This is a genomic window from Mechercharimyces sp. CAU 1602, assembly GCF_024753565.1.
Classification (GTDB): domain Bacteria; phylum Bacillota; class Bacilli; order Thermoactinomycetales; family JANTPT01; genus Mechercharimyces.
The window spans coordinates 461,371-519,041 of the sequence record NZ_JANTPT010000001.1 but is presented as its reverse complement, the minus strand read 5'-3'; the positions used below and the strand labels follow the sequence as shown (position 1 = coordinate 519,041).

56 protein-coding genes (2 of these 56 only partly in view) are annotated in these 57,671 nt (G+C 45.1%); 12 read left to right on the top strand and 44 right to left on the bottom strand.

All coding sequences use genetic code 11. The features are described from left to right. Positions 1-404 carry the 5' portion of a tRNA (adenine(22)-N(1))-methyltransferase gene (locus NXZ84_RS02735; protein ID WP_258838756.1) on the bottom strand. The gene continues 340 nt to the left of window position 1, outside the view, so only the first 404 of its 744 coding nucleotides appear in the window; its start codon is at positions 402-404; its stop codon lies beyond the left edge, outside the window. Positions 405-509: 105 nt separating this feature from the next. Here NXZ84_RS02735 and NXZ84_RS02730 point away from each other — a divergent pair, with 105 nt between their 5' ends. Next, positions 510-731 (top strand): spore germination protein, encoded by a 222-nt coding sequence (locus NXZ84_RS02730; protein ID WP_258838755.1) that lies wholly within the window; start codon positions 510-512, stop codon positions 729-731. Positions 732-828: 97 nt separating this feature from the next. Here NXZ84_RS02730 and NXZ84_RS02725 read toward each other — a convergent pair whose 3' ends face one another. From NXZ84_RS02725 to ccpN, 8 genes are all read right to left on the bottom strand, one after another. After that, entirely contained in the window at positions 829-2,256 is a 1,428-nt protein-coding gene (locus NXZ84_RS02725; protein WP_258838754.1) for a M1 family metallopeptidase, read from the bottom strand. Positions 2,257-2,448: 192 nt separating this feature from the next. Then, a complete protein-coding gene (hppD, locus tag NXZ84_RS02720; RefSeq protein WP_258838753.1) occupies positions 2,449-3,567 on the bottom strand; it encodes a 4-hydroxyphenylpyruvate dioxygenase in 1,119 nt (372 codons plus the stop codon). 135 nt (positions 3,568-3,702) lie between these two features. Then, on the bottom strand, positions 3,703-4,845 hold the full coding sequence (locus NXZ84_RS02715) for an acyl-CoA dehydrogenase family protein (RefSeq protein ID WP_258838752.1): 1,143 nt from the start codon (positions 4,843-4,845) through the stop codon (positions 3,703-3,705). 198 nt (positions 4,846-5,043) lie between these two features. Continuing rightward, positions 5,044-6,165, bottom strand: a complete 1,122-nt coding sequence (gene rpoD / locus NXZ84_RS02710; protein ID WP_258838751.1) for an RNA polymerase sigma factor RpoD — start codon at positions 6,163-6,165, stop codon at positions 5,044-5,046. 31 nt (positions 6,166-6,196) lie between these two features. Continuing rightward, positions 6,197-8,056 carry a DNA primase gene (dnaG, locus tag NXZ84_RS02705; RefSeq protein ID WP_258840316.1) on the bottom strand — a complete coding sequence of 620 codons (1,860 nt, stop codon included), beginning with the start codon at positions 8,054-8,056 and terminating at the stop codon, positions 6,197-6,199. A 394-nt stretch (positions 8,057-8,450) separates the two neighbouring features. Beyond that, positions 8,451-11,096 (bottom strand): pyruvate, phosphate dikinase, encoded by a 2,646-nt coding sequence (gene ppdK, locus NXZ84_RS02700; RefSeq protein WP_258840315.1) that lies wholly within the window; start codon positions 11,094-11,096, stop codon positions 8,451-8,453. Continuing rightward, positions 11,096-11,929, bottom strand: a complete 834-nt coding sequence (locus NXZ84_RS02695; RefSeq protein ID WP_258838750.1) for a pyruvate, water dikinase regulatory protein — start codon at positions 11,927-11,929, stop codon at positions 11,096-11,098. Before NXZ84_RS02695 ends, ppdK begins: the two co-directional genes overlap by 1 nt. A gap of 12 nt (positions 11,930-11,941) precedes the next feature. After that, positions 11,942-12,577 carry a transcriptional regulator CcpN gene (gene ccpN, locus NXZ84_RS02690; RefSeq protein ID WP_258840314.1) on the bottom strand — a complete coding sequence of 212 codons (636 nt, stop codon included), beginning with the start codon at positions 12,575-12,577 and terminating at the stop codon, positions 11,942-11,944. 216 nt (positions 12,578-12,793) lie between these two features. On the opposite strand from ccpN, the gene NXZ84_RS02685 reads away from it, so the two are divergent. After that, positions 12,794-13,714, top strand: a complete 921-nt coding sequence (locus NXZ84_RS02685; protein ID WP_258838749.1) for a hypothetical protein — start codon at positions 12,794-12,796, stop codon at positions 13,712-13,714. Between the two features lie 65 nt (positions 13,715-13,779). On the opposite strand, the gene NXZ84_RS02680 is transcribed toward NXZ84_RS02685, so the two are convergent. Then, complete coding sequence (locus tag NXZ84_RS02680; RefSeq protein ID WP_258838748.1) at positions 13,780-14,265, bottom strand: NUDIX domain-containing protein; 486 nt, start codon at positions 14,263-14,265, stop codon at positions 13,780-13,782. A gap of 397 nt (positions 14,266-14,662) precedes the next feature. Between NXZ84_RS02680 and NXZ84_RS02675 the strand changes: the two genes are divergently transcribed. The 3 genes from NXZ84_RS02675 (at position 14,663) to NXZ84_RS02665 (ending at position 15,861) form a co-directional block, all read left to right on the top strand. Beyond that, complete coding sequence (locus NXZ84_RS02675; protein WP_258838747.1) at positions 14,663-14,866, top strand: tautomerase family protein; 204 nt, start codon at positions 14,663-14,665, stop codon at positions 14,864-14,866. Between the two features lie 280 nt (positions 14,867-15,146). After that, entirely contained in the window at positions 15,147-15,629 is a 483-nt protein-coding gene (locus tag NXZ84_RS02670) for a DUF2975 domain-containing protein (protein ID WP_258838746.1), read from the top strand. Between the two features lie 10 nt (positions 15,630-15,639). Next, the gene (locus NXZ84_RS02665) at positions 15,640-15,861 is read left to right on the top strand and encodes a helix-turn-helix domain-containing protein (protein ID WP_258838745.1); all 222 of its coding nucleotides are present in this window, start codon (positions 15,640-15,642) and stop codon (positions 15,859-15,861) included. A gap of 104 nt (positions 15,862-15,965) precedes the next feature. On the opposite strand, the gene glyS is transcribed toward NXZ84_RS02665, so the two are convergent. The 20 genes from glyS to NXZ84_RS02565 all read right to left on the bottom strand — a co-directional run bounded on the left by glyS (position 15,966) and on the right by NXZ84_RS02565 (position 33,814). Next, positions 15,966-18,053: a glycine--tRNA ligase subunit beta gene (gene glyS / locus NXZ84_RS02660; protein WP_258838744.1), complete on the bottom strand. Its 2,088-nt coding sequence runs from the start codon at positions 18,051-18,053 to the stop codon at positions 15,966-15,968. Further along, positions 18,046-18,933 carry a glycine--tRNA ligase subunit alpha gene (gene glyQ / locus NXZ84_RS02655; protein WP_258838743.1) on the bottom strand — a complete coding sequence of 296 codons (888 nt, stop codon included), beginning with the start codon at positions 18,931-18,933 and terminating at the stop codon, positions 18,046-18,048. The genes glyS and glyQ overlap by 8 nt, the downstream gene beginning before the upstream one ends. Before the next feature lie 330 nt (positions 18,934-19,263). Continuing rightward, positions 19,264-20,013 (bottom strand): DNA repair protein RecO, encoded by a 750-nt coding sequence (recO, locus tag NXZ84_RS02650; protein ID WP_258838742.1) that lies wholly within the window; start codon positions 20,011-20,013, stop codon positions 19,264-19,266. Positions 20,014-20,028: 15 nt separating this feature from the next. Further along, positions 20,029-20,172 carry a YqzL family protein gene (locus NXZ84_RS02645; RefSeq protein ID WP_258838741.1) on the bottom strand — a complete coding sequence of 48 codons (144 nt, stop codon included), beginning with the start codon at positions 20,170-20,172 and terminating at the stop codon, positions 20,029-20,031. A gap of 106 nt (positions 20,173-20,278) precedes the next feature. Further along, positions 20,279-21,184: a GTPase Era gene (gene era / locus NXZ84_RS02640; RefSeq protein ID WP_258838740.1), complete on the bottom strand. Its 906-nt coding sequence runs from the start codon at positions 21,182-21,184 to the stop codon at positions 20,279-20,281. Continuing rightward, entirely contained in the window at positions 21,162-21,569 is a 408-nt protein-coding gene (locus tag NXZ84_RS02635) for a cytidine deaminase (protein ID WP_258838739.1), read from the bottom strand. Before NXZ84_RS02635 ends, era begins: the two co-directional genes overlap by 23 nt. A gap of 32 nt (positions 21,570-21,601) precedes the next feature. Then, complete coding sequence (locus NXZ84_RS02630) at positions 21,602-22,294, bottom strand: diacylglycerol kinase family protein (protein ID WP_258838738.1); 693 nt, start codon at positions 22,292-22,294, stop codon at positions 21,602-21,604. A 12-nt stretch (positions 22,295-22,306) separates the two neighbouring features. Next, complete coding sequence (ybeY, locus tag NXZ84_RS02625) at positions 22,307-22,777, bottom strand: rRNA maturation RNase YbeY (protein WP_258838737.1); 471 nt, start codon at positions 22,775-22,777, stop codon at positions 22,307-22,309. Between the two features lie 15 nt (positions 22,778-22,792). Then, positions 22,793-24,925, bottom strand: a complete 2,133-nt coding sequence (locus tag NXZ84_RS02620; RefSeq protein ID WP_258838736.1) for an HD family phosphohydrolase — start codon at positions 24,923-24,925, stop codon at positions 22,793-22,795. Positions 24,926-24,964: 39 nt separating this feature from the next. After that, the gene (locus tag NXZ84_RS02615) at positions 24,965-25,924 is read right to left on the bottom strand and encodes a PhoH family protein (protein WP_396654023.1); all 960 of its coding nucleotides are present in this window, start codon (positions 25,922-25,924) and stop codon (positions 24,965-24,967) included. 5 nt (positions 25,925-25,929) lie between these two features. Continuing rightward, positions 25,930-27,126, bottom strand: coding sequence for a sporulation protein YqfD (gene yqfD, locus NXZ84_RS02610; protein WP_258838734.1), 1,197 nt, complete (start codon positions 27,124-27,126; stop codon positions 25,930-25,932). Between the two features lie 15 nt (positions 27,127-27,141). Next, the gene (gene yqfC / locus NXZ84_RS02605) at positions 27,142-27,411 is read right to left on the bottom strand and encodes a sporulation protein YqfC (protein WP_258838733.1); all 270 of its coding nucleotides are present in this window, start codon (positions 27,409-27,411) and stop codon (positions 27,142-27,144) included. A 138-nt stretch (positions 27,412-27,549) separates the two neighbouring features. Then, a complete protein-coding gene (locus tag NXZ84_RS02600; protein ID WP_258838732.1) occupies positions 27,550-27,744 on the bottom strand; it encodes an alpha/beta-type small acid-soluble spore protein in 195 nt (64 codons plus the stop codon). A 100-nt stretch (positions 27,745-27,844) separates the two neighbouring features. After that, the gene (locus tag NXZ84_RS02595) at positions 27,845-28,276 is read right to left on the bottom strand and encodes a hypothetical protein (RefSeq protein ID WP_258838731.1); all 432 of its coding nucleotides are present in this window, start codon (positions 28,274-28,276) and stop codon (positions 27,845-27,847) included. Beyond that, the gene (gene floA / locus NXZ84_RS02590; protein WP_258838730.1) at positions 28,273-29,250 is read right to left on the bottom strand and encodes a flotillin-like protein FloA; all 978 of its coding nucleotides are present in this window, start codon (positions 29,248-29,250) and stop codon (positions 28,273-28,275) included. Before floA ends, NXZ84_RS02595 begins: the two co-directional genes overlap by 4 nt. A 55-nt stretch (positions 29,251-29,305) precedes the next feature. Then, entirely contained in the window at positions 29,306-30,652 is a 1,347-nt protein-coding gene (locus NXZ84_RS02585) for an NfeD family protein (protein ID WP_258838729.1), read from the bottom strand. A 96-nt stretch (positions 30,653-30,748) separates the two neighbouring features. Next, positions 30,749-31,192 (bottom strand): GatB/YqeY domain-containing protein, encoded by a 444-nt coding sequence (locus NXZ84_RS02580; protein WP_258838728.1) that lies wholly within the window; start codon positions 31,190-31,192, stop codon positions 30,749-30,751. Positions 31,193-31,266: 74 nt separating this feature from the next. Next, positions 31,267-31,452 (bottom strand): 30S ribosomal protein S21, encoded by a 186-nt coding sequence (gene rpsU / locus NXZ84_RS02575; protein ID WP_258838727.1) that lies wholly within the window; start codon positions 31,450-31,452, stop codon positions 31,267-31,269. 256 nt (positions 31,453-31,708) lie between these two features. After that, positions 31,709-32,053 carry a histidine triad nucleotide-binding protein gene (locus NXZ84_RS02570; RefSeq protein ID WP_258838726.1) on the bottom strand — a complete coding sequence of 115 codons (345 nt, stop codon included), beginning with the start codon at positions 32,051-32,053 and terminating at the stop codon, positions 31,709-31,711. Positions 32,054-32,206: 153 nt separating this feature from the next. Further along, complete coding sequence (locus tag NXZ84_RS02565) at positions 32,207-33,814, bottom strand: catalase (protein WP_258840313.1); 1,608 nt, start codon at positions 33,812-33,814, stop codon at positions 32,207-32,209. 333 nt (positions 33,815-34,147) lie between these two features. Between NXZ84_RS02565 and NXZ84_RS02560 the strand changes: the two genes are divergently transcribed. Further along, positions 34,148-35,602, top strand: coding sequence for a catalase (locus NXZ84_RS02560; protein ID WP_258838725.1), 1,455 nt, complete (start codon positions 34,148-34,150; stop codon positions 35,600-35,602). Positions 35,603-35,699: 97 nt separating this feature from the next. Here the strand turns inward: NXZ84_RS02560 and NXZ84_RS02555 are convergent, their stop codons facing one another. The 3 genes from NXZ84_RS02555 to NXZ84_RS02545 form a co-directional block, all read right to left on the bottom strand. Further along, positions 35,700-37,148 (bottom strand): arylsulfotransferase family protein, encoded by a 1,449-nt coding sequence (locus NXZ84_RS02555; protein WP_258838724.1) that lies wholly within the window; start codon positions 37,146-37,148, stop codon positions 35,700-35,702. A gap of 163 nt (positions 37,149-37,311) precedes the next feature. Then, a complete protein-coding gene (locus NXZ84_RS02550; RefSeq protein ID WP_258838723.1) occupies positions 37,312-37,896 on the bottom strand; it encodes an LOG family protein in 585 nt (194 codons plus the stop codon). Between the two features lie 43 nt (positions 37,897-37,939). Then, positions 37,940-38,809, bottom strand: a complete 870-nt coding sequence (locus NXZ84_RS02545) for a metallophosphoesterase (RefSeq protein WP_258838722.1) — start codon at positions 38,807-38,809, stop codon at positions 37,940-37,942. 279 nt (positions 38,810-39,088) lie between these two features. Between NXZ84_RS02545 and NXZ84_RS02540 the strand changes: the two genes are divergently transcribed. Continuing rightward, positions 39,089-39,772 carry a chromosomal replication initiator protein DnaA gene (locus tag NXZ84_RS02540; RefSeq protein ID WP_258838721.1) on the top strand — a complete coding sequence of 228 codons (684 nt, stop codon included), beginning with the start codon at positions 39,089-39,091 and terminating at the stop codon, positions 39,770-39,772. A 102-nt stretch (positions 39,773-39,874) separates the two neighbouring features. Further along, the gene (locus tag NXZ84_RS02535) at positions 39,875-40,843 is read left to right on the top strand and encodes a Na/Pi cotransporter family protein (protein WP_258838720.1); all 969 of its coding nucleotides are present in this window, start codon (positions 39,875-39,877) and stop codon (positions 40,841-40,843) included. A 12-nt stretch (positions 40,844-40,855) separates the two neighbouring features. Here the strand turns inward: NXZ84_RS02535 and deoC are convergent, their stop codons facing one another. The 11 genes from deoC to lepA form a co-directional block, all read right to left on the bottom strand. Further along, entirely contained in the window at positions 40,856-41,527 is a 672-nt protein-coding gene (gene deoC, locus NXZ84_RS02530; RefSeq protein WP_258838719.1) for a deoxyribose-phosphate aldolase, read from the bottom strand. Further along, entirely contained in the window at positions 41,527-41,955 is a 429-nt protein-coding gene (locus NXZ84_RS02525) for an NUDIX hydrolase (protein WP_258838718.1), read from the bottom strand. Before NXZ84_RS02525 ends, deoC begins: the two co-directional genes overlap by 1 nt. A gap of 114 nt (positions 41,956-42,069) precedes the next feature. Further along, entirely contained in the window at positions 42,070-43,410 is a 1,341-nt protein-coding gene (gene mtaB / locus NXZ84_RS02520) for a tRNA (N(6)-L-threonylcarbamoyladenosine(37)-C(2))-methylthiotransferase MtaB (RefSeq protein WP_396653996.1), read from the bottom strand. Further along, entirely contained in the window at positions 43,407-44,144 is a 738-nt protein-coding gene (locus NXZ84_RS02515; protein ID WP_258838717.1) for a 16S rRNA (uracil(1498)-N(3))-methyltransferase, read from the bottom strand. Before NXZ84_RS02515 ends, mtaB begins: the two co-directional genes overlap by 4 nt. Positions 44,145-44,150: 6 nt before the next feature. Then, entirely contained in the window at positions 44,151-45,095 is a 945-nt protein-coding gene (gene prmA, locus NXZ84_RS02510; RefSeq protein ID WP_258840311.1) for a 50S ribosomal protein L11 methyltransferase, read from the bottom strand. 58 nt (positions 45,096-45,153) lie between these two features. Continuing rightward, positions 45,154-46,278 (bottom strand): molecular chaperone DnaJ, encoded by a 1,125-nt coding sequence (gene dnaJ / locus NXZ84_RS02505; RefSeq protein ID WP_309495797.1) that lies wholly within the window; start codon positions 46,276-46,278, stop codon positions 45,154-45,156. Positions 46,279-46,364: 86 nt separating this feature from the next. After that, positions 46,365-48,215 (bottom strand): molecular chaperone DnaK, encoded by a 1,851-nt coding sequence (gene dnaK / locus NXZ84_RS02500; RefSeq protein ID WP_258838715.1) that lies wholly within the window; start codon positions 48,213-48,215, stop codon positions 46,365-46,367. Positions 48,216-48,251: 36 nt separating this feature from the next. Continuing rightward, a complete protein-coding gene (gene grpE, locus NXZ84_RS02495) occupies positions 48,252-48,812 on the bottom strand; it encodes a nucleotide exchange factor GrpE (protein ID WP_258838714.1) in 561 nt (186 codons plus the stop codon). Between the two features lie 137 nt (positions 48,813-48,949). Beyond that, the gene (gene hrcA, locus NXZ84_RS02490; protein ID WP_258838713.1) at positions 48,950-49,984 is read right to left on the bottom strand and encodes a heat-inducible transcriptional repressor HrcA; all 1,035 of its coding nucleotides are present in this window, start codon (positions 49,982-49,984) and stop codon (positions 48,950-48,952) included. Between the two features lie 84 nt (positions 49,985-50,068). Then, positions 50,069-51,244 carry a radical SAM family heme chaperone HemW gene (gene hemW / locus NXZ84_RS02485; protein WP_258838712.1) on the bottom strand — a complete coding sequence of 392 codons (1,176 nt, stop codon included), beginning with the start codon at positions 51,242-51,244 and terminating at the stop codon, positions 50,069-50,071. 114 nt (positions 51,245-51,358) lie between these two features. After that, complete coding sequence (lepA, locus tag NXZ84_RS02480; protein ID WP_258838711.1) at positions 51,359-53,179, bottom strand: translation elongation factor 4; 1,821 nt, start codon at positions 53,177-53,179, stop codon at positions 51,359-51,361. A 267-nt stretch (positions 53,180-53,446) separates the two neighbouring features. On the opposite strand from lepA, the gene NXZ84_RS02475 reads away from it, so the two are divergent. The 4 genes from NXZ84_RS02475 to NXZ84_RS02460 all read left to right on the top strand — a co-directional run. Further along, the gene (locus NXZ84_RS02475; RefSeq protein WP_258838710.1) at positions 53,447-53,893 is read left to right on the top strand and encodes a DUF4489 domain-containing protein; all 447 of its coding nucleotides are present in this window, start codon (positions 53,447-53,449) and stop codon (positions 53,891-53,893) included. Positions 53,894-53,913: 20 nt separating this feature from the next. Continuing rightward, entirely contained in the window at positions 53,914-54,237 is a 324-nt protein-coding gene (locus NXZ84_RS02470; RefSeq protein WP_258838709.1) for a hypothetical protein, read from the top strand. A gap of 377 nt (positions 54,238-54,614) precedes the next feature. Then, entirely contained in the window at positions 54,615-56,723 is a 2,109-nt protein-coding gene (locus tag NXZ84_RS02465; protein ID WP_309495487.1) for an SBBP repeat-containing protein, read from the top strand. 76 nt (positions 56,724-56,799) lie between these two features. Continuing rightward, a protein-coding gene (locus NXZ84_RS02460) for an SBBP repeat-containing protein (RefSeq protein WP_309495483.1) crosses the window boundary here: on the top strand, positions 56,800-57,671 show its beginning. The gene runs 1,237 nt beyond the window's last position; the window shows 872 of its 2,109 coding nt (coding positions 1-872); the start codon lies at positions 56,800-56,802; the stop codon falls past the right edge of the window.

The window sequence follows — 57,671 nt, the reverse complement described above, 5'->3', positions numbered from 1 at the left end:
CAGCTCCGTACCGCCTCGCTAGCATTATTGGGTTGTAATATTAGTCTTTGTACACGTTCCAACTTTTCTTCACCTTGCTGCAAAATCTTAGCAATCAGGGCTCCACCCATCCCTGCAATCGTAATTACCTCCACTTCCCCAGGAGAGATCACTTCCAGCCCGTCCCCCAAACGGACGTCAATAAGGTCATTTTTGCAAAGCGCCTGCACACGCCCCAACGCATTCTCATATGGCCCACGACTTACCTCTCCCACGATTCCTCTTTTCACCTTCCCTGCTGCTGCAGCTGCCAACAACAGATAGGCATGGTCACCACCAATATCTGCCACTGTTGACTGGGCTGGAATATGGTTTGCAATAGTATGTAGTCGTTGTGATAACTGAATTTCGTTCCCAGAATGCATGCAACACCCTCCTCTATCTCGCTTTTTATTATAAACGAGGCACCCATCCCCATCAAACCGCATAGGCTAGCTTGTTGGAACTTATAGAGTAGAGGAGTGCTGACCATGGCAGGCTTTATTGTGATGAACCAAATCTTTAACACCAAAATTCAAGCTGTTTCTGATCCAGCTACCATCAACTTAGGTGATGTGATTAATCTCTGCCCAGAAGAAAATTCAAAATCATCAGGCGGTTCATCCCCTGTGGGTGATTTCCCCATCAATATTGACGGAGAGGTAAATATCGGGATAGATCCTGACCTCTTTGATCAGGTTGATTTTTTGTAATTTTAGAAAATATAAAACCAAATAAACCTCCCCCCTCCTGTAATCTCATTCTCATAAAAGAGAAAGGACGGTGGAAAATTCCACCGTCCTTTCTCTTTTATACACCTTGCTCTTCAAAGTAAAGCCACTCTGCAAAAAATGCATTTAGATCCTTACCCGCTACCTCACTTGCCACACGGATAAAATCTTCCGTTGAAGCTGTTTTAAATTGATACTGGTCGTAATAGGTATGCAGAATCTTCTTCACCTTCTTCATCCCAATCTCGTCTGCTAATGACCACATCATGGCTGCTGGACGAATGTACACCATCAATCCATAGATAGGATCGGGGTACTTATCTACCGGTTCCACAGAGGTAATTCCTATCTTGTCATGAATATCTTCCGTCCGCTCCGCTGCCCGCTGCAACAGTTGACGCTCGTCTTCATTCATCTTCTCTTTCATAAATAGGAATTCAGAAAAAGTGGTAATTCCTTCATCCAGCCACGGTTCATGCACTTGGTCGTTCCCCACGACACCATACCACCACTGGTGGGCCAACTCATGCGCGACCACAGAGTGAGCAGCTTTTTTACCATCCTTTGTTGGTAATTCTGGGATAGAAGTAACCAATCCAGGGTACTCCATTCCCGCAATTCCAAGCCCTGTCTCTCCTAGGATCACATCTACCTCTTCATACGGGTAAGTGCCAAATGTTTGACTAAAGTAGTCCATGCTACAAACAGCGGTATCGTGGAGCGTTTGCGATACATGCTCCATCCCCTTCAAATACCAGAGATTCACCTCTGTCTGCCCAGACTTCCCCGTGATCACTTCATAATCTTTGCTGATCATGGCGGCAAAGTCACGCACGCGTTCTTGCTTCACTTTTACTTTATTACGTGGATTTTCCGCACTACGATCGTTCGCAGTCGTGATAACCGAGTACCCTTTTGGCAAAGTAAAGGTTACGGCAAAATCGGAGATTTCACTAAAAAACGGATCCCCCGTTGTCGTATATTCGTCAGTGTGCCATCCTTGCTTATCCTTTACAGCTAACATCGGATACCACTGAGCCAAAAAGGCCGTTCCATCTACCGTATTTAGGCGTGTGCCGCCTTGAGGAATTTTTAACTCATATTCCATCTCTACCTTAACTTGAGGTAAGGCTTTTGTGCTTTCATTGATCACCTTTAGGAGTGTTCCTTTCTCCTCAGTCTTCACTTTCTTCCCATTCACTTTCACCGTAGATACCTTTAAATATCCCGCTTTTTTTGGCTTCGCATCGCTTCCCCACTTCCAATCTCTAAAAGCATTGGGGTAAAGATGAAAGTATAGTTCTTTCTCCTTTTGAAATCGTTGCGGCAAAGTAAGTGAGTAATGACCCCTTACTCTATCTTCGTTCTCGTCATAATCAGCGGTGATTACATATGTAGGTCGGTCTACACCACTGTCTTGGTATGTAACTGCCTCTACTGTGGAAGAGGCAACACAGACTGACAACAAAAATGTTATCACTAACACCCATGAAAAAGCTCGCTTCACTTCTTCTCACCCCTGCTTTGTGTTAGAAAGTCGTTCTACCTCGCTTTTTCTTTAGCCAAAGTAGAATAAGCCATTTCCCTTTGCTCATCCTCTTTAGTCTCCCATGGGCTAGGGAATTTTATTCTTTTGCCAAGACAAAAAAGCAATCCCCAAGCATAAAAGCTGAGGATTGCTGATTTTATCATACCAACTTTATAGATTTCCCCGACGCGCCTGTTCTCGCTCGATCGATTCGAATAATGCCTTAAAGTTTCCTTCACCAAACCCTCGTGAACCTTTACGCTGAATGATTTCAAAGAAAAGTGTAGGACGATCCACAATCGGATTAGTAAATATTTGTAATAGATACCCTTCATCATCACGGTCTACTAATATCTTCAGGCGACGCAATTCCTCCACCGACTCATCGATTTCTCCGACCCGTTCTTTCAAATCATCATAGTAAGTGTCTGGAGTATCCAAAAATTGAACTCCGTTTTTCTTCATCGCTTCAATCGTCTTCACGATATCTTTTGTGTAATAAGCGACATGTTGTACGCCTGCCCCGTTATAAAACTCAAGGTATTCTTGAATTTGTGACTTACGCTTCCCTTCAGCCGGTTCATTGATCGGGAATTTGATCCGACCTGTCCCATTTTGCATCACTTTCGACATGAGAGCAGAATATTCCGTGCTAATATCCTCATCATCGAAGTGACGAAGCTCACTAAAGCCAAATACTTTCTCATAGTAGGAGACCCATTCACCCATGCTCTCCACATTTCCTACCACATGATCAAAACCTTCAATCCCTGTCGGAGTGGAAGGAATCTCGAAATCTGCTTTGATAAAACCAGGTGCAAAAACCCCTTTATACCCAGTTCGTTCGATAAAGGTATGGACAGTATCACCGTACGTAGCGATCGTAGCTTTTTTTAACGTACCATATTCGTCTGTCACCTCATACGGCTCACGTACGACAATGCCCCCACGAGAAACCGTCTCCTGAAAAGCTTTCTCCACATCGGCCACCTGTAAGGCGATATCTTTCACACCATCTCCGTGCTTCATAACGAATTTGCTAATTTCATGGTCAGAAGTATAAGCCCCACTTAGCACTAATCGCAACGTGCCTTGCTCTAATACATACGATGTCTGCTCTCTATTACCTGTCTCCAGCCCGCTATAGGCAAGTGGCTTAAATCCGAAGTTCTTACAATAATAAACCGCTGCTTGTTTGGCATTACCCACATAAAATTCTAAGTAATCCACATCTAGTATTGGGAAGAAATCCCCTTCTGTCGCTGTCACTTGAGCTTGTTTTTGTTCCATCTATGATTCCTCCACTCTGAAGGTTTATATGTTTCAGATTAACCGGAATACAGTTATTCAGCAAGCACTTGCAGTATCGCCCCACCGCTTTGGTGCTGTGAAGAATTTTCTATTCTCCTACCATAGGTAGACTCCCTAACACCCAATCTCACGTGCAATAATATTTCGTTGTATCTCAGAGGTTCCTTCACCAATCTCTGTCAATTTTGCGTCGCGATAAAAGCGCTCCACATGAAAATCATGAATATAACCCCAGCCCCCGTGAATCTGTACTGCCTGATCACAGACACGGTTAGCTACTTCTGATGCAAACAACTTACACATCGATGCCTCTTTGGTAAAGGCTCTATTCTGATCCTTTAACCATGCCGCTTTGTATACCATATTGCGAGCCACTTCTATTTCTAATGCCATATCAGCCAATTTATGCTGAATCGCTTGAAATTTAGAAATGGACTGACCAAATTGCGTCCGTTCTTGCGCATACCGCAACGCCGCTTCATACGCTCCCTGCGCAATCCCTACAGCCATCGCTCCAATTCCAATTCGTCCACCGTCCAATGTAATTAAGAACTGCTTAAATCCATATCCTCTACGCCCTAAGATGTTTTCAGGAGGAATACGCACCCCTTCTAATACCAGTTCCGTTGTGTTAGAACTATGAAGTCCCATCTTATGATAGGAGTCCTTTACTGTAAATCCCGTTGTATCTGTAGGACAAATAAAAGCCGTAATCTCTTTCTTGCCCCCCTCTTCTGCGCTGATGGCAGTAAGCGCCAGAAATTTTGCATAACTGGCATTGGTAATAAATGTTTTACTGCCATTAATCTCCCATTCTCCATTTTCAAGTTTATGCGCTCGTGTTTTGGTTCCCCCTGCATCTGAACCAGCATCGGGCTCTGTCAACCCAAAAGCGCCTAAACTTTCACCCAGACAGAGCGGGGTAAGATATGTTCGTTTCTGCTCCTCTGTTCCAAAGAGATAAAGAGGAGCACCTCCTAAAGAGATATGAGCCGAATAACCAATCCCAGTAGAAGCACACACACGGCTTAACTCTTCTACTGCAATCGCAAAGCTAATCGTATCCGCACCGCCACCTCCATACTCTTCAGGAAAAGGAAGTCCCATAAGCTGTAATTGAGCCATCTTCTTATACACCTCATGTGGAAACTGTTTATCGCGATCGCGCTGCTCAGCCCCTGGTGCTACCTCATTCTCAGCAAAATCACGCATCAATTTTTTAATCATTTTTTGCTCTTCTGTCAAATCAAAATTCACATTCTCCACTCCCCTTTACATTCTCTTTGATAACGCTTACATTATATATTATAGAAGCAAGTAGGGTTTGACAGCAAGAATTTTCAGTTAAAGATTGTGATGAAAACAAATTCGGTTTGCATTATGTTTGGAAAAGGGATAAAATTGAATCACAATAAACAAACAAAAAAGCACTCTAGTGAGTGCCTCATAACAGGGTTATTCCAAAAAATCTTTTAACTGCTTACTACGGCTTGGGTGACGCAGTTTACGGAGGGCTTTCGCTTCAATTTGACGGATCCTTTCCCTTGTCACACCAAACACTTTACCCACTTCTTCAAGCGTACGTGTCCGCCCATCATCTAAGCCAAAGCGAAGACGAAGCACATTTTCTTCCCGATCGGATAAGGTGTCCAATACTCCTTTGAGCTGTTCTTTTAACAGTTCATATGCGGCGGCATCCGCTGGAGCTTGTGCATCATCATCAGGGATGAAATCACCTAGGTGTGAGTCATCTTCTTCCCCGATCGGAGTTTCCAAAGAGACTGGTTCCTGTGCAATCTTCATAATTTCTCTTACTTTTTCCGGACTGAGATCCATTTCAGCTGCCACTTCTTCTGGTAGCGGTTCACGACCTAAGTCTTGTAGCAATTGCCGGGATACCCGTATCAACTTATTGATCGTCTCTACCATATGAACCGGGATACGTATGGTACGTGCTTGGTCCGCGATCGCGCGTGTAATTGCCTGTCGAATCCACCAAGTCGCATAGGTACTAAACTTATATCCCTTGCGATGGTCAAATTTTTCTACCGCCTTGATCAAGCCCATATTCCCTTCTTGAATCAGGTCGAGAAAGAGCATACCACGCCCCACGTAGCGTTTAGCAATGCTTACTACTAAGCGTAAGTTCGCTTCTGCCAACCGCCGCTTCGCTTCCTCGTCTCCTTCCTCAATTCGCTTTGCAAGTTCCACTTCCTCTTTAGCTGACAATAGCGGAACGCGACCGATCTCTTTTAAGTACATGCGTACTGGATCATTAATTTTCACTCCAGGTGGAACACTTAGATCATCATGTAGCAATTCTTCACTCTCATCATCATTTCCTACCCGATAAGGAAGATTATCATCTCCTTCTTCGTTGGAAATCTCTACACCTTGCTCATTTAAGGAATCAAAGAATTCATCAATCTGCTGTGGTTCCTGGTCGAACGGAGACATTTTCTCCATGATATCTTTATACGAAAGAACGCCTCGCTTCTTCCCTAGCTCCACTAACTGTTCCTTCACCTGTTCTATTGTCAGATCTTGCTCCAAGTCCATGTTTTGTTCATTGGCCAATCTCTGTTCCCTCCTTCCCTGGTACTTTCGCCTAAGCCCGTCTCTTACTCTTTTCCCGCAGTTGGACTAATTGAATCCCCAACTGAGTTGCTTTTGCGATGTCACCAGCCTGCTCTGCCTGTTTCTGTTCTTCTTCTAGCTTTTTCATCTCTGTATAGAGAGGAACCATCTGTACATGACGGATATAATCAGAGATCGCTTCATCAGATCGATCCTCCGGAAGCTCCATCATGGCAAGTTCACTAATTGTTTTCATCAGGTAGTCCTCATTAACATAATGAATAAATTGGACCGGACTAGCTTGATAACCATCATCATAAAATGCATATAAGTATGCCGCGATTGCCGCATTCACGTCTTCACAAAAATCTGCACCCAACTCTTCCTCCACACGCAGAGCTACTTCCTTATCTCGTAACATCCAAGCTAGCAGTAGCTTTTCTGCTTGCTCATGAGCCGAGGGTAAGCGATGAGAACCGACCATGTGTTTGTTTACTGGATGATATTCATTATTCCACATTACCTTCCCTTTATCCCCCTGCGCCATACGCTTCTTGCTATTACGAATACGCCGAAGCTCTGCTTTTAACGCATCAAGTGATAAGTGAAACTCTTCTCCCAGTCTTCGTACATAGTGATCTTGTTCGATAGCCAACGGCAGCTCTGCTACCACACTGAGGGCTTCTGTTAGATACTTCATGCGTTCCCCTTCATCACGCACGTTAAATCCCTTCTTCAATTCCTCTAATTTAAATGCTGTCAATGGAATGGCTGCCGCCAACACTTCTTGCCGAAATGCATCTACACCGCGAAGCTTGATGTAATCATCTGGATCCAAACCTGCTGGCATTTGCGCTACCTTCGCATGCAAATCCTGCTCTCTTAATGTTTCTAAGCCTCTATCCGCAGCTTGTTGTCCTGCCTCATCAGAGTCATAACAAACAATCACTTGCTCACCATTCCGACGAATCACTTTTGCTTGGTCTGCAGTAAGTGAAGTCCCAAGTGAAGCCACGCCATTATCAATCCCAACCTGCCACGCCGCAATAACATCCATGTAACCTTCAAACAGAATCGCTTGCTTGGACTGACGAATCGATTTGCGCGCCCGATGAAGATTAAACAGATGACGGCCTTTATGAAATAGTGGAGTTTCAGGACTGTTTAGGTACTTGGGCTTCCCTTCATCTAAAGCACGACCCCCAAATGCGATCACATTTCCCTGTCCATCATGAATGGGGAATATGATGCGCCCGCGAAAGCGATCATAGTAATGAGAAGAGTGCTCTTTACGACTGACCAATCCCGCATCCGCCAGCAGTGCTGGAGTAAATTCCCGTTTCGTTAAAAAACGAAGCAAGGCATTATACGAAGGAGGGGCATAGCCCAACTGGAATGTCTCAATCGTCTTCTCAGTCACTCCGCGATCGATCAAGTACTTCCGCGCTTCTAATCCAAGCTCCATTTTTTGTAGAATATGATGGTAAAAACGAGAGGAAAGGTCCATGGCACGACGAAGTTCTCCTCGATAAGCCTCCTGCGGATCGTCAGCTTTCTCTTTACGCTCCGGTAAAGCAATACCTGCTTCAGATGCCATATGCGAAATAGCTTCATAGAAGGTAAACTGCTCAATCTCCATGATAAATTTAATCACATCTCCACCTTGCCCACAACCAAAACAATAGAAAATCTGTTTATCCGGGGCAACAGAAAAGGACGGTGTCTTTTCGGAATGAAAGGGGCATAATCCGAAATAGTTCCGACCACTCTTTTTTAGCTGGACATGTTGACTAACTACATCTAAAATGTCGTGTTGCTCACGCACACGGCTGATCACTGAATCAGGAATCTGACCAGACGTCATGCTTTTCCCCGCTTTCTTTATACCCATGCTCACAAGGTCTACTTATTCGCCAGGATTCGTCATAATCCTGCCCTGATTGGTTATTTTTTTGGGAGAGCACCATTCTTTCTCCGCCTTCTCTTCTATTCTATGCCCGCATAGGTTTTCCCTGCCTACTTCCAAGCAGAAAATATCTAGCGGCAAAAATATTTGTCGAATGAAGTCGAATAAATGGCTGTTTTTCTTCACTCTTGTTGTATTATACGCTGAAAAACAAAAAAAATCCTTCCTCTACCTTGACAGGAACATTTATTTCTGTATTACTTGCGATACTAAACTTTTCCCTGTCACTTCGTGAGGCAGGAGAGGGAGGGGGAGCGCTTCCCCACTCTCACATCCCATCATATTGTCACTGTAGCTTATTTCATGCATCTGCTGTTGTTCACTCTTTTTTCTGCAATGATGCTTGAGCTGCTGCCAGTCTAGCGAGCGGTACTCGAAAAGGGGAGCAACTCACATAATCAAGTCCTGTCTGATGACAAAAAGCAATAGATGCTTTTTCTCCGCCATGTTCACCACAAATACCCGTCTTTAAATCTGGTTTTACTCTACGACCGCCCTCAACTCCCATTTGAACCAGCTTACCCACTCCTTCAGTATCAAGAGTAATAAACGGATTCTCCGGTAAAATGTTTCGGTCAACATATTGATGTAAAAACTTACCTTCTGCATCATCACGACTGTAGCCAAATGTTGTTTGCGTCAGATCATTTGTACCGAAAGAGAAGAAGTCAGCCGCAGTCGCAATCTCTTCTGCAGTTAAGGCTGCCCGTGGCACCTCAATCATCGTGCCGACAAGATATGGAATCGTAAGCCCACTTTCCGCTTGGATACGAGTAGCGATCTCATCGACCAAAGTGCGCATCTCTTTCAATTCATTCACATGACCTACAAGGGGGATCATCACCTCTGGTTGCACCGTTCCCCCGGCGGATACGGCTTCACGCGCTGCTAGGAAAATCGCCTCAATCTGCATCGCATAAATCTCAGGGTAAATTAAGCCGAGTCGACAGCCACGATGCCCCAACATGGGATTAAACTCATGCAAGGCTCGGATTTTACGTAACAGTGCATCCTTTTTTGCTAACTCTATATGATCCACTTCCGCTTGCAGGCTAAGTGTAGTTCGCTCTACGAGCAAATCCTCCATGTTAGGTAAAAATTCGTGGAGTGGTGGATCAAGTAAACGGATCGTCACCGGGAGACCGTCCATTGCTTGGAATATCCCACGAAAATCAGACTGCTGGAACTGTAACAATTTATCTAATGCCGCTTGACGTTCATCCGCGTTTTCCGCCAAGATCATCTCTTGCACAATTGGCACTCGTTCCACTTCCATAAACATATGCTCGGTGCGGCAAAGACCAACCCCTTCTGCACCAAACTGGCGTGCTTTAGCTACGTCTGCCGGTGTATCCGCGTTGGTACGAACACCCAATGTACGAAATTCGTCTGCCCATTGCAACAGCTCTTGAAATTCCACCGATAGTTCAGGGTCGATCAAGGGTACTTCGCCTTGAATCACATGACCTGTTCCACCATCAATAGAAAGAAGATCACCCTCTGTCAGCGTTATTCCCTCTACTGTTACCACTTTGTTTTTTCCGTCCACTTTCATCGCTTCACAACCACAAATACACGCTTTCCCCATTCCACGAGCTACAACAGCCGCATGACTGGTCATTCCACCCCGGCTGGTTAGTATCCCTGTAGATGCCACCATTCCGTGAATATCTTCCGGAGTGGTTTCCGTGCGCACCAAAATCACCGCTTCCCCATCTTGTGCCCATCGCTCAGCCGTGTCAGCATCAAAAACGATCTTACCTGAAGCTGCTCCAGGGGAAGCAGGCAATCCCTTCGTCAATACATGTAGCTTCGCTGTAGGATCAACCCGGCGATGCAATATCTGATCCAGCTGGTCAGGATCAACCCGGCTAATAGCTGTCTCTTTATCTATGATACCCTCTTTCACCATATCGACAGCGATTTTCACACCCGCATGTGCGGTTCGTTTTCCGTTACGTGTTTGTAAAAAATATAACGTGCCCCGCTCCACTGTAAACTCGATGTCCTGCATATCCGCATATGTTTTTTCTAACTTCTGGCAGGTTGCAGCAAATTGTTCGTAAACATCCGGCATAATATCAGCTAAAGTACGAATCGGTTGTGGTGTCCTTATTCCTGCAACCACATCTTCCCCTTGGGCATTGAGTAAAAACTCACCGTAAAGACGATTTTCACCCGTGGATGGATCTCGTGTAAAAGCTACACCTGTCCCCGAGTCTTCACCCATGTTACCAAACACCATCATTTGCACATTAACCGCTGTCCCTAAATCATGAGGTATTTTATGGATATTGCGATAGATGCGAGCACGATGATTATTCCATGAATCAAATACCGCGACGATAGAACGCAGCAATTGCTCCCGGGGATCTTGTGGAAATGGGTGCCCGTCCTCCGTATGTACGAGCTCTTTGAAGGAGGTGATTATCTCTTTCCAATCCGATGTTGTTAGTGCTGGATCATCGTTAATGCCGCGCTCTTCTTTTTTTCGTTCAATAATCTCTTCAAATTGATAATGATCTATGCCGAGCACGACATTGCTAAACATCTGGATAAAGCGACGATAACAATCATACGCAAAACGTTCATTTCCCGTCAAGCGTGCTAATCCGACCACCGTCTCATCATTTAGCCCCAGATTAAGAACCGTATCCATCATTCCTGGCATCGAAAAAACCGCGCCAGACCGAACAGAAACAAGCAATGGATTAGCGGTATCTCCTAAGCTTTTGCCCGATACAGCCTCTAGGCGCTGTAAGGTTGATTCGATCTCTTTCATCACATTTTCACTTAATTGTTGATTTTGGCGGTAGTAGTCTAAACATGCCTGCGTCGTAATAGTAAATCCAGGAGGCACTGGCAATCCTGCACGAGTCATCTCGGCAAGGTTAGCGCCCTTCCCTCCCAATAATGATTTCATCTCTCGATTACCTTCTTCGAACATCAACGCTGATTTGGTCATCAAAACTCCATTCCTCCCCGCTTGCGAAGAATATCGATTATTAGATTTGCTGTCTCTTCTACCGCTTTATTCGTCACATCTAATATTGGACAACCCACTTTTTTAATAATGCGTTCTGCATAATCTAACTCATCTAAGATTCGTTCCATATTGGCATAATTAGCTTTTGCCCCTAACCCTAGTGATTTCAACCGCTCCCGGCGAATGTTGTTAAGGTGGTCAGGGTGGATCGTAAGCCCAATGCACTTCTTTGGCGAAACCATGTATAACTCATCTGGCGGCTCCACTTCTGGTACCAGCGGTACATTAGCAACCTTGAGGCGTCTATGTGCCAAGTACATAGAGAGCGGAGTTTTTGATGTGCGCGAGACCCCAATCAGAACAACATCTGCACGCAGAATTCCACGGGGATCACGACCATCATCATACTTGACTGCAAATTCAACCGCTTCAATCTTGCGGAAGTAATCTTCGTCCATGCGTCGCACCAAACCGGGTTGCTCCCGTGGGGGGCGAGGATATAGTGAAGATAAACCTGATACCATCGGTCCCATAATATCTACATATGGGACTTCCAAGCGCTCTGCCTCTTCTTTTATAAAGGATTGTAATTCTGGCACAACAAGCGTAAAAACAAGTAATGCGTGCGATTCCTTCGCCGCTTGCACAGCGTCTGCTATCGTTTTTTTATCATCTACATGGGGGAAGCGTCGAATATCTACTTCTCCCCCATTAAACTGACTGGAAGCTGCACGTACGACAAACTCGGCAGTTTCCCCAACAGAATCAGAGACGACAAACACTAATGGATGTTTTTTATCACTCAAGATCATCTATCCCTCCCGCTACACCGTTTCCTCTTTGGCTAATTCTACAAACGCTTTCGTAATTGTCGTTTTAGACATCCTTCCAACCACTTCTACCTGACTACTCCCTTCAATGGGGCGAATAACGGGCAGCGAATCCACCTGATAATCCATTAGCTTCCGCGCCGTTTCAAATAGTGTATCATCTAATTCACATGTGATCACGTTTGGCATCCGTGTCATCACAACGCCCACCGGGATGGAATGAAGATCCTGCTTCCCCATCGCACTTTGCAATAAATCCTTGCGCGATAATACTCCAACAAGGATTCCTACCTCTTTAATAACGAAAAGGGTACCAACGTCCTCTAAAAATAACATACAGATTGCATCGTATACAGACGTTTCTTCTCCTACCACTACAGGTAATGACTTGTAATCTCGCACCAATAACTTGCGTAAGTGCTCACTCAATAATTGGTTAGCCGACTTCCCCGCATAAAAGTATCCCACCCGTGGGCGTGCATCCAAAAATCCCGCCATGGTGAGAATAGATAGGTCTGGCCGTAATGTCGCCCGTGTCAGGCTGAGTTGCTCTGCAATTTTCTCACCTGTAATAGGGCCTTGATTCTTTACAATCTGTATGATCTTCTCTTGCCGCTCCGATAACTCGATTTCCTTTCACCTCCTGCGTCAGCGTTCCGCTTCATTATGATATACTTATTTGCCTTAACTTCATATAGTATATACTATATTGGACTTATCTTTTCTGCAACAGGGAAAATAAGAGTATCCTTCCCATTCCTCTTGTTATCCATTAATTCTTCGTTGCATTTCCTTCACATTTATATGAAAATGAAAGGATAAATGAAAGGAACGGAGGATTTCCTCATGCTTTTTTCTAATCTCTTAGCGGCAACGACGCCGCTTCATATGCATTCTCTCCACCACATGCATAAACACGGACTTGATCATGTCGTCATTCAACTTCCTGAAGAACGTTATGAGTACGCAGAGTTAGAGGAGATTTTTGCCGTAACAAAAACCAAACCTCAAGCTTTTCGCATGCCCCATTCGCTCGGATTAGGTACCCATCACTTTCCCCTCGAGGATTGGAAGTATTGGTTAACTACCACCGCCCCCCTATTAGACCAGAAAAGTGCTGGCATCATCGTGCACGGATCTACTGTCGCACTAGGGGATATTTTTGCTTATTTGGACAAGCGTCCTCGCCAATTTCATGCACTCCATGATTACAAAACACAATATGTAGAACGCTTCATTGAGCAACTCCTCACGTTACAACAAATCGCACACCCGCTCGGAATATCGCTACTCGTTGAAAATGCGCCCATGGGGGGCTCCTACTATTTCGAACCAGGCAATAATGCCATACACCCAGCTCTTCGCACCCCCCGTCATTTACTACGCATTACGGAAGCAACTAAGGCGAAACTATGTTTTCACAGTGCCCATGCACGCGTCACTTCACATGCCTTATCCTACATGCACCGATCCCGTAGTCTGTTTGGTGCGGCAACAGAGAAAGAAATTTTAAATGCTTCTCGTACTTGGATTGACTTCTATGAAAAAGTAAAAGAGAAAACAGCCTTAGTTCTCCTCTCATATGCTACCAGCTGGGGAGATACGCCCGAAACAAACCGCATCCCCTTTCCGGCGAGCACCTACCCAGAATTACTACAATTCGCAGAGGTTGTCCATGAACAAGTACCTATTGCTCTTGACCTCCAAGGAAATGATTTATACGTAAAGCAGATGATGGATACACTACGACAACTAAAAAATAGATAATAAAATTATACCCCTACGCTCATCCCAGTTGAGCGTAGGGGTTTCTTAAAGTGATGTGCCTTCCCTTACTTCGCGATCGCAATCGGTTCACGGGGAAGGGAGCCATTCACAATCGGTTCTAACAGCCGCTTCATTTCGCGTGGATATATCTTCTCTTCACTCTCTTCTAACTCCTCTAAGCTCCACCAGTGGTGGCCCAAATAGGTTTCTTTCTCGACAAGGGTCAGATAATCCAGATTAACCTTTCTTTGTTCCGCTCCTCTAATAAAAGCTAAAAAATAATGCTCCACAAAAAGAGTCGGTTCTCCTTGATATATATGCTCAAATTGCCGTATCCAAATCAAGGGACCCCACTTTACATTCTCCAATCCTGTCTCTTCCCATAGCTCTCGTTTGGCTGCCTCTTCGTACGTTTCCTCTTCTTCTAAACCCCCACCTACTGTAAACCATATAGAACCTTGCCCAGGATTAAGCTGATCCATCATATTAAATAGTAGGACACGGCTCTCCTCATTCATCAGCACAACCCGCGCTGAAGGGCGCTTTTTCATTCCTCTCACCCCCGCTTTGCTCTACTAACCTTGGTAACGATTTTTTCATCCAGATGTTTTCATTCATCTATATGTATAAATAATATATTTATTATACATATTGTAGAGCTAATATAAGAGCCCTATCTTTTTTTCATCCCTGTGTTTCGGTTTACTATAAGGGTAATTTTATATGAAGTCAAGTATCTTTATACATCAAATGAGTGGCTCATAATAACAAAAACTATACAATCTTTACACTGACGCTAATCCAAATCATACTCCTAGATCCACAGCTGACAAAGCCTGCATCTGATCTTATTTACCAGATCAGACTCACCTTCTCTTCCTATGTCACCACTGTCTACTGTACAATTGTAGAAGAAAGATCGAATCTACTCACGAGGAGGAGTGAAATATGCCATACCTTAACTTGAAGGTAACAGCTGGACTTACCCGCAAACAAAAAGCAGAGCTAGTATCTGATTTTACCGATTCGCTTGCCCGTGTGCTAGGAAAAAAACCGGAACACACTCATATCGTTATTGAGGAAGTCGCAGAAGAGAACTGGGGATTTGCTGGCATGTTAACGGATGAGTATCGTCGAGGGGAAAACAGTTAGGCTGGCTTAAGGCGAAGTAGATGATGAGGGTAAAGCAATAAGTACAGAAACACATCGAACCAACCCACAAAAAAATTGACGAAAAGTAATCCGCCCTGTTGAGCTTGAGCTAAACAGGGCGGATTACTTTTTAATAAAACATTGCATTAGCGCTTACAATGTGTACTTATTCACAGCAGGTAGGTTCATGGCTCATTATCCTTTAAAGATAACTTTTTATTGAAATACGATAAATATTAATTTATAATCAAGATAACTACTTTCAAGTGAGGTGTTTTGTATGAGCTTAAGTTCAACCAACTTCTTAAGAGTCACTATCTTCCTAGCTGGTACTGCCGTACTGTTATTATGTATCTTCGCATTACCTTCAATAGCAGTTGAAATTGCCGAATACGAAATAGAGACTGCGCCTTATTTATATCCCATTTTGATCGGTATGTATGTAACCGCCATTCCTTTTTTCCTCGCCTTGTTTTACTCATTACGGCTATTACGCTTAGTTGACAGGCAAGATGCATTTTCAAAATCATCTGTAACTTATCTACGTAGAATTAAGTTTTCTGCAGTCGTAGTAAGTCTAATCTATCTTGCATTGATGCCATGCTTTTATTTCGTAGGTGAGATCGACGACGCTCCGGGTGTCATCGTAATCGGCATGGTAATGGTATTTACGTCATTTGTCATCGCCGTATTCACAGCACTGCTACAAAAGATCTTAAAACATGCAATCGAGATAAAATCTGAACATGACTTAACCGTGTGAGGTGAACCATATGGCAATTATTATCAACATCGATGTAATCCTAGCTAAACGAAAGATGAGCGTGACAGAGCTTTCTGAGAAAGTAGGAATAACAATGGCCAACCTGTCTAAGCTTAAAAATGGCAAAGCAAAAGCAATTCGCTTTTCTACCTTAGAGGCAATCTGTAAAGCATTAGAATGTCAACCTGGTGATATTTTGGAATATAGAGATGAGCTGAACGAACACATCTGAGAGAAGTTTTCGATGAAACGCACACTGACATGTAATTAAAGAAGAGAGGCAAGTCCAGCTTGCCTCTCTTCTTTTCTTCTCGCACCCGCATTACACTAACAAATTTAATTTGTCACCAACTGATCAAAACGCGCAAATTGCGAAACCAGCTGGGTAATTTCTACGAGTAGGGCAAGTCGATTCGTCCGGATTGTTTCATTATCTGCCATGACAAGTACGTTATCGAAGAAACGATGAATGACAGGAACGATGTGGGTTAGTGATGCGTACATTTGTCCCGCATCGCGTGTTCCCGCTTGTATAACATAGTCGGCTTTCGCCTTTAAATAAGCATCATATAACTCCTGCTCACTCGCTTCAAAGAGAAGACTCTTATCTACTTTTACCCCGGACTCAGCCTTCGCTGCAAGATTGGCCGCACGTGTGAAACCTTCGATAACCTCTTTAAATGCAGGCTGCTTCACTTCCTGCATCAATATATGCGCTTTCGCTCGTACCAATCCAGGATCGCAAATGTCACTTTGCAGGACTGCTTCAATCACATCGTAACGTATGTGCTCGTCTTGTAGGACTGTTTTTTGACGAGCGGAGAAGAACGCATGAATCTGTGTTTTCAATTCTGTTACCGGTACCTGTAACAGGTTGTGCTGCACAAGCGTTTTAATCGCTACACCATTTAGCTGGCGTAAACTTAAATGAAAGGAATCCAGGTCGAGCAAGAGTTGAATAACACCTGCCGCTCGGCGTCGAAGCCCGTATGGATCTTGTGAGCCGGTTGGCTGCAGTCCGATCCCAAAACATGCAACGATGGTATCCATGCGGTCTGCTAAGCCGATAAGTGCTGCTATCTTCGATTCAGGTAAATCATCTCCCGCCGCACGTGGTAAATAATGCTCTCGAATCGCTTGGGCTACCTCGGCTTCTTCCCCTGCTTTGCGTGCGTAATCCTCACCCATTAGCCCCTCAAGCTCTGGAAACTCTCCGATCATCAAAGTAGGAAGATCGAATTTACAGATCGCCGCCGCCCGTGCCAGTTGTGCTTGTACTTTTTCATCCATCTGCATTGCCTTGGCTAGCTCAGCTGAGATTTGCTGAATACGCTTCACTTTATCACCAATCGTACCCAACTCTTCATGAAAAACCACCTGAGAAAGTTTTTCCACTCCTGCTTCAATGCTCATTTTCTGATCTTCTTCATAAAAGAACTGTGCGTCTTGAAGACGTGCGCGCAACACCTTTTCATTTCCACGCGCTACGATATCAAGGGATGTATCATCACCATTACGAATGGTCACAAAATAAGGAAGCAAATGGCCATCTTCTGTCTCCACTGGGAAGTACCGCTGATGTTCACGCATGGTGGTAATGAGTACTTCCTTTGGTAAGTTTAAAAAGGATTCATCATATCGACCAAAAAGAGCAGTAGGATACTCGACCAGATGGGTTACTTCCTCTAAAAGCCCCTTGTCCACAGGAATATGCCACCCCTGTTCAGATTCCAACTGACGCAGTTGCTTTTCAATGAGCGAACGCCGTTCCTCGACATCAACGACTACCCATTGCTGTCGTAATCTCTCCACATATTCTCGGGGATGATTTAATGCAGTAGCTGTTCCCAAGAAACGATGTCCCTTCGTCTGATTAGTAGCGGTACAGTCCGCCCACTCTGCTGCAATCACTTCTTCGCCTAGCATACAGACCAGCCATTTAATAGGGCGAATAAAACGCATACGTCGATCTCCCCAACGCATCGTCTTAGGAAAATGTAATCCTTCACAGATTTGACGGACACCTGCATTTAGTAGTACATGTGTCTGCTCGCCTTGCTGATGCACCTCAGCATATACATACGTCTCCCCTTTAAACTCCTTAAAAGTGAACGCAGATGGCTCTATGCCTTGCTTTCTAGCAAACCCTTGAGCTGCTTTACTCCATTCACCTTGTTCACTCAAAGCAATTCGTTTGGCAGGACCACGCACCTCTTCTTCCTTATCAGGTTGCTGAGTAGCTACTTGTTCAACATAAACAGCCAACCGACGAGGGGTTGCATAAGTCTTTATTTCACCATGCTGGATGCGGTTTTCTTGCAACCACTCCTTTGTCTTCTCAGCTAATTGAGATCGAGCACCTTCCACAAAACGTGCAGGAATTTCTTCACAGCCAATCTCTAATAACAAATCCGCCTTATTCATGATCCACACCCTCCTTCGATAGCAATGGGTAGCCTAATTGTTCACGCCCAGCGACATATGTTTTTGCACACCGACGTGCTAGGTTACGCACCCGAGCGAGATAACCTGTTCGTTCGGTCACGCTAATCGCTCCACGTGCATCCAGCAGATTAAACGAATGGGAACACTTCAGCACATAATCATAAGCAGCAAAAACCAACTCCTCATCTAGCGCACGCTTCGCTTCTTGCTCATAGTCATCAAACCAGCGGAAAAGCTTTGCTGAATCCGATACTTCAAAGGTGTACTTGGAGTGCTCATACTCTGCTTGTTTAAAAATATCACCGTAGGTAAACCCTTCTACCCACTCTAAATCAAACACATTTTCTTTTTCTTGTAAGTACGAGGCAAGACGTTCCAAACCATATGTTAATTCAACAGATACTGGACTCGCCTCTAGTCCACCCACCTGCTGAAAATAAGTAAACTGCGTAACTTCCATTCCATCTAACCATACTTCCCAGCCCAATCCCGCGGCACCTAAGGCAGGATTTTCCCAGTTATCTTCGACAAACCGAATATCGTGATGACGAGGATCAATCCCAAGCGCACGCAAGCTATCTAAATATATTTCTTGAATATTGTCAGGCGATGGCTTGAGGATCACTTGGAATTGATGATGCTGATACAAGCGGTTTGGATTTTCTCCATATCGACCATCTGCCGGACGGCGTGATGGTTCTACATACGCCACTTTCCACGGCTCTGGACCTAATGAGCGTAGAAAGGTCATTGGATTCATCGTTCCTGCTCCTTTTTCCACATCATAAGGGTTGGTTAAGATACATCCTTCTTTCGCCCAAAAGGATTGCAATTGTAAAATCATTTGTTGCATGTTCACGTTTTCTCCACCTCCAAAAATACGTAAAAAACCTCCCATTCCTATAGAAAAGGCCCTTTCTATAGGGACGAGAGGTTTTCCCGCGGTTCCACCCTATTTGACCAGCCAGTGCGCATGCGCTCTGCTCTGATCCACTCTGTCTCAAAACGCTTCAGACCGCCGTTCACGGGTTACGTACGCTAGGCTTCCACCTTCCCTAACTCGCTGTAGTACGTATCTCCCATTACTCCTGTCTATCATCACGTCATCGCATATTCATAATAGCTATAACCATATATATATCAAACGTAGAAGCTTCATGTCAACAAACTATTGCTCACTTTGCCCCTCTCATAACAAGCCATCGCGTCGCATTGTATCCAAAAACGTACGAGCCTTAAAACGAACAGGAAGGTATTCACCCATAAAGGCGCGTAATATCTTATCTAACTCTTGCTTCGTCTCTTCCTTCACTTCCACTTTACCTAAACGGGCGGGTGGAAGTTTTTGCAGTGTATGCAAAACACGACCCGCTCTCAAAGAGAGGGGAAGTGCTTGGTGATCGTAATCGCTGCACTCATTGCAAATAGTACCTCCATGTCGTACGCTAAAGCGATACAAGTTTTCTTTTTTTCGACACCGAACACAATGATCCAATACAGGAGAATAACCCGCATATGCAATAAGTGCCAACTCAAACATTCGCGCTAAGATATCAGGGTCTATCCCTTGTTCTAACTGTGAGAGAGTAATAACAAATCGACGGTACAAAGAGGATTGGGGCTCTTTCTCCTCTGTCAGCTTATCCAGCAGTTCAGCAAAATAAGATGCATACGCAGTTAAGCCTAAATCAGAGCGTACCTTTACATGCCCTTCTAACACGTCTGCCTGTGTTAAGGTTACCATCCCACTGCCCGCAAAGTAAATATATTGCCCTTCGACAAAAGGGAGCACTGCCGCGCTCAGGCGACTGCCCATCTTCTTCGCCCCTCGTGCCAGTGCCGATCTCTTCCCTTGCTGTAAAGTGAAGAGTGTGAGAATGATATTGCTCTCCCCATACTCCCGCGCCCGCAGTACTACTCCATCTGCTTTAGCTAACATGCGGCAAAGCCCTTCCTACCCTTGGTTTTCTCCCTCATCTCTCTCCGGCTCGTCCTCATCTGCCTCGTCTTCTTGTCGCAAGGCGTCAGCGTCACGGTATAATAAGTAGGCGTCGACACTGCCAGTTACTGCAAATACACTCCATGAGAAATTGCGCAACCAGCATCATCCTTTCCCATAATCGACTTCCTTCTTATCATGACCTGGATTGAGGGGAGTATGTTAACGAAATTTTGTCAGGTCAACAATCTTCGATCCTTCTTAGTTATTCATCACGATAACCAAACTGTTTCAACATGTTTACCTCATTGCGCCAATCTTTTTTAGCCTTTACCCATAAATCAAGGAAGACGCGTGAGCCCAATAGACGTTCGATTTCTGTTCGTGCCTGCAAGCCTACTTCTTTAAGAAGCGCCCCTTGCTTTCCAATTAATATGCCCTTTTGTGTCTTTCGTTCCGTAAAGATCGTACAGCGAATAAAAATCAGGTCTTTCCCTTTACGCTTCGACATTTCATCGACGACAACTGCAACCGAGTGAGGAATTTCTTCATGAGTAAGACGTAACACCTTTTCTCGTACTAATTCACTCACAATAAACTGTTCGGGATGATCAGTCATCTGATCGGAAGGATAATATTGTGGACCTGTGGGGAGCAGATGTAAGATCAACTCCTTTAACGAGCCCGTATTACTTCCCTGTAATGCTGAAATAGGGATGATCTCTTGAAATTCCATCAGAGCGCGATATTGATCAATCAAAGGTAACAACTTCTCTGGATGGACGCGATCAATCTTATTTAGCACCAAGAAAACAGGGGTGGATACTTTCTTCAAACTCTCTATAATATAGCGATCACCACCCCCTAAACCTTCCTCTGCATCTACTAAAAAGAGGATAAGATCTACCTCATTAAACGTATCTTGCGCTGTACGTACCATAAAATCCCCTAAGCGTGACTTGGGCTTATGAATCCCCGGCGTATCTAAAAAGATAATCTGTCCTTCATCTGAGGTTAAGACACCACGAATTTGATTGCGTGTTGTTTGTGGTTTATCAGACATGATAGAGATTTTCTCATCCAAAAAATGATTCATAAGCGTAGATTTGCCCACATTAGGACGACCAATCAGAGCCACAAATCCAGACTTATACGTTTCGCTTACCTGCATGCAAATCTTCCTTTCCAAATGAACCTGGGAGCAATTGAGCCACCGTTGTCGTCGCTCTCTCCCCTTGTAGGTTTCCCAAAATAACAGTCATATCTTGCGGACATAGTTCAGACATCACTTGTCGACATGCCCCACATGGTGAGACAGGACCGTTCGTATCTGCTACGATCGCGATCGAACGAAACACTGTTTTCCCTTCTGCTACTGCTTTGAAGAGGGCCGTGCGCTCTGCGCAATTACATAAACCATAAGCTGCGTTTTCAATATTACATCCATGAATAATTTCACCCTCTTCTGTGAGAAGAGCTGCCCCTACAGCAAATTGCGAATACGGCACATATGCCTTTTCACGCGCTTTGATCGCCTCAGCCATTAACCGTTCCATTACACATCCTCCTTCAATCCTATACCGCTTCTCTATAACAAACGTAAGCCCATCAATGCAACAGCTACTCCAAGCAAAGAGCCAATCACGACTGGGCGCGTTCGTCTTATGTTGACACGAAAACGCGTATACGCAATTAACGCAGCCAGTGTATAGACCAACAATGCCACATACAGCTTAGGCATGGTCATCGCTATCAAAGTGGCAATACAAAACGATAGGGAAGTTGTCATGCTCGGTTCCCACGCACTCTTTTTTGCTCTCACCATAAATCCTTTCACTAACAGCGTCAAAAAGAAATCAAAGACCAACACAACCGTCACTCGCGTATCAATGGGGGCGTTTGATTCTCTCCATGCTGTAAGTGTGACTGATTCCATCACGGGATAAAACACACTAATACCTATGATTACTGCCAAACCCGCACAAAGAAGGACGGCACCCGCAGCCACATCTTTGGCTACTTTTGCAAGGGGGTGATACTCTTTCGTCACCATATCAACAACCGCTTCAACTACCGTATTGAACAGCTCTGCTACTAAAACTAACACGATAGCCATAAATAAAAGCAATACCTCTGTTTTCTTGATAGGAAGAAAGAGGCTAAAAAATAGGACCCCTAATGCAACGACAATATGAATGCGCATATTGCGCTGGGTGACAAGGGTATATTTTAATCCTTCCAAAGCAAAGCGGAAACTTTTTACCAGTTTTGCAATCCACATAAAGTGCCCACCTTATCTTTGCAAATTCACCTCAGCTAGGATCGCGTCTTGCCTTGCAAACATCACTTGCTCTTCCTCTTCTGTCATATGATCATACCCTAAGAGGTGTAAAAAGCCATGCACTGCTAAGAAACCGATCTCGCGCTCAAAACTATGTTGATATTCATGTGCTTGCTCTCGAGCGCGCGGAATGGAAATTACAATATCCCCTAACAAGAGCGGCTCTTCGCTCTCGGTCATCTGTGCTAATTCTTCCCGCTCCCACTGAGGAAAAGATAATACATCCGTCGGTCGATCAACCCCTCGGTATTCTAAGTTAAGTTGATGAATCGCTTCATCATCTACCAATGTGATCGCCACCTCAACCTGGGGTCGTCCCTCTACCTTGGCCGCAGCCTCAACACATGTTTCAACCCAAGAAAGCGCCTCTTTTTCTTTCTCTGATAATGATGTTTCAACCTGTACTTCTAAGATGAGAGTCATGTTGCTTACGCTCCTTTAACTAGCTGGATATTCAATGCGAGAATGGAACACCCCATTTAGCGTTTCACATATGGATCTCGCAATAAGATCCAATTCTTTCAATGTCAGGTCACACTCATCAAACTGTCCATCTTGCAAGCGATCCTGGATAATACTTCGTACCATCCCTTCTATTTTGGAAGGCGTTGGTCGGGCGAGGGAGCGAACGGCTGCCTCCACACAATCTGCCACCCCTACTATCGCAGCTTCTTTAAACTGAGCTTTCGGACCTGGATAACGATAATCTGCTTCCAACACTTGTGCTCCATCTGTCTGCTTTTTAGCCTTAAAGTAAAAATACTTTACAAGTGTTGTACCGTGATGCTGTGCCGCAATATCGCGAATTGGTTTGGGAATGCGGTACTGTAAAAGCATTTCCACCCCATCCCGCGGGTGCGCAATAATAATACTTTTACTCAGATTAGGAGATAATTTATCATGCGGATTTTCAATATGCATTTGATTTTCAATAAAAAACTGAGGGCGTTTTGTTTTCCCTACATCATGATAATAGGCTCCCACCCGTGCTAACAATCCATCCGCACCGATTGCCTCAGCTGCTGCCTCTGCAAGGTTGCCCACAATCAAGGAATGGTGATAAGTACCAGGTGTTTGCACTAATAGCTTCCGCAATAAGGGGTGATTGGGACTGGCTAACTCCAATAGTTTCAGCGGAGATAAAATATCAAATGCGGTCTCCAAGATAGGTAATAAGCCAATGGTTAAAATAGCAGCAAATAAACCTCCTACAATTCCGAACCCGAGCGATTGCAGAAGTAATAACCCATCCCCCTCACCTGAAATAAAGAGGTAATTAATCAAAATGGGGATAACACTGACCAAAGAAGCGACTAATCCCCCTTTGATCACCGATGTTCGGTTACGTGCCCCCGTAAGGGCAAACGCTGCTGCAGTTGAGCTTAAAAGAGCCACCAACCCGTAGCGATAATCAAACAATACGAAGTTGCCTTCATTAAAAAATATGCTTGCGAGCAAAGATATCAACATGCCACACCAAAGTGCCAGTCGAATATCTAACAATAATGTGATCAGCATCGTTCCCAAGGCAACAGGTGCAATATATCCAATCGTACTATATTCCAAGCTTTGTCCCAGCGCGACCACTTTCATACTTATGAAGGTAAGGAGCAAAATCGTTAGTAACATCATCAGCTTACTATTATCTTGACCTATCTCCTTCTGAAAGCGAACCAAGTAGAGATAGATTAATAAGACTAATACGGCCAATAATAGTGCCAAACCGATGAATAGCTTAGGGTTACTAAACTCACGTAAGAGTCCCAGATCTTTTAATAATCCGTATTGATAATCAGTAATTACATCCCCCGCTGATACCAACACTTCTCCCTTTCTAATCATAATCGGATCTACGCTATTACGAGCCGCATCCCGCAGTGCCTCAGTCCTTTCTTGGTCATACACTTCACTAGCGATTAGAAAGTTGCGTGTAATCTCCCTTACGATCGAGCGAGCATCGCTTTCTAAAGAGGAGGTAACCAGCATCTCATCAATCTGCGCACGCGAAGAATCCAATTCCGATTCTCGCACACCTTGCTTTAGCATCCTCTCCAATATTTCCAAACTTATGACTTGAATGTCGGAAATTCGACTAGGCTCTAATTTAGCCACTCGCTGATAAAATGCTTCTGACATAGCGGGATCAATCTCTTTTAAAGCCTTCTCTTTTTCCTCTTCTTTTTTATCATTTTTATCCTTATCTTGGTCTGCATTTTTATCTGCTAAAATCGTTTTCATCTCTGTAAAAAATGCTTGCATGCGATCCACTTGTGCACGCGTAACCTCTTGATCTATTCGATACTGCTTCTCCACAGATTCCGCTGCGAGATCTCGTTCTAACTGTGTTTCTAACTGATTCACTTTGGTTACAGGCGAAGTAATCGTTTCTTTACTAACCGATCCTTTTTCTAAATCATACTGTTCTGGCAAGATATGATTTACAAGTAATCCAAAAGTGATCATCGCAAAAACGGAATAGAGTAAAAAGCGCAGGCGGCGACTATTGCGCCAGCCTGCTTGCAGTAAAAGTTTTTTCGATTTAAGATTAACCTGCTTCTCTCTCCCATTCATACCTCAACCGACTCCTTAAGAGGCACCTTTTCCTCCCACTTATTTTTTACGATCATAAGCATCGATTACTTTTTGCACCAAAGAGTGGCGAACCACATCTTCTTGAGCTAAGTAAATAAAGGGGATTTCCTCAATGGTGTTCAATACACGTTCTGCCTCTTTTAGTCCGGATTGCTTGCCTTTAGGTAAATCAACTTGCGTCACATCACCTGTTACAACCATCTTGGAACCAAAACCGAGCCGGGTAAGAAACATCTTCATTTGCTCTGGTGTGGTATTTTGTGCTTCATCCAAGATGACAAAAGAATCTTCTAACGTGCGCCCACGCATATAAGCCAAAGGCGCAATTTCGATTGCTCCACGTTCCAACAGTTTACTTACCTGCTCAGTTCCGAGCATGTGATATAAGCCATCATAGAGGGGACGCAAGTAGGGATCTACTTTTTCTTGTAAATCACCTGGAAGAAAACCTAAGCTCTCCCCTGCTTCTACCGCTGGGCGGGTTAAAACTATCCGCTTTACATGGTTTTCCTTCAACGCAGACACTGCTTTTACCACAGCTAGAAATGTTTTCCCCGTACCCGCAGGGCCAATGCCAAATACGATGTCAGATTTTTTAATGGCACTCACATAACGACGTTGCCCCATCGTCTTGACACGTACAGATTTCCCCTTGTATGTCGTACCGATCACTTCACCCAACAGCTCCAACAGCTGATCTGCTTGCCCCTCACTTGCCAAACGATAAGCATACACCATGTCTCGCTCTGTTAAAGTGATTCCCTTACGAATTAAGGTAAGCAAAACGCGAAAGAGGTCTTCAAGTACCTGGATTTCAAGTGCCGGACCCGTCAAGCGGATCTCAGCTCCTCGTGTCACAATCTTAGCTGCTGTCATCTCTTCAATTTGTTTTAAAAACTGATCATGTGGTCCAAATAGTGTCAGTGCTTCCTCGGCATTTTGCAGTTGTATTATTTTCGTCTCTGTTTGTGCTTGCAAATGGCTCATTCCCCTTGCAAGATAGGTTCTGGGGTCGCAATATTTTCTACGACATCAAAGTGTATCTTCATATAAACTTTACCATTGTCTACGCGTTGGTGCAAAACTTTTTGCTCTAAAATACGACCATCTTGTCCAATTTGTTCCCTTACATCGGCACGTGCCTGCTCCACCCCTACAAGTCGAGCTTCTTTCTCAGTCAGTTCTTGTTTCACCCACTCCATCTCCAAACGCTCTTCCTCTACCCAACCTATGGGTATCCTCACATTCTGCACTCTCAACGTCTGTAGCTTTTGTATGGTCTCGTACTTCTCATACGGCACTTTAGAAATAAAAGGTATCTGAATCATGGTGGAACCGATATAAGGATAGTATCCCTTTTCCCGTTTGCCCGTATATACTTTTCTTTTTTGTGCCAACGGTACCGTTACTTCTGATTCATACCATACCTCGCCCCACACTTTTCCTCTTGCTCCCACAACGGTTTGTGGCATGGCATCATCTTCAGGATTCCCGTATATCCCCGATACCAATCGCTCACCCTTTTTTACCATATCACGCACTTCCACTTCAGGTCTCCCACTTTTAACCCTCATCTCGTAAATGTAAGCATCACGTCTGGCTATTAGATGTACGGGGCCTCTTTTCTCTTCATTCTCTTGTTCCCGGACACTTTCCTTCTCCACCACTGTAATAATTGCACGCGTCCCTTCCATGCGAAAGCCTATCCACGTTACACTCGGGAGTTGATCTTTTAGCTGATATTGAATCTCATCGGATGAAGGCATGCGAACTTGTAGTTGCCCTGGAAATATACCTTGTTCCCGTGCTACTTGTAAAATTTCACTGCGTGGCACTTTTTCATTTCCTTCTATTTCTACTTTCCACACGAAGGAGCTAAGAGCATATAGTATGAAAAAGAAAAGTACAATTCCAATCAGATATCCCTTCCGCCGTTGAAGTCGAAAAAGAAGGAACGGTAGCCCCTTTTTGCTTTTTATTCTAATCTTCGTCTGTGTAGACTTAATGAGGGGGCGGAGCTGATAAAAACCTGCCACCGATACACTCAGCTCTAACTGCTCATTCCCTATCCAACGAATGTTTTCTAACGTGATCTGTTGTTGTCGAGCTCGATTGAGTAAAGAAGTGAGATGAGGACCGCGACACTCAATGATTACAATAGCATCCATGGGAATGGCCACTTTCATCTCCTCCTGTTACTCTAAAAATGTAATCGCTCCAATCTTCCCATCGATCACCACTTCTTCGGTGTAGATTTTGCGAATCCATAACTGATCACCACGTATATGTAACTTCCCCTTGCCAAGCTTTAAGACTAGCTCTTGATCACAAAAACTTTCCACACTGAGATAGTTTTCAATTTGCAACTGACGATTTCCCAGCATGACGATCCGCGGAACATCCGTTAATACATCTGCTGGAATGTCGAGCCACTCTGCCGTCATCTTACGTACTTTTTTACTCATTCCGCGCATGTCCGAGCCCTCCATCTCCCTACCACCATATGCGCAGGCACCACTGTTTATGAATCACCCTCCTACTGGAGCACAACAAAAAGGGGTCTGAGCTGCTGCTCCTACCCCTCTTCTTCCTAATCTTTATGTTTACTTTTGTGATTCTGCTTGTCGAATCAAGCGCTTGGTAATCTCTCCACCTATCGAACCATTGGCGCGAGCTGATTCATCAGGACCTGGCTGTACACCAAATTCTGCGGCAATCTCTTCTTTATACTGTTGTAGTGCCATTGCAGATCCAGGGACGAGCAAGCGGTTACTGCTACGACTTCGTGATGCTGCCATCGCCTTTCACCTCCTCTTTACACCTAGTATGGGGTGTGAGGCAGGTGTAGATCCACGATAACTATTACCAAGTACAACTACCAAACTTTCTAAGGATCTCCTAACGAGAGTGAGGTCGCCATGGTCGCTTTGCACGTGGTTCATCTAATACTTCTTTTAATACCACTGCTCGCGCCCACTCGCTTTTTTTCTTTGACCTAACCGCCGTTGAGGTTTGTTTCCTCATCTGAGACTGGTGGGTAGAAGAGACTGGAGTCGACTGTAACAACGAAGAACCTTCATCTCTCTGTTCTAATCGCTTTAGGGCTTCTGCTTTTAAATCATCTATTTCCAAGTCTGACCATGTCTGTTTTAGTTCTTTTCTTTCTGTATCCATCACACGTTTTGCCTTATCCACGCTTTCATCAAGGCTCTCCTTCATAGATGAAGAAACTTTCGTCACAAACCAGATGATTCCACCTAGCAAAAGCGGGCCCAACGGAGTGCCAAACAGCAACTCAATAATGGAATCTATGCCATCGGCCAGAGTCACGACTCGTCACCATCATCGCCTTCAGTATGACCAATCGACTTTCTCATATCAGTATCAGCAGAAATATTTTGCAGGTTATAATAATCCATCACACCCAAGTTTCCTTGACGCAACGCTTCCGCTAATGCCTCTGGAACGCGTGCTTCTGCTTCTACCACTTTAGCACGCATCTCTTCTACCCGAGCGCGCATCTCTTGCTCTTTAGCAACAGCCATCGCCCGTCGTTCTTCTGCTTTAGCCTGAGCAATATTTTTATCCGCTTCCGCCTGATCAATCTGCAGCGTAGCACCAATATTTTTACCTACGTCTACATCCGCAATATCGATGGAGAGGATTTCAAACGCTGTTCCCGCATCTAACCCTTTCTCCAAAACTGTATTCGAAATTAAATCAGGATTTTCTAATACCTGCTTATGACTATCAGCTGAACCGTTCGTCGTAACGATTCCTTCTCCCACACGAGCGATAATGGTCTCTTCACCTGCACCACCGACTAAACGTTCAATATTGGCACGTACTGTCACTCGAGCAATCGCTTTAACTTCAATCCCGTCTTTCGCTACCGCTGAAACAACAGGAGTTTCAATCACCTTAGGGTTTACACTCATTTGCACTGCTTCCAACACATCACGCCCTGCGAGGTCGATGGCAGCCGCACGTTCAAAGACGAGGTCGATCTCTGCCCGCTGGGCCGCAATTAACGCGTCGACCACACGGTTAACGTTCCCACCTGCTAAATAGTGTGTCTCCAGTTGATCAATCACAACGTCTAACCCTGCTTTACGTGCTTTAATTAGCGGATTAACAATACGTGAAGGAACAATGCGGCGTAAACGCATCCCAATCAAGGTCGTAAGCCCAACATAAACACCAGATGCCCACGCCGAGACCCAGAGCATAATAGGAACAAAGGTAAACAAGATAGAGATCGCGATAATCGCGAGCACCACTAAAATCAAAAAAGGAATTTCCATTAATAATTTTCTCCTTTCGGTACTAGAAAGATAATAAAACTCTACCTAAACTATACTATCCTTTCTCCACAATTTCATCTTCTTCCTGCAGTTGCCTTACAAAAACACTCGCCCCTGAAACGTGAACCACTTTTATTTTTACCCCATTGGGGATAAATCCACCCTCGCTCATTACATCGAAACGCTCACCTTCGATCATCGCCCACCCGGATGGACGAAGTTGCGTCATCGTGGTACCCCTTTTACCTAGTAATTCGTTTTTACCCTGATTACTTATATAACCGGCTTCATTTTTTTGTTCGTCCTTAAGTACAAAACCTTTCCATACTCCACGTTTCCCAAAAAACTTCACCGCAATCACCATCCCTATCAGAACCACTACAAGGGAGAGCAGAAAAACTGCCAACCCATAAGTGACATCGTATGCCGCCAGTGCAATCGAACCGATGAGCGCAACAATACCTAGAATGCCAAACACAGCAAATCCGGGTACAAACAGCTCGATCACCATTAAAGCTAATCCGACCACAAAAAGAGCGACTGATTCCCAACCAGCAAATCCTGCGATATAGTGCCCAAAGAAGTAGAGAGCAAACGCAGACAGACCAATAGATCCAGGCAAGCCAAATCCAGGAGAAAACAATTCCATCGCAAGCCCAGCTATTCCAATCAAGAAGAGAAGTGGGAACACGAAGGGGCTCGTAACCCAGCGTGCAAGTTGTTCGCTTGGGCTAAGCGTTACCGAAATCACGTCCGCTGAACCCAGTCCGAGTGCGCGAATCACTTCATCTTGACTTTCCACTATGCGATCCGCCATCCCGAGATCTACCGCCTGCTTTGCTGAAAGACTAAGGATCTCGCCTTTTTTCTTTACTCCTTCTATTTCTATATCCCGCTCCACCATGCCACGAGCAATATCTGGATTTCTTCCACCTTGTTCTGCGGCAGCACGCATATTTGAAGACCAGAAAGAAGTGGTCTTCGCATCCGCCGGTTCACCTGTAATGGTTTTCGGCTCGGCCGCTCCTATCGCACTGCCGGGCTGCATCATGATCTTATCGGTATTTAAGGCGATATAAGCACCCGCAGAGATCGCCTCTCCTTTTATGTACACTGTGACGGGGATATCAGAATTTCGAATCGTTTTCCCGATTTCCAAAGCGGCATCCACACTTCCGCCCAATGTATCCATTTCCAACACGATCGCCTCTGCATCAGCTTCCGCTGCCTCACTAAACGCTCGCGTCAAAAACTGTGATAATCCTTGCTCAATCGTTTCTTCCACCGGAATTACATAAACACTTGCTTGCGATGTCTTCGCCTCAGCTCCACTCTGAAATAGCGGTAAAATGAGTGAGAGCATCATCATCCCTACATAGAAAAGCAGACGGACTCTTCTCATATCCTTCTCCTTCCCTCATCTAAACAACGAGCGCCATTCAGTTTAAAAGAGTTCGAACTTTGACATTTTAAAAAAACAGCGTGAAAGCACGCTGTTTTAACTTAATCGTTGCTGTACCAATTGACTAACCTTTTTTGCATCTGCCCGACCTTTGACACGCGGAAGTAAAATCCCCATCACTTTCCCCATATCCGCTTTAGATGAAGCACCAACTTCCTGAACCGCTAGATCCACTTGTTGCAGTAGCTCTTCTTCTGTCAATGCTTGTGGGAGATAATCAGTGAGGATGCTTACTTCCGCATGCATGGCTTCTACAAGGTCTGCACGACCCGCTTTCTCAAACTCAAAGAGCGAATCTTTCACCTGCTTCAGCTCACGGACGACCACATCCAGCTCTTCTTCTGCTGTTAATGGTTGCTTTTGTTCAATCTCTTGGTTTTTCATCGCCGAACGCAACCGGCGAATCACATTTAGTTTTGGTTTATCTTTCTCTTTGAGAGCAATCTTCATCTCGTCTTGCAATTGCTGCATCATGCTCACGTAAGATATGCCTCCTTGAAAGGCCACCGCTCACTTTCTAGTGAACGTCGCTTCGCTTAAAGAAGATCACTCGCTTAGCGAGCACGTTTTTTATTATTTTTACGTGCGGCTTCTGATTTCTTTTTACGCTTCACACTTGGCTTTTCGTAGTGTTTACGTTTCTTCACTTCGGACATTACCCCCGATTTGGCACAAGAGCGCTTAAAACGGCGTAATGCACTGTCCAATGATTCGTTTTTACGTACTTGAATCTCCGGCATGCTTCTCCCTCCCTCCACGGGCCAACTGAAACCACTTCGCTTTATCGGAGTGGCCACACCCTTGGGGAGCCTATCAGTAGGTCAGATGTGACCCAGACAAGACTGCTTGGATATCCAACCCATCCCAAGACGTGCTATTTCTATGCTCACTGCATCCTATGCAGGAGCGTAGGTTCCATGACATTCATTTATGGATGAAGCCATAACATGTTTATTATACATGCCGTATTTCAGTGTGTCAAAGAGTTCTGGGCGATTAGCCGGGTGGCCAACCTAAAGAACGGCCTCCTAGTATGTGATAATGAAGATGACCTACCGTTTGCCCACCTTCTTCACCACAATTGTTTACCACACGAAATCCTGACTCCGCAATCCCCAGCTCCTGCGCTAACGACTGGATTACCTTTGTCATACGACCCATCAATACATAATCTTCCTCAGTCACAGCTAACATGGATGGAATATGTTTCTTAGGAATAATAAGCACATGCACCGGCGCTGCTGGGTACAAATCGTGAAAAGCGATCATTTCCTCATCTTCATATACTTGCTTGGACGGAATACTACCAGCTACGATACCGCAAAAAATACAGTCAGACACTCGATCACCTCCATGTATGTATACTATGATCATATCAAAAGATTCTCACATGCGTAAAGGAGAGCACTCACTACTCCAATCCAAACCGAATACTTTTGCCCACACAAAAAGTGCACTCCTCCATCCAGAGTGCACTTTTTGTATGGCTTCATACTAATATCCGTCAGTAGAGTGCCCTGTTTCCACTGCCTCTTTTACAGCTTGCTCATCGTGGGACATATGCATTGAACCTGCCGCCTGCACACCCTCTTCTACACGCTTACCGTATTCTTCATCACACTGTTTTATCATCCCAATCATCTTGTCGCGGATCTCCTGACGACATTCACACAGCTTATCCACCATATTGGAGATGAGCTCATCTTTTTCCCACTGATCGAAAGCTCGGTATGTTTCACCTGCTTGCTTAAAGTTATTTTGTCGATCAATCGGTTCCCTAACAAGCTGACCGGAAATCATCGGGGTATACTCTTTACCCGCAGGTGGTGCCTCTTTTAACTTGTTTAACGAAGAAGGTTCATAGTTCACATGTGGATTTTGATCTGGACCTTGATCCACATAGTAAGTCATCTGTCCATCACGTAAGTTGGTCGAAACATGCTTTTTAGGTCGATTGACCGGTAGCTGAGTATAGTTGGGTCCGACACGGTAACGCTGCGTATCCGAGTAAGAAAAGGTACGCCCTTGCAGCATCTTATCGTCAGAAAACTCTAGTCCATCTACCAATACCCCCGTGCCAAAAGCCACTTGTTCCACTTCTGCAAAATAGTTATCAGGGTTTTTATTTAGCGTCATCTTCCCGACTGGGAGAAAAGGAAACTGTTCCGGCGGCCACAACTTCGTATCATCGAGTGGATCAAAGTCTAATTCAGGATGTTCATCATCACTCATGATCTGCACGCATAACTCCCATTCCGGATAATCTCCACGCTCAATCGCCTCGTACAAGTCTTGTGTTGCATGATTAAAGTTCATGCTTTGAACCTGGTTAGCCTCTTCTTGAGATAAGTTTTTGATCCCTTGTAATGGCTCCCAATGGTACTTAACAAGAACCGCCTCTCCCTCTTTATTCACCCACTTGTACGTATTTACACCTGATCCTTGCATCATACGATAATTAGCAGGAATCCCCCAAGGAGAAAACAGAAATGTAGCCATATGCATCGCCTCTGGGGTATTGGAAAGAAAGTCCATAAGACGCTCGTTGTCTTGCCTATTGGTTACAGGGTCAGGCTTAAATGCATGTACCAAATCAGGGAATTTCATCGCATCGCGAATGAAAAATACCTTTAGGTTGTTACCCACTAGATCCCAATTTCCATCTTCTGTATAAAATTTAGTCGCAAACCCACGTGGATCACGCAAAGTTTCAGGGGAATGCCCCCCATGTATAACAGAGGAAAAGCGTACGAAAACAGGAGTGATCTTCCCCTTTTCCTGAAACAACTTGGCACGTGTATATTTGGAGACTGGCTCATCCCCCACCTTTCCATACGCTTCAAAAATACCATGTGCACCTGCTCCGCGTGCATGGACAACCCGCTCTGGAACACGTTCACGATCAAAATGGGATATCTTCTCAATGAAATTGTAATTCTCCAAAGTAGCAGGACCGCGATTACTTACCGTGCGTAAGTTTTGATTGTAGGAAACAGGGTGACCTTGACGATTGGTCAATGTCTCCTTTGATTCATTGGAGCCCAAACGCTGATCCAGTGGTCCTCCTTCTCCATCATTCGGTTTGCTCTTTAGTGGATGCATATCCTTCTTACCTGCTTCTTTATCCATTCATTACATCCTCCTATCCTCAAATCAACTATAAGATTAAGAAACAACACCATACAACCATAACTTGGTTTTAAAAGATCAATTTTATACTCAGCTATATATATGGAAAAGAGATAAGTAAAAAATCTGTCTCTATGTTTCGAATCAGTATGACCAAGGGAAAAGAAGAAAGCATGAAAGAGCCATGGTCTAACCGTCCCAGCTAAAAACAAAACTCTATATAAAAAAGACCCTTGACACTATCGATAATCCATATTAAATTATAATTATTATAAACAAAGATTGATTATCAGGAGGGCTACTCTCATGAATGAGAACCATCATAAGTTAACAACCAACCAAGGACGTCCTGTAGGTGACAACCAAAACTCACGTACGGCAGGATTAAGAGGTCCAACATTACTAGAAGATGCACATCTGATTGAAAAAATTGCTCACTTTGATCGCGAGCGTATTCCGGAACGAGTAGTACACGCACGAGGAGCCGGAGCACACGGAACTTTTAAAGTATTTAATGATATGAAAAAATATACAAAAGCAGCTTTTCTTCAAGAAGAAGGGAAAGAGACCCCTGTCTTTGTTCGCTTCTCTACCGTTATTCACTCCAAAGGATCGCCGGAGACAGCACGAGATCCACGTGGATTTTCCGTTAAATTTTATACAGAGGAAGGCAATTACGATATTGTCGGTAACCACCTCCCCGTCTTTTTCATCCGTGACGCACTCAAGTTTCCAGACATGGTACACTCGCTCAAACCAGCGCCTGATACCAATATCCAAGACCCTGATCGCTACTGGGACTTTATGATGCGTACGCCTGAATCAACCCACATGATGACCTGGTTACTCTCCGATTACGGTACCCCTGCTAACTATCGCCAAATGGAAGGACATAGTGTTCATGCCTTCAAGTGGGTCAATGCTGACGGCGAGGTTTTCTATATTAAGTATTTCTGGAAACCACTTTCTGGTGTACGCAATCTGTCTGCAGAAGAACTCCCACAGGTTCAAGGAGAAGACTTCAACCATGCTACTCGCGATCTGTTTAATCATATCGAACAGGGAAACTACCCCGAATGGGATCTACATGTACAAATCATGCGCCCAGAAGAGATGGACTCCTTCGACTTCGATCCGCTCGATGCCACCAAAATGTGGCCAGAAGACCAGTTCCCATGGCAGCTGGTAGGACGAATGACACTTAACCGAAATCCACAAAACTTCTTTGCTGAAGTAGAACAGTCCGCATTCTCTCCTAACGCGACAGTACCTGGAATTGAGCCTTCTGAAGATAAACTTTTGCAGGGAAGACTCTTCTCCTATCCTGATACTCAACGCCATCGTCTAGGGGCAAACTACTTGCAATTACCTATTAACTGTCCTTATGCAAAGGTAAATAATTATCAAGTGGATGGGCTGATGCAGACCAAGACGGATCTCTCACCAATCAATTATGAACCTAACCGTTATAGTGACCGTCCAATCGAACACCCTGAGTATCTAGAATCAGAAACCCCGCTCGAAGGAAATGCTGGTCGACACAAGATCTACAAAACCCTTGATTTTGAGCAAGCTGGCGAACGCTACCGCTCCTTTAGCGAGGAAGAGAAAGAAAACTTGATTAAAAATATGGTAAATGACTTAAAGCAAGTTCACGAGCAGACAGTGATGCTCGCCATCTGCAACTTTTATCGTGCAGACAAAGACTACGGTGAACGCCTGGCACACGCGCTCGGTGTAGATATCAAACAGTATGTATAGAAAAACGAGCCACTCTTCCTTTAGCTAAAGGAAGAGTGGCTCGTTTACTTCAACGTCTTACTCTATTAGATTTAAGTACCGTACTAAAATGGGAGCATTACTCTACAGCCCTCACAACCCCTGATGTCCCAATAACCTTTGACGATGAGTCTAACGCTTTCACTTGGAAATAGGGTCCCCCCGACTCCACTACGATGGCAGTCTCAAACCCCTTACGTGAAGCACTCTTTCGCACCACACTCACGGTCTGAGGTGTCATACCAGCTAGGACTCGCCAGGCAACAGTCTCTGTTGAACCATTCCATGACGCATACACAACAGCAGCATTACCAAAAAGATCAACTGCAATGCTCGGTGGGTTCAAAGGGAGACCGACCCATTTATTTTTAAAGGCTCTATACGAACCAATCCGATCAGGAAACTTCATATCATAGATGAAATTTTCTTTAGGGTTTGCAGGTGTATTCCCATTCCCTCTGTATTCGGAGAGATAGGACTCTGCTCCCCAACCAATAAATTTATTTCCATTTTCCAAATTTTGAACATTGCCTGCCACGGTGGAAATTAGTGGGGGAGCATGAAAATACGTGCGATCTACATTGGCCCGCATCCTTTTTAGATCAAGCTTGAGAATCAGACCATGCGTCACCCCTTCGGGTAGTGTAGTAGGAGATGCACAACATGAGTTATCAAACAAACTAATCCTATTCCCTGGTAAAAGGCGAGCGTTATGTTGCCATGAGAAAGTAGCGTTAGGTCCAAACGTAAAATCACTCCTCTTCCCACCCAATCGCCATAAAATATTTCCTGTTTTTTTATCAATACAGAAAATTGTCCACATATTCCTCATGCTCACGAGCAGGGTATCATCTGGACCTTCTTGCAACGAATTGGTATGATATGGATCCCAAATATTGTCTTCTTCCGCTGCTGATGATGCTGGGAGCATGGATTCAGTAGGGCTAACATGTGTAAGCGCCTCCCACATGAAAAGGAGTTTCCCTGTTTTTAAATCAACCTCTTGGATTGCATCGTTTATAATAACACCCTGTTTTGGTCCGCCAAATGGGGTTAGATCAGCTGGTACTTTTTTGATACCAATGAATAGTGCCGTATTGCGTTTGGTAATCGTAAACTCATGCACATCAGAAATAAACCCTTTTCTAGCTTTTAACCTCTTTATAACCTGATAATTCTGATTAAATATGAGAAAAAATGCTCCTGGAGCAGGTAGCCCTAGTAAGAAAGACTCCAACTCACCTTGCCACATGGTTAAAACAGGTTTCCCTTTATATGTTTGCACACGAAAATCTGTATTTGTAAGACCACCCTCGAGAGGACGAAACCAGACGGGATTTCCAAGCTGATCCATAATTAAAGCTCCTTGCATTACGTTACCAGCACGTTGTCCGGGACCCACAAATATGAATCCAGGGGCCGTTCCAGGTTTGTTCACATTGACAGTTACTCTCATAGGGTGAAGATCGGGTTCCGACATAAAATTCCACACTTGAGGTTGAGAACGTGACGATTCAAAAGATGACATTTCCGACTACGCCTCCTTTAAAAAGCTAGGATCAACATTCGAAATTAGCTACCTTATTCTTATGTAAGCCGGCAATGAATATATCCACTTCATGTAGTCTGAATAAGAAAAACCAGGACAGAAGCGGAGACTCCTGTCCTGGACTACCTCGCCTTAACTCCTTTCATGATGAAGGAATCTCTTTCCATTTATCTGTTTCCCCTGGGGGTTGAGAAGACTTAATTTTTTCGATTAGGCGGGCTGGATCGCTCTCACAGATGAGTAAATCTCGATGCTCCTCAGGTATAAATTCATCTTCAATCCCACGCTCAACCAGCTGGAGTAAGGGATCATAATAACCAGCCACATTATAAAGACCAATTGGTTTTTGGTGTATGCCAAGTTGTCCCCAGCTCACCACTTCGAAGATTTCTTCCAAAGTACCAAATCCACCTGGTAGCGCAATAAAAGCATCAGATAGCTCCCCCATCTTTGCCTTTCGTTCGTGCATGGTTTTCACTTGAAAGAGTTGTGTAAGCTGTGTATGAACCATTTCTCCACGAAACAAATTTTTGGGAATTACACCGACCACTTTCCCGCCATTATCCAGAATGGTGTTCGCCATCACCCCCATCAATCCAATACTAGAGCCACCAAACACAACATCCATCTCATATTCTACTAATTCTTTACTTAACTGAACAGCTGCTTCCTGATACTCCTGCCTCGTTCCTACGTTGGAGCCTGCAAAGATACAGATACGTTTCATATTCTCCCTCAACCCTTTTATTTCATGTTATTGCTCCGTGCTATTACTGCTGTAATGTAATCACCGTTACTTGTGGACGACAAAACAATCGCACAGGTAAAATCGTTGTCCCCACACCGCGGCTTGTATATACCTGTACCCCTGACTTCTCACCTCTAGCCAACCCTTCTGGATACTTCCCCCCGTAAGGAGGAGTAAGCAATGGTCCCACTAATGGAAGACGAATTTGCCCTCCATGACTATGACCCGATAATTGCAAGTCCACTTGAGTAGCATCCACTGCATCGATAAAATCTGGCTCGTGCATCAGGAGGATGGAACATGCCCCCGCAGGAATCCCTGCTAGCGCTTGAAGTAACTGTGGGTCACCCAGCATGAGATCTTCCAACCCCACCATATACAAGTCTTTCTCCTTATGTGTAACCTTAACATGCCGATTCAGCAATACTTCAAATCCTGCCTCCTCTAACACACCAACAGCGGGCAATCCATCTGAATAATCATGATTACCTAATATGCTATATTTACCAAGAGGTGCATCTATTCGATCAAGTTCAGCGCTGACAGCTCTTCCTGTTGCAGCCATCGCAGATCGTTTGTCATATAGATCTCCTGTAAAGCAGACGAGATCTGGTTTTTCTTCATTAATGTCAGCTACTAACTGTGCTAATTGCTTCTCTTTCACTGTCGTACCAAAGTGTAGATCAGAAAAGTGAAGAAGTTTCTTTCCCACAAACGCTCCAGGTAACCGTGGCAGAGAAATCGTTATCTTTATCCATTCTACCCAGTGTGGTTCCAGCCACAATCCGTAACTACTAAGCGAGCCCATCCCAATGGCGGCGCCTATCCCCCATCTCCCGCCCTTCTTTAGAAATTGACGACGTGAGATTGTAGGTTTTATTTTATTTTCCATATGTCCTCCCCCACAACCCGTTCGCTTTCCATTATATCAGGAGATGGAAAGCGAAGGGGATAAACACGGTGATCTATTTTCTTCTAAGTAATGCAAACAATGAATATCGGCACATATTAATGATATAAAGAACTCTTTCCAACGAACAGCAAGCATCCCTTACTTTCCACCTTCATCACTGTACAGGTTCGCTATCTTTTCCATCATTTCACCTCATCCTTCTGCCCTGCATACAATGAAGTGTGATGTTAGCATCATTTTGCAAAGGAGGTCTATTCTTTGTCCAATGTACCGCCTAAAAAAATGGAAGCACAATTACGCAAATTGATCCGCCGTATTATTAAAGAGGAGCTTGAACAAGCACAGGCTGAAGGGAATAGCCAACAAGCACAGGATATCCACGACTCTCCACCTCATCCCACTACACATCCTCGTCCCGGGCATTTCCCGCCTGAAGGATTCCCCAGTCCTCATCAAATGCACCCTCCACGGCGAGAAGATGGTCCACCCCAAGGTCCACCTCGTCCCGACGGTCGTTTTCGACCTGCTATTGCCCCACATCCACACCATGGACGAGACGACGGATCTGAACATGGGCAACAAGATGCACGTGGGGAAAGTCGGGATTCACGGCGAGAAAGAGCACGCCCTCAGCGTCGTCGTAGACCAGATCCATTCTTAGATGGTCCACCGATGGGACCCCCACCACAAGCCCGACGCAACCATCCACATCCAGATGGAGACGAACGTGGAGAACAAGATATTCCTCCGTGGGTATTCTTCGGTTCACCCGAACCTGACCAGCAACGAGCCCAACCACAAAGAGAAGAACGTCCCCGTCCTCCCATGGGAGGCTTACCATGGGGAGCGCCTCCACCTCATCGTCAAGCTGCACCAGCACAAGAAGACGAGTCAGACTTTGATGCTCCCCCATATGTTCCACGTTCCAGAAAGAGGGACTAAGAACAGAAGCCCCTGAGGAAATAAGGGGCTTTTTTATTTTCTAAGCTCGTCATGCCTGTCCTGCTCCGCCCATATATATAAATGAAAAGCGGGGTGTCAAGGATGAAAGAAATTTTAATTCCCTTAGCGACAGGCTTAACCATCTTCTTATTTGGTATGCAGTTAATTCGCATGGGATTGCAAGAACTGGCGGGCGATCATATGCGACGCGTCATCCGCACTTTTACACGCACACCTGTACATGGATTTATTACAGGCACTCTTTCTACCGCTGTTCTTCAAAGTAGTAGTATGGTTACCGTACTTACGATCGGCTTTGTTCACTCTGGTTTCTTAACGTTTCCACAATCCATTGGCGTCATTTTGGGAACCAACATCGGCACTACCTTAACAACAGAGATTTTAACGCTTAACATCGAGGACTTCGCTCTTCCACTAATTCTTTTTGGAGCCAGTATGCGCTTGTTCCCCAATAAAGTATGGGCAAACATAGGACTTTCCATGGCAGGATTCGGCTGTATTTTTCTCGGTATGGAAGCAATCCAATGGATAGCTGAACCATTGAAAGAACGCGGATTAGTAGATTGGATGCTATTTGATAATCATAGTCCTGTCTGGAGTGGCATTCTTGTCGGTACCTTGCTTACCGCCATCATCCAAAGTAGTAGTGCCTCCATCGCCATGACGATGGGCTTCTTTGCTACGGGGCTTATACCTCTTCCCTTCGCATTAGCCATCATTTTGGGGAGTAACATTGGAACGTGTATCACCGGATTAATCGCTGCGATTGGTACTATTCGGCCTGCCCAACAAGTAGCGGTCGCTCATCTTATTCTCAATGTAGGAGGAGCAATTCTCTTCGCCCCTCTCATTGATTGGTTTGCCGCTTATACCACCCAACTCCAACTGGAACCAGCCTCTCAAATTGCCCATTTTCAAACAATCTACAACGTTTTATGCTCCCTAATCGTTCTTCCTTTTGCTACGCCTTTTGCTCGTCTTATTACCACCATTCTTCCTGAACAGACAGAAAGCTGGCGCATTTCTACTAATTTGGGGCAAAAAAAATAAGACAAGCGGACATTAATAGTCGCTTGTCCCTGCCTCACCTGCTACAATAGCCACACCAGAACTAGCTCCAATACGGGTTGCACCTGCAGCCACCATCTTGTGCACGGTCTCACGATCACGTACACCGCCTGATGCCTTTACACCCATCTGATCACCTACGATGCGACGCATTAGACGGATGTGATCAACTGTTGCACCTCCCGGCCCGAAGCCAGTCGAAGTTTTAACAAAGTGAGCACCCGCTTCTTTTGCTTTCCGGGACGCTATTTCTACTTCCTCATCTGATAAAAAGCCCGTTTCCAATATAACCTTAACAACACAATCCCCCGCTGCCTCGACTACCGCTTTCATGTCCATCTTTACTAAATCAAGATCTCCGGATTTAAAAGCACCTATATTCATTACCATGTCCACTTCGGTGGCTCCATGCTCGATCGCCTGTCTTGTCTCAAATGCTTTTACCTCCGGAGTCGTTGCACCCAAAGGAAAACCAATCACTGTACATACCTTAACTCCACTTCCTTTTAAATGCTCAGCACACCGTTTTACCCATATAGGGTTTACACAAACAGACGCAAACTGATGTTGCTTCGCTTCAGCACATAGCTCATCAATCTGCCCAACTGTTGCCTCCGGTTTTAATAAGGTATGGTCGATAAGAGCGGCCAAGTTTTTCTGATCCATTAGGATTCATCCCCTTCCAATAGTTGTAAAGCTTCTTTTACTACGGATTGATTATTATCATACCCCTTCGTACGATGAAGCTCTGCTGCCTCAGCGAGTGGAAACCACTTTGCCGCATCAATCTCCTCTACTTGTGCAGTTACATCTGTACTTACTGCTTCCACCAAATAATAGGTTACACTCTTGTCGATTTTACCACGTACGCGGTCATAGTAGATATAATGAACCTTTTCTAATACTGAGAGGATCCGACCTCGAACACCCGTCTCTTCCTTAATCTCGCGTAGCGCAGTCTCTTCTACAGTCTCACCAGGTTCTTGTTTTCCTTTTGGTAAAGTCCAGCGTCCATACCGATCGAGGATAAGAAGAACTTCAATTTCACATCCTTGACGGTGAAAAACAACACCACCTGCAGCTATTTCTTCCACACCCCATCATCCCCTTTATTCCAAATGCTCTTGCCATCGTAGCATTATCGCCTAATGCCACGCAAGAGAACAGCCTCTTATCCAAATGGATAAAAGGCTGGAGGAGAGGATTCGTTATCCCGCAACAGCTGAACGTGAAGCATCATCTACTACACGTACAAAGGTACCATGACACGTCTTGCCAGAAACAGTGTCAATGCGCACACGGCAAACCTTACCTACCATTTCTTCCGTACAAGGAAACACCACTTGCAAATAATTATCGGAATAACCGACGTAAGTACCGTTACCTTCCGGCTTTTCTGGGATCACTTCTAAGACTTCACCAATAAATTGCTCAGCATATTCATGAGAGAGTCGTGTCGATAGCTCGATCAATTGCTGCACTCTTTCTTGTTTCACTTCCCCTGGAATTTGGTCAGGCATACGTGCCGCTGGAGTGCCTGTCCGCATCGAGTATGGAAACACATGAAGCTCTGCAAACTGCAACTCTTCAATCAAACGATACGTATTGGCAAATTGCGCTTCTGTCTCCCCAGGGAACCCAACGATCACATCGGAGGTAAGAGCAAATTGAGGCATGGCTTTGCGTACATAGTCAATCTTCTCTTTATATTCCGCCACCGTATACTTGCGGCGCATGCGCTTTAAGACTGTATCATCGCCTGCTTGCAGTGGGATATGCAGATGACGACACATTTTTTCTGAGCGATTAAGCACATCAATCACATCATCGCTGATCTGACTCGCTTCAATAGAGCTGATGCGGATACGCCCCAAACCTTCCACTTTATCCAACTCCCACAAGAGATCAGCAAAGGAATAATCATCCATGTCTTCGCCATAACCAGCCGTATGAATCCCGGTTAATACGACTTCTTTGTACCCTGCGGCCACCAACTGACGCGCTTGGGTTAATACACTTTCCACTTTCCGACTACGAAGTAACCCACGCGACCACGGAATGATGCAGAAGGTACAAAAGTTGTTACACCCTTCTTGGATCTTCAAATACGCACGGGTACGTTCTGAAAATGAAGGAACATCTAGATCTTCAAACTCACGTGCTTTCATAATGTTACCTACTGCGTTGATGGGTGTACGCTCTTGTTGAAATTTCTCTACATATTCAACGATCTTCTCTCTCCCCTGCGTTCCAACTACGATATCTACTCCAGGGATTTGAGCTACTTCATTAGATGAGGTTTGTGCATAACATCCGGTCACTGCAATTACCGCATCTGGGTTTTTACGCACGGCCCGGCGAATCACTTGGCGACTCTTCTTATCACCCGTATTCGTCACTGTGCACGTATTGATCACATACACATCTGCTTCATTCTCAAAATCTACTTTTTCATATCCTGCTCCTTGAAACAGTTGCCAAATCGCTTCTGTTTCATATGAATTCACTTTACATCCTAACGTGTGAAAACCCACTTTCACATGATTCACCCCACTTCTCCATTTATCACCATCAAACAAGCAAGGACTGCCAGCCCAGCAGTTTCAGTCCGCAAGATACGCGGTCCCAACGAAACTCGGGTCATGCCAGCCTCTTCTGCTTCACTCACTTCCTCATCCGTAAATCCGCCCTCTGGCCCAATAATGATCAGGAGGCGATCGCCGTGCTCTATATCTCGACCAGCCGCTGTGAGAGCTTCTCCACCCTTCTCATAAGCAATCCATACATGATCAAAGCTAGCCTGATCATGTAACAATTGCTTCCACGGTATCGGCCCGTGAACGATAGGGATCTTCCCGCGGTGAGATTGTTCTGCTGCCTCTTTGGCTATGCGTTGCCATCGTTCCACACGCTTTTCTGCTTTTTTATCATTTAGTTTAACGACCGTTCGCTGTGACATAAAAGGTAAAAATGCACTTGCACCCAATTCTGTCCCTTTCTGCACTACATAATCCATCTTATCCCCTTTGGGTAAAGATTGTGCGATGGTAATGTGAATAGGTGCCTCACTCAGCGATGGTGTAGAGGTCTCGATGCGACCCTCAATCGCATCGGCGTGAAACTTCTCCAGATGTACGATGTAATCCGTCCCTCTACTGTCACAACAGAGAACCTTTTCACCGGGATTACTGCGCAATACGGTTCGTATATGATGTACATCATCACCTGTGATGATGATGCGATTACCCTTGATCGAGTCCGCTTCAATAAAGTAGCGTTGCATAACTTTCTACTCCTCGTATCTTATCATTTTTTTTGCGGCAATGGCTACCCAGTCCCCTTGGCGAATCGTTTCCAATACAGTTAAGCCCGCCCCCTTCATCGCTGTTACTACTATCGTCTCCTTATCTGCGATAATACCAGAAGCGATCCAAGTCCCTCCTGGTAACAACGCCTCCGGAATGTCAGGTGCCAGGTAAACAATCACTTCCGCCAAAATATTAGAAATGACAAGGTGAGCTTGCTCAGACACTCCCGTCAGCAAATCCCCTTGCCGCACTTCGACTTGTGCATCTACATCATTTTCAATCACATTATTTTTCGTGTGATGAACAGCCACATCATCTAAATCGAGAGCGAGCACATGAGTAGCACCTAACTTTGCCGCCGCAATGCTTAATATCCCACTGCCGCAACCCACGTCGATCACATTCTCATCTGACTGTAGGTACTTCTCCAATAAGCGTAAACACATGGCCGTGGTAGGGTGACTCCCCGTTCCAAATGACATACCCGGATCGAGTGAGATGATAATCTCATCTGCAGAAACCGGCTGATACTCTTCCCACAGTGGTCGAACTGTGATCCTATCGCTTACTTGAAAGGTGCGATAATACTTTTTCCACGCATCTGCCCACTCATCTTCCGATACACGCGCTACCACCAACCGTGCTGTACCTACATCTAAACCTGACGCACCAATTCGCTTCATTCCCGCACGCAACTGTTCTTCTACCTTACTGTCCTCATCGGTAACAGGAAAATACCCCTTTATCCAGATCCCTGCACGCGGATAGTCAGCAGGCGAAAGATCATAAATCTCTCCATATGGTCCAATACCATCGCGCTCTAAAACTTCAGGATCTACTACCTCTACCCCACCAGCCCCACAAGTCATAAAAAGGGCACTGGTTGCTTCCAACGCTTCTGCGCTCGTTTCAATCGTATACTCCATCCAATCCACTGCCAAAATTCCTCCTAATCATAAGGAAAAACGGGCCGAAGCGCCCGTTTTAATCATGTCGAAATGCTTTCTTCATTTTATCAAAAAAACTATCATGTTGCTCATGAATATAGTCCCCGCTCACACGACTAAATTCGCGTAAAGCTTCTTTTTGCTCTTCACTCAACTTGGTCGGGGTTACGACCCGAATTTTTACCCGTTGATCCCCTTCACCCGTACCGTGCAAATGAGGAACGCCCTTCCCGCGTAAGCGGAATTCAGTACCAGTCTGTGTTCCAGCTGGCACTTTCAAGTTAGCGCGTCCTTTTAATGTAGGAACGACTACCTCATCTCCCAATGCCGCTTGAATAAAGGTGATTGGCAGTTCGCAGACAATATCATCGCCTTCGCGTGAGAAATACTCATGCGTTTTCACACGCAACGTAATGTACAAATCCCCTGCCGGACCACCCTTTTTCCCCGGTTCGCCTTCTCCACTTACACGTAGCTGGGCACCATCTTGTACCCCTGCTGGGATCTTGATCTGAATTTTTTTCTTTCGTTTTTGTTCTCCCGAACCATGACACTGTGTACACTTCTCAGGGATATACTTCCCTGTCCCCCCACACTGATGACAGATCCTCCGGTTGACAATCCGTCCAAACGGTGTGTTTTGAATCGTTTCCGCTTCACCTGTCCCTTTACAGGTAGAACATGTTTCAGGGTTTGTCCCTGGTTTCGCTCCACTTCCGTGGCACTGGTCACACGATTCGGTACGCTCTAGCGGAACATCTATTTTTTTACCAAAGACAGCATCTTTAAACTCAACAGCCATCCGGTACTCTAAATCAGCCCCACGTCGAGGTCCATTGGGGTTGCCACGGCGACCGCCCCCACCGAAAAACATATCAAAAATATCACCAAAGCCAAAATCTTGCCCTCCTGCACCAAAACCACCTGCGCCAGCCCCCGTAGGGTCTGCTGTCCCAAAGCGGTCATAATTGGAGCGCTTCTGCTCATCGGATAATACTTCATATGCTTTCGTCAGCTCTTTAAATTTATCTTCTGCACCTTCATCCGAATTCACATCTGGATGGTATTTGCGAGCTAATTTTCGATACGCCTTTCGAATCTCTTCTTTGGACGCATCACTGCTCACACCAAGAACTTCATACAAATCTTTCTGACTCACCAGCGCTTCACCTCCTTATTCCTTTCCCATCAGCAGAAAACGAGCAAGTCAAAGAAAGGCATGACGCCTTTCTTTGACTTCTTGAAGGATTAACCTTCTTTCTTCTCGTCCTCATCTACCATTTCGTAGTCGGCATCCACTACAGTTTCTTTCTTCTCTTTCCCTTCACTACCTTCACCTGTTTGCCCTTCAGCTTCTGCAGCTTTGGCTGCTTTCTCATACAACTTGACGGAAAGCTGCTGCACCACTTCTTGCAATTCTTCGGATGCCTGCTTAATCGCTTCCAGATCCGTACCTTCCAGTGCGGTTTTCAGTTTTTCTTTCTTCTCATTTGCTTGATCAACCTCTGCCTGTTCCACTTGTTCTTCGAGGTCTTTCAAAGTTTTTTCGGTAGTAAAGATCATTTGATCAGCTGTATTACGAATCTCTACCTCTTCTTTTTTCTTCATATCTTCTTCCGCATGTTCTTCTGCTTCTTTTACCATGCGATCAATCTCTTCATCACTCAAGCCACTGGACGATTGAATCGTGATATCCTTGCTCTTCCCAGTTGCTTTATCTTGAGCGGATACATTTACAATCCCGTTGCTATCAATTTTAAAGGTAACTTCGATTTGTGGAATCCCACGTGGCGCTGGTGGAATATCTTGTAGCTGGAACCGACCCAAGGTTTTATTTCCGGCCGCCATTTCTCGCTCTCCTTGCAGAACGTGAATATCTACTACCGTTTGGCTATCTGCTGCCGTGGAGAAAACCTGTGATTCTTCTGTTGGAATCGTAGTGTTGCGCTCGATCAATTTGGTAAACACACCACCCAAGGTTTCAATTCCAAGCGACAGCGGAGTCACGTCTGCCAAAACAACATCGTTAACTTCTCCTGCCAGTACTCCACCTTGAATGGCTGCACCCATCGCTACTACCTCGTCTGGGTTTACACCTTTAGTCGGTTCTTTGCCTGTTAGTTTCTTAATCGCATCTTGAACTGCAGGAATACGGGTGGAACCACCAACGAGTACAACTTTATCAATTCCGCTCGGATCAATATCCGCATCACGCAATGCTTGCTTGGTTGGTCCCATCGTACGTTCTACCAACTCAGCGGAGATCTCTTCAAATTTCGCACGAGTGAGGCTTACTTCCAAGTGCTTCGGACCTGTTTCGTCCGCTGTTAAGAATGGGAGCGAAATAGTGGTGGTCAATACGCCTGATAAGTCTTTCTTTGCTTTTTCTGCTGCATCTTTCAAGCGCTGGATCGCCATTTTATCTTTGCTGAGGTCGATACCATTCTCACGTTTAAACTCTTGTACAAGATGGTCAATGATCACTTGGTCGAAATCATCTCCACCCAGTTTGTTGTCACCACTGGTCGATTGTACTTGGAAGAACCCATCACCCAAGTCCATTACGGACACATCAAACGTTCCACCTCCAAGGTCAAATACGAGAATGGTTTGATCTTCATCTTTATCCAAGCCGTATGCTAATGCAGCGGCAGTTGGTTCGTTGATGATACGTTTCACATCAAGTCCTGCGATCCGACCAGCATCTTTGGTTGCTTGACGTTGACTATCGTTAAAATACGCAGGTACCGTAATGACTGCCTCCGTTACACTCTCCCCTAGGTATGCTTCAGCGTCTGCTTTTAGTTTTTGTAGAATCATTGCCGAAATTTCTTGTGGAGTGTACTCTTTACCATCAATCAATTCTTTATGATTTGTACCAATATGTCGCTTGATCGAGCTAATTGTTTTATCTGGGTTGGTAATCGCTTGCCGCTTCGCTGCTTCTCCGACAAGGCGCTCATCGGTTTTAGAAAAACCAACAACAGAAGGAGTGGTGCGACCTCCTTCAGCATTAGGGATAACTACCGCTTCGCCGCCTTCCATAAATGCAACACAAGAGTTCGTTGTTCCTAAGTCAATTCCAATCACTTTACCCATGACGTAACCCTCCTAATAACTCTTTTCATATAATTTTTATTCGCTTACTTTGACCATAGCTGGGCGAAGAACTCGCTCTTTCAAGCGATAGCCCCGTTGTAGCTCTTCCAAGACGATTCCCGAATCGTGCTCCTCACTCGCCACTTTCATCACCGCATTGTGTTCATGCGGATCAAAAGGCTTCCCTACCACGTCAATCGCTTCCACACCACTTTCCTTCAATACCTGCAGAAGTTGACGGTAGACCATATCTACCCCTTGGTAAAATGAATCTCCATCTTGGGGGCCTGCCATCAATGCTCGCTCCAGATTGTCCACTACGGGCAATAGGGACTCTGCCAATGGGGAAACCGCATACTTAGCTGCTTCTGTCTGCTCTTTGCGCACACGGCGACGAAAGTTTTCCAGATCAGCTCGAGCACGTAAGTACTGCTCCTGATGCTCCTCTGCCTTCTGCTTCCATTCGTCCCGCTCTTGCTCCATGCTCACCTGCGATCCCTCTGAATCTGTGCCCGTCTCTTGCTCTAGCGTATGTACGGGCTCTGTTTCCGCCTCGCTGTTCCCAGTCGACTGTTTTCGTTGATTTGCCTCTTCCATCACAAGTTCACCTCCTATTCTACGCCAATACTCTTTTCTTCCTCTACCCCCATATGGGAACATCTCTTACGATGCTTATTTTGGACATAAGGAAGGGGACGAGGGGATCGATTTATCCCCCTCGCGCCAACTCCCCCTTATTTATACAGCAATCGCAAATGATCGGAAAAGCTTTTTGATAAAATATCGATATATCCTACGACTTTCTGATAATCCATCCGTGTTGGCCCCAGCACACTAATCGTTCCGAGCACACGACCATGGAGCTGATATGATGCCGTAATAAGGCTACATTGATCCAGCTCGGCAATGACATTCTCTTGCCCGATCTTTACTTGAATGCCTTGTTCCGCTAAAGGGTGAAGATGCATCACTAGGGATTGATGTTCCTGATGCTCAAACAGATTAAGAAAACTTTTCACCTTGTTTAAATCCTGAAATTCTGGCTGGTTTAACATATTGGTTGTACCGCTGTAATACATGCGATCTCTAGTATCCGTAGCTAGTACATGATTCATCAACGAGAGCACCGATTGATACTCTTCTATATGACGCGATAATTCTACTGTTAACTTTTTATACACGGTCTCTTTTAAGCGATGAAGAGGAACTCCGTGCAAATGTTGGTTGAGGAAGTTCACCATCTGTTCGATTAAGGAGATCGATACCCCTACTGGAATCGAAATATTCCGTTTATCCACATGCCCTGTATTGGTCACAATAATGATTACCGCGGTCTTATCAGAAAGCGGAATCAGTTGTAAATGCTTCAGCTTATGTTCCACGATCTGTGGTCCCAGTATAATCGTCACATAATTAGTGATGCTCGAAAGAATACTGGCAGTTTCCTGGATCACTTGCTCCATCTCCCCCATCTCGATGGCAAACAACTCACGTAAGAAAAACATCTCTTCGCGCGATGGTGTTTCTGGTTCCATCAAGTGGTCGACATAGTAGCGATAGCCCACATGTGTAGGAATGCGGCCAGCAGATGTGTGCGGTTGCTCGAGAAATCCCAGGCTTTCCAGATCCGCCATCTCATTGCGGATGGTTGCCGCACTATAGCCAATGCCCTCAGCTTTGGAAACAGTACGTGAGCCTACTGGTTCAGCTGTGGAAATATAATGATCCACAATCGCTTGCAAGATGATTTCTTGTCGCTCCGTTAGCATCTGCGCCACCTCCTTCTCTTGTTAGCACTCAATGGTGTCGAGTGCTAATCCTTTCTTTTAAGGTACCAAACCCGTTGTCAATTGTCAATTCGTGATTATTGCTTCACCTAAAAAAGCGGCAAACACATCGTTACCAAAAAGTAACCCCTGTTCGGTTAATTTGAGATGCTCTTGCTCCCATTGCAAATGCCCCGATTGGATCCATGCGTGAATGATCTCCCCAAAAACATCTTCCATAGAGCAGGAGAACTTGCGTTCAAACTGATATTTACTCACACCTTCTGCTAAACGCAAACCGAGAATAAGTTGATTTTCCATCGCCTCTTCTCGCGTCACTTCATGTTCATCTGCCCGCGGACGATGTGTACCAACACTTGCATCAATATATCCTTGAATGGTACGCACATTACTGTGGCGGACCCCATCTGTATACCCGTGTGCGCCTGCACCCAATCCATAAAACGGTTGATTACGCCAATAAACCAGGTTATGCTCGCTTTTTCTACCTACTTGGGCAAAGTTGCTCACTTCATATTGTGGATATCCATGTGCTTGCAGATAGGAGCGTGCTACCTGATACATCGCCAACTCCTCTTCCTCATGTGGAAGCTGTAGTCTGCCTTCCCGCTGCCACTGATCAAAGGGAGTCCCTTCTTCTACTTTCAAGCTGTAGACAGAGAAATGTTCGGGCTCAAGAGCGACAGCTTCACGTAAAGTATGTTCCATATCTGCTTTGGTCTGCTTGGGAAGCCCAAACATGAGGTCGAGTGAAAGATTGCTAAACCCAGCCTTACGAGCTTGTTGGACGCTACGATAAACATCGTCCACACTATGGATTCGCCCAATCGCACGCAACAGTTCGGGGCGAAAAGTTTGTACTCCCATACTGAGGCGATTTACGCCGCCCTCATACATAGCTGCGAGAAGTTCGGGACCAGTGGTACCCGGGTTTGCTTCCACTGTTACTTCAATAGTAGAGGCCCACTGAGGAAAATACTTCTTTAAGTTAGCTAATAGTCGCTCCATCTGCTCTGGTTCCAAAATGGTAGGGGTGCCTCCACCGATAAAAATGGTCTCGATTTGAGCAGGCGGCAGTTGCTCTGTTGTAACAATCATTTCCCGTTCCAGCGCGTCGAGATAAGCATCAACAGGTTGCCCTTTCACCACATAGGCGGTAAAGTCGCAGTAGTGACATTTATTGGTGCAGAACGGAATATGAACATAGATCGCTTTCGGTGTTGGGGTCGTAATGGTCACCATATCGCTCTCCTCCTTTCACAGTATTCCATCTTGTAAGGCGCATGTAGTATCCTGATGTAAAAATCCGCAAGCAGGAAAACCGCTTGCGGATGGGTTTGCTTTAATGGTGCATCTTTATTTCTTTTCATCATCCATGCGTAAGACTGCCATAAAAGCTTCTTGTGGAACTTCAACGTTACCGACGTTTTTCATCCGCCGCTTCCCCTCTTTTTGCTTCTCCAACAGTTTTCGTTTTCGTGAAATATCTCCGCCATAGCACTTTGCCAAAACATTTTTCCGCAAAGCACGAATGGTTTCGCGCGCAACCACTTTTTGCCCAATCGCAGCTTGTACTGGCACTTCAAACTGCTGACGAGGTATCAGTTCTCTAAGGCGTTCTACCAATTGACGTCCACGATAATACGCTTTGTCACGGTGAACAATAAAGGAAAGGGCATCGACTATCTCCCCATTCAATAGGATGTCCATCTTTACTAGACTAGATTTCTGGTATCCGACCAGTTCATAGTCAAAAGAAGCATACCCTTTGGTCCCTGATTTTAACTGATCGAAGAAATCAAACACGATTTCCGAAAGAGGGAGATCATACACAATATTAACACGGTTCTCATCCAAATACTTCATATCCTTATAATCACCACGCCGGCTTTGACACAGCTCCATCACAGTCCCTACATAATCATTAGGGGTCATGATACTAGCCCGTACATACGGTTCTTCCACGGAGTCGATCAGCTGTTGTGGTGGCATATAACTAGGATTCTCAATTTGTATTTTTTCACCGTCTGTCTTATTTACATGATAAATTACGCTGGGGGCGGTGGTGATAAGCGGAATATTATACTCCCTTTCAATCCGCTCTTGGATAATTTCCATATGCAATAATCCTAAGAAACCACAACGGAAACCAAAGCCAAGTGCACCTGAGGTTTCAGGTTCATACCGTAAGGAAGCATCGTTTAGCTCCAATCGTTCTAAGGCTTCCCGCAAGTCTTCATAGTCAGAGCTATCCACTGGGTACAAACCACAAAACACCATTGGGTTTGTACGACGATAACCAGGCAAAGGCTCTGCCGCAGGACGTTCCGCACTAGTGATCGTATCCCCTACGCGTGTATCCTTCACATTTTTAATAGCGGCAACGACAAAACCTACATCCCCTACAGCAAGCTCTTTTTTCTCCACCGGAAGCGGTGTAAGCACACCTAACTCTGTTACTTCAAATGATTTGCCGGTCGCCATCATTTTGATGGTCATCCCTTTGCGAATCTTTCCTTCCACAACTCGGATGTACGTAATCACACCGCGATAGGCATCATAAATCGAATCAAAGATAAGTGCTTTTAAAGGAGCATCAGGATCACCTGTAGGAGCAGGAACACGTTCTACCACTTGCTCCAAAATCTCTTCAATCCCAATCCCTGCCTTCGCCGAAGCAAGCACGGCATCAGAAGCATCTAATCCCACCAGATCCTCAACCTCTTCTTTCACCCGTTCTGGCTCTGCACTCGGCAAATCAATCTTATTAATCACAGGTAAAATCTCTAAATCATTTTCTAACGCTAAGTATACATTAGCCATTGTCTGCGCTTCTACGCCCTGTGCCGCATCTACTACTAATAATGCACCTTCACAGGCAGCCAAACTACGGGAAACCTCATAGGCAAAATCGACGTGCCCCGGTGTATCAATCAAATTTAAAATATACTCTTCTCCATCTTTCGCCTTATAGTTCAGGCGCACTGACTGCAACTTAATCGTAATTCCACGTTCCTTTTCCAAATCCATCGTATCAAGATACTGGTTTGTCATTTCGCGATCCGACAGTGCACCAGTAAATTCTAATATACGGTCAGCCAATGTCGATTTTCCGTGATCAATATGAGCGATGATCGAAAAATTGCGGATGTTCGACTGCTGATTCTTATGACTCATGTGCTTTTCCCTCCTGCACAAAACAACGAACAAAGACTCCCACCTATTATAGCAGTCCCTTGCTATCGCTTCAATTTTTCTCTTTCATCTGCATAAATGATGCTCGGCAACCTTATTTTTTTGTATCCCTTACACCTGCCCTCCCATATTGTGAAGAAAGAATAACCCCACACGGAAGTATGGACGATACGTTACAATGTAATGCATAAGCTCTGGGTAAAGGCAGGTGGTTTCATGTCATCAAATAAAAAAATAGGATCACTCTATATGAAGTGTGGGCAAACATTCTTCCCAGACCTTCCGAATGGATTAATGAAAACCGATCCTCCGATCGTGTTAGCCCAAGTTCCAGTGAATGTAGCAGATATTAAAAATCCGATAGTTAAAGTAGACTTATCGCAAATAGTACGTATCGAGCAAAGTGGGCTTAACTTTGGTTTTTCACTCATATTTAACCTCGTACGATCAAAGGCAGATACGAGTCAATCCATCGTATTAAATACTTTTGTACTCCAAACCATGGTGTCAGCACCTGTTCCTTTAAGTTTTTCTTCTGATCAACCAAACAATTATCAGTTTTGCGATCGTCCTTCGCCATCTGATGGAACGTCGCTCCTTTACACATTTGAGTTGGCTGAGGTTCAACTAGTTAATACATCATATACGATTTCAGACGTGGACTTTTCCACACTCATTTCTTCAGAGATTAAATAAATCCATCAAGGAGGGATAGGATGAGGAACAGTAGTCACTCCTTTATTCAGTTATCTTTTAGATTGGTAAAAACACTTTCTCGTTCAGGTAGATCGACAACACTTCAGCAATGGATATTATTACGGGAAAACACCGTCACTCCCACAGCTCTTCCAGGTAATATTCAAATTGTAGAACCTGTCGTTATGGGGTTTTGTGACACGTCAAAACCCCTGAAGGAAAGAAATAGATCTTATATTATTTACTCGATCGAGTTATTTGACGTAAATATAACAGCAAGGAATAGTTATGATGTATTTAATAACGCCATCACAGCTGTGTCTACCTTCACCACAAGTACATAATTATATTCGCTCTCACGATTCAACTACTCGTCATACGTTTTCCATCCTCTTTTTAAATCAATTTCCAGGCATCAGACATCGTGCCCATAGGTAGGGAGTCATCATCTCCTTACCTAATTCCCCAGCCTCTCTTTCGGCTTTTTTCTACTTCCCATTCCACTCTGAAGCGTCCCACCCCCTTATATATGTCACCTCCCCCAACAAAAATACATAAAATGCAGAAAAACACATCACTTAAAAATAAAATTATATCTTTCATCCCTATATTATTGGGCTTACTGACGAGGTGATCGAAATATTCTTTCGCTAACCACCTTAGTCGTACGCGCTACCTACAGAGCTAACAACAACCATACATGTATAAGGAGAGATTCATGATGTCATGGCAACAACCTCTGTACGATGCTCACCGTTTGTCTGAAGAGACGAAAGCGCTCAGAAACCCCCTTGCTACACAACAACGTCCAACAGATCGACCAAGCATCCGCCCTACCTTTTACCCACAGGAAATACGTTATCACCTAGATAACCTGCCTCCCCTGAGTCTTCATTTCCAGGGGGCACGTACCGATCTCCGCCCACAACTTCTCCCCTCCGAAACAATGCCTTCCTATGAGAGGGTTGTCTATTCCACTGTATGGCCCGGCATTGATCTCATCTTTTATGGAAACCAAACGCACAGCAAATATGACTTGCTTGTACAGCCTGGTGCCAATATCGGACAGATTCAGTTCACCTATGAGGGCGGAGACGATCTTACCCTGACCGAACAAGGGGATCTCCATCTCTATACCCCCCACGGCATCTGGTATGAACAAAAACCGATCAGCTTCCAATGGATTGACGGGCAAAAGTACAACATCCCCACCTCCTTTCAGCTTCTGTCCGCTCACTCCTTCGGCTTTACCGTCGGGGAGTATGACCCTTCTCTTCCTCTCCTCATCGATCCCGTCGTTTTTTACGTCACCTATCTTGGTGGGAGTGACCTCGATGAAGGTAGAGGCATTACCGTAGATTCGAGCGGCAATGCGTTTGTGACAGGAGTCACTGAGTCCACTAATTTCCCTGTCACGTCGGGTGCCTTTCAAACCATGCGTCAGGGCATACTCGCTTTTGTCAGCAAGTTTAATGCCGCCGGCAGCTCTCTCCTCTATTCCACTTATCTTGGTGGGTTCAACATTGATGAAGGCTTCGCGATCGCTATCGACGCTTCGAATAATGCCTATATCACAGGCAACACTATGTCCACCAACTTCCCCGTTACGTCGGGGGCGTTTCAAACTCTCTCTCCATCAAGCCTAACGGTCAATGCCTTTGTCAGCAAATTAAACCCTACGGGCTCTTCTCTCCTCTACTCTACCCTGATCGGAGGTGCCGCCGATACCTTCAGCGGTGGTAAGGGCATCGCTGTGGATGCTAGTAATCAAGCTTATATTTCCGGAGATACAAACACAGGAAGTTATCCCACTACTACGGGAGCGTTTCAAACCCTCTTTGGGGGAGGGACAGCGGACGCGTTCGTCACCCAACTCAATGCCGCCGGGTCTGCACTTATCTATTCCACCCTCTTAGGGGGAAGTGACACAGATCAGGGCAACGGCATCGCATTGGATGCCAGTAACCAAGCGTATATCTGCGGGGAGACTGAATCGACTAATTTCCCCACCACCTCCGGCGCCTTTCAACTTACGTTAAGGGGATCATCGGATGCCTTTATCACCAAGTTTAATGCCACCGGTAGCTCTCTTCTCTATTCCACCTATCTTGGGGGAGCAACAGTTGAAAGTGGTGCCGGTATTGATCTAGACGAGGCTGGCAATGCTTATGTGACAGGACAAACCTCCTCCTTCACCAGCTTTCCTGTCACTAACAACGCCTTTCAAACGATCGGAAGTTCAATCGATGCCTTTGTTACCAAGCTGAATGCGACCGGCACTGCCCCCATCTATTCCACTTATCTTGGAGGAAGCAGTATTGATCAAGGGTTTGGAATTGCTGTCGATTCCTTCGGCAAAGCCTGGGTAACAGGAGTGACCTTGTCCGTTGATTTCCCGCTTACCTCCGATGCGTTCCAAGATAGTAACGCTGGAGCATTCGATGTCTTTATCACACAGATGAGCTACTCCGGTCAAGGAATCTGTTTCTCTTCCTATCTAGGTGGTTCTGCTCCGGATCAAGGGCAAGATGCCGCCGTCGACTCCCAAAACATTGCCTACTTTACTGGAGATACCATGTCTAATAACTTCCCTACTACTTCCCAAGCTTTTCAAACCTCATCAGGTGCATCAAGCACCGATGCCTTTGTTGCAAAGATAGGTCCACTTACCGCTGTCGGCGCAACCGGTCCGACTGGTCCATCCGGAGCGACGGGACCAACAGGAGCGACCGGCGACAGTGGCGCTCGTGGTCCACGTGGAAGACGAGGCCCGCGCGGACCACGGGGCCCCCGTGGGGTGCAGGGAGGTGGAGGAGAACTCTCTTTATAGTCATATAATAATGAAGAATCTTGTCACTCTAAGTATAGTGATAAGATTCTTACTATCTAATCAGGGAGGGTTAAACATGAAGGTACGATCAACAGATAATTACCCTGCTTTTATCCAGTATACAAACCAAGAGGGTTTTCATGGGGAACATGCAGGTATACGTTACAACTTGTATCCCGATCATATCCGCTATTCCCATCGAGGAAGAGATCAGGTGTCACTTCACTTTCAACAGACAAATGCGACTGCGACCATCCGAGGGGAAAAGCCCTTAATAGTCACAAACCACTTAGACGCCCCTCTTCTTTACCGTCAAGTGGTCTACTCCAACCTCTGGCAAGGAATTGACCTCATCTTTTATTCAGATGAACACTACTGTAAATATGATCTTATCATCCAGCCCGGCGCCTCCACTAAACAGATTTCATTTGTCTATAACAGCGAAAATGAACTTGATCTGTGTGCGAACGGAGACTTATGCATCTGCAGCCTGCACGGGGTATGGAAAGAGAAGAAACCCGTCAGCTATCAATGGATTGACGGTCAGCCATACTACATTCCCACCTCTTTTCGACTCACCTCAAATAATCAGGTCCAATTTGATGTCGGTGAATATAGTCAAAAGCACCCTCTCATCATTGATCCAATTGTCTTTTATGTTTCCTACCTCGGAGGGGCGAGTGGTCAAAACTTAGGCGGAGGGATTATCACAGATAGTTTAGGTAATGCCTACGTTACTGGTACGACCAGTGCAACCGATTTCCCTGTTACCAGCGGGGCATTTCAAACCCTGAAAAATGGGGAATCCGATGCTTTCATAAGCAAAATTAACCCTGCTGGCACTTCCCTTCTTTACTCCACCTTTCTTGGGGGAAGTATGACTGATGAAGGAAACGGCATCGCTGTCGATAGCGAGAATAACGCTTATATCACCGGATTTACTATCTC

Coding starts and splice junctions, on each gene's coding strand:
- NXZ84_RS02730 (WP_258838755.1), top strand. CDS start 510: ATGGCAGGCTTTATTGTGATGAACCAAATCTTTAACACCAAAATTCAA.
- prmA (WP_258840311.1), bottom strand. CDS start 45,095: ATGGAGTATACGATTGAAACGAGCGCAGAAGCGTTGGAAGCAACCAGT.
- dnaK (WP_258838715.1), bottom strand. CDS start 48,215: ATGGGTAAAGTGATTGGAATTGACTTAGGAACAACGAACTCTTGTGTT.
- hrcA (WP_258838713.1), bottom strand. CDS start 49,984: ATGCTAACGGAGCGACAAGAAATCATCTTGCAAGCGATTGTGGATCAT.
- NXZ84_RS02680 (WP_258838748.1), bottom strand. CDS start 14,265: ATGAAAAAGCGCCCTTCAGCGCGGGTTGTGCTGATGAATGAGGAGAGC.
- NXZ84_RS02565 (WP_258840313.1), bottom strand. CDS start 33,814: ATGCATCCACTAAAGAGCAAACCGAATGATGGAGAAGGAGGACCACTG.
- NXZ84_RS02620 (WP_258838736.1), bottom strand. CDS start 24,925: ATGAATGGGAGAGAGAAGCAGGTTAATCTTAAATCGAAAAAACTTTTA.
- NXZ84_RS02600 (WP_258838732.1), bottom strand. CDS start 27,744: ATGGCAGCATCACGAAGTCGTAGCAGTAACCGCTTGCTCGTCCCTGGA.
- glyS (WP_258838744.1), bottom strand. CDS start 18,053: ATGAATAAGGCGGATTTGTTATTAGAGATTGGCTGTGAAGAAATTCCT.
- NXZ84_RS02685 (WP_258838749.1), top strand. CDS start 12,794: ATGCTTTTTTCTAATCTCTTAGCGGCAACGACGCCGCTTCATATGCAT.
- NXZ84_RS02475 (WP_258838710.1), top strand. CDS start 53,447: ATGAAGTGTGGGCAAACATTCTTCCCAGACCTTCCGAATGGATTAATG.
- NXZ84_RS02545 (WP_258838722.1), bottom strand. CDS start 38,809: ATGGAAAATAAAATAAAACCTACAATCTCACGTCGTCAATTTCTAAAG.
- NXZ84_RS02560 (WP_258838725.1), top strand. CDS start 34,148: ATGAATGAGAACCATCATAAGTTAACAACCAACCAAGGACGTCCTGTA.
- NXZ84_RS02550 (WP_258838723.1), bottom strand. CDS start 37,896: ATGAAACGTATCTGTATCTTTGCAGGCTCCAACGTAGGAACGAGGCAG.
- NXZ84_RS02585 (WP_258838729.1), bottom strand. CDS start 30,652: ATGAGAAGAGTCCGTCTGCTTTTCTATGTAGGGATGATGATGCTCTCA.
- NXZ84_RS02665 (WP_258838745.1), top strand. CDS start 15,640: ATGGCAATTATTATCAACATCGATGTAATCCTAGCTAAACGAAAGATG.
- NXZ84_RS02535 (WP_258838720.1), top strand. CDS start 39,875: ATGAAAGAAATTTTAATTCCCTTAGCGACAGGCTTAACCATCTTCTTA.
- NXZ84_RS02555 (WP_258838724.1), bottom strand. CDS start 37,148: ATGTCATCTTTTGAATCGTCACGTTCTCAACCTCAAGTGTGGAATTTT.
- ybeY (WP_258838737.1), bottom strand. CDS start 22,777: ATGACTCTCATCTTAGAAGTACAGGTTGAAACATCATTATCAGAGAAA.
- recO (WP_258838742.1), bottom strand. CDS start 20,013: ATGTTAGCTAAAGCAGATGGAGTAGTACTGCGGGCGCGGGAGTATGGG.
- hppD (WP_258838753.1), bottom strand. CDS start 3,567: ATGGAACAAAAACAAGCTCAAGTGACAGCGACAGAAGGGGATTTCTTC.
- dnaG (WP_258840316.1), bottom strand. CDS start 8,056: ATGGGTATAAAGAAAGCGGGGAAAAGCATGACGTCTGGTCAGATTCCT.
- NXZ84_RS02635 (WP_258838739.1), bottom strand. CDS start 21,569: ATGGAACGGTTAATGGCTGAGGCGATCAAAGCGCGTGAAAAGGCATAT.
- deoC (WP_258838719.1), bottom strand. CDS start 41,527: ATGGATCAGAAAAACTTGGCCGCTCTTATCGACCATACCTTATTAAAA.
- rpsU (WP_258838727.1), bottom strand. CDS start 31,452: ATGCCGGAGATTCAAGTACGTAAAAACGAATCATTGGACAGTGCATTA.
- NXZ84_RS02515 (WP_258838717.1), bottom strand. CDS start 44,144: ATGCAACGCTACTTTATTGAAGCGGACTCGATCAAGGGTAATCGCATC.
- NXZ84_RS02675 (WP_258838747.1), top strand. CDS start 14,663: ATGCCATACCTTAACTTGAAGGTAACAGCTGGACTTACCCGCAAACAA.
- NXZ84_RS02470 (WP_258838709.1), top strand. CDS start 53,914: ATGAGGAACAGTAGTCACTCCTTTATTCAGTTATCTTTTAGATTGGTA.
- floA (WP_258838730.1), bottom strand. CDS start 29,250: ATGGAAATTCCTTTTTTGATTTTAGTGGTGCTCGCGATTATCGCGATC.
- era (WP_258838740.1), bottom strand. CDS start 21,184: ATGCAGGTAAGCGAAACGTATAAGTCTGGATTTGTGGCTCTGATTGGT.
- yqfC (WP_258838733.1), bottom strand. CDS start 27,411: ATGAGTAAAAAAGTACGTAAGATGACGGCAGAGTGGCTCGACATTCCA.
- hemW (WP_258838712.1), bottom strand. CDS start 51,244: ATGGTGACCATTACGACCCCAACACCGAAAGCGATCTATGTTCATATT.
- grpE (WP_258838714.1), bottom strand. CDS start 48,812: ATGGAAGAGGCAAATCAACGAAAACAGTCGACTGGGAACAGCGAGGCG.
- NXZ84_RS02465 (WP_309495487.1), top strand. CDS start 54,615: ATGTCATGGCAACAACCTCTGTACGATGCTCACCGTTTGTCTGAAGAG.
- NXZ84_RS02670 (WP_258838746.1), top strand. CDS start 15,147: ATGAGCTTAAGTTCAACCAACTTCTTAAGAGTCACTATCTTCCTAGCT.
- NXZ84_RS02630 (WP_258838738.1), bottom strand. CDS start 22,294: ATGTGGATTGCAAAACTGGTAAAAAGTTTCCGCTTTGCTTTGGAAGGA.
- NXZ84_RS02695 (WP_258838750.1), bottom strand. CDS start 11,929: ATGATCTTGAGTGATAAAAAACATCCATTAGTGTTTGTCGTCTCTGAT.
- ppdK (WP_258840315.1), bottom strand. CDS start 11,096: ATGACCAAATCAGCGTTGATGTTCGAAGAAGGTAATCGAGAGATGAAA.
- lepA (WP_258838711.1), bottom strand. CDS start 53,179: ATGAGTCATAAGAATCAGCAGTCGAACATCCGCAATTTTTCGATCATC.